The organism is Marinospirillum alkaliphilum DSM 21637 (assembly GCF_900119735.1).
In the GTDB taxonomy this organism is placed as follows: domain Bacteria; phylum Pseudomonadota; class Gammaproteobacteria; order Pseudomonadales; family Halomonadaceae; genus Marinospirillum; species Marinospirillum alkaliphilum.
Genome location: NZ_FPJW01000003.1, coordinates 57,672 through 115,342, shown reverse-complemented (window position 1 = coordinate 115,342; position 57,671 = coordinate 57,672). Strand labels below are relative to the sequence as shown.

Below are 57,671 nucleotides of genomic sequence, written 5' to 3'. Positions count from 1 at the left end.
CCGGCAACAGCTTGATACCCTGTTCTGCTGCCGCAGCACTGGCCTCATCCAGCCCGTCAAAGGTATCATGGTCCGTCAACGCCAGTTCCTGCAATCCCCGCTCGGCAGCCAGCGCCATCAAGGCAGCAGGACTCAGCACACCGTCTGATGCGGTGGAGTGCATGTGATAATCACACTGCTGGATAAGTGGCGGCATAAAGGATTTTTCCGGGCGAGTTACAACCCTGAGAGATTAACATTTTTAACCGGAGAGAACCCGATGTTTTACGCTCTGATCTGTGAAGACAAACCCGGCACCCTGGCTCAGCGCCTGCAAGCTCGCCCTGATCACCTGGCCAGGCTGGAAGCCCTGAAAAATGAAGGCCGCTTGCTGCTGGCAGGTCCACACCCGGCCATTGACAGTGAAAACCCCGGTGATGCCGGTTTCACCGGCAGTTTGGTGGTAGCCGAATTCGACAGCCTGGAAGCAGCACGCGCCTGGGCGGATGCCGACCCTTATGTTGCAGCCGGTGTATACCAACAGGTCACCATCAAACCCTTTAAAAAAGTCCTGCCATAAAACCGCTCCATGACTGCTCAACCAGAAACAACGGTCAGTTGCCATCATCCGCGCACCCTGCAGCAGGCTCGCCTGGAATGGCAACAGGCCACCCCCGTAGCCGGTGACTTCGGTGATGTTTATTTCTCCCGCGATCAGGGACCGGATGAAACCCGCCATGTGTTTCTGGAGCAGAACGACCTGCCCCAACGCTGGGCAGGCTGGCAGCAGAAGCGTGCTTTTGTGGTCGGCGAAACCGGCTTTGGCACTGGCCTGAACCTGCTGGTGGCAATGCAGGTGTTTTTGCAAGTGGCACCCGCCACAGCCCGTTTGCATTGGGTCAGCACCGAGCTCTACCCCCTGACACCCGACGATCTGCAACGTGCACATGCCTTCTGGCCTGCTCTGGCAGAATACGCAGCCTGCCTGCAGCAGTGTTATCCCTTGCCGGTATCCGGCTTTCATCGCCTGCAACTGCATCCACGCATCACCCTGGATCTGCTGCTGGGTGATGCCGCTGAAAACCTGAGTCAACTTCAGGCCAGTGTTGATGCCTGGTGTCTGGATGGTTTTGCACCCGGCAAGAACCCCGGCATGTGGACCGAACAACTTTTTGCTGCTCTGGCTCGCAGCAGTCATGCCAACACCAGCTTTGCCACCTTCACCTCCGCCGGAACCGTTAAACGTGGTCTGCAGGCGGCAGGGTTTGTGATTCAAAAGGTTCCCGGCTTTGGGCGCAAACGGGAAATGCTGCGCGGCCATTTTGCTGCCGATTCGGCCGATCAGCCTGCATCCACACCCGCAGACAACAACCCACTCAAATGGAACCTGCCACCACGCCCGACCGGACGCCTTGCCATCATTGGTGCAGGCCTGGCCGGTTGCGCCACCGCTGAAGCACTCAGCCGACGCGGTTATCAGGCAGATTTACTGGAAGCAACACAGCCCGGTGCCGATGGCTCCGGCAACCGCCAGGGCGTGCTTTACATCAAACTGGCTGTGGATAACACACCTGCCAGCCGCTTTTATCTGGCCGGCCTGGAATACAGTCGCCGCTGGCTGCAGCGACTGGACCCTCAGCAACACTTCTGGTCGGATTGTGGTGTTGTGCAACTGGCCACTGATGAGCAGGAAGCTGCACGTCAGCAACGCTTTCTTCAACGCCAGCAGTTACCAGCCGCATTGGTGCAACCCCTGTCGGCGGAACAAGTCAGCAGCCTGGCAGGCACCCCCACAACCCACAGCGGGCTGCTATTTTCACGTGCAGGCTGGGTCAAACCCGGCGCGCTCTGCCATCAACTGGCCAACCACCTGCCGGGCATCCGCCTGCTGACGTCTCATCCAGTCAGCCAGTTGCAATTTGATGCCAGCCAGAACGTCTGGCGACTGCAAACCGGTGATCAATGGCTGGAATACGACACGGTGATTCTGGCTGCGGCCTACGCCAGCCGACTGCTGGAACCGCAACAATGGCTACCGGTGAAACGCATTCGCGGACAGGTGACCCACGTAACCCTGCCGGACACCCACAACCGGCAACCGGGCTGTGTGATTTGTGCCGGTGGTTATGTCAGCCCGCCCGCAGACAAGACGCTCTGTTTTGGTGCAACCTTTAATCTGCACTCCAATGCCACTGAACTGACCCACGAAGATCAACAGGCCAATCTGGCTGAACTTCATCAGGCGCTGCCGAAGCTTTTAACTGGACTGGGTATTGATGCAGACCACCTGCCCTTGCAGGGGCGCGTTGGTTTTCGCTGCACCTCACCGGATTACCTGCCACTGACAGGACCAGCGCCGCAGCATCAGCAATGGCAAGAGGTTTACCGGGACTGGCACAAACAGGGGCTAAGCGCCACCCCTGATTCACCACCTCTGCATCAGGGGTTATGGCTGCACCTGGGGCATGGTTCACGCGGCCTGGCCAGCATTCCACTCTGCTCGGAATTGCTGGTCAGTCAGATGCTGGGAGAGCCTGCCCCTCTGGAGCAGGCTTTAACTGAAGCAGTGCACCCGGGACGCTTTATCCTGCGTGCACTGAAGCGAAACAACAATGGAGCCGCATAAGGCCGGTCAATCCGATTGGTGCGCCAGCAATACCCAGAGGATCTCTCCGGTGGTGGTGACTTCGTACTCAAACAGCGCCTGCCCACGGATATGGCCATCCTCATAGGTAGCCAGCACCCAGCGACGATTAAGCAGCAGCGACTCCTCTGCAACAAAACGCATGGTACCACCCAGCACCGCCTGCTGTGGAATCAGGTCACTGCGGCCCATCAGGCTTTGCATGATGCGCTGCTCAGGATCACCCAGACCCCGCTCACGAAACTGACGCAGATCAGCGGCTGTCAATCCTGTCACAGCAACCGAAGTGGCTTGGGCATCAGAGTCCGCCAGCGGCAACTCTGACAGTGATGGTTCAGCAGCAGGGGTGTCATCACCTTCATGACTGCTTTCAGTCGCCTCAGAACTTTCAGTCCGACCGGCATCACTGGCCATGCGGGTATCAGGAACAGTGCGCATTTCTGCTTCGGATGTGACATGGCGCTCTCCGGTGGACGGGGCCAGGTCTTCACCACCCTTGGGGATCAACAACACCACTATCAGGATCAGCAGCACCATCAATAACAGTTTGCGCTGAAAATTCATGCCTTCTCCCTTTCCAGATCAAAGTGTAAACATCAGTATTCTTGCAGTTTCCGACTGATGAAACAAACACAGGTTCAATCAACTGCTGCCATAAAAAAGGGCAGCCCGAAGGCCACCCTTGTTTGTTGCTTCGACTGAGATCAACTCAATCCTGCAACGGTATCAGCTCTTGCCAGCACGCTTACGCTCGTTTTCGGTCAACAGCTTCTTGCGCATGCGGATGTGGTTCGGGGTCACTTCCACCAGCTCATCATCATCAATGAACTCCAGCGCCTGCTCCAGACTGAACTTGACCGGCGGGGTCAACTGGATGGTTTCATCGTTGCCTGAGGCACGCATGTTGTCCAGCTTCTTGGCCTTGGTGGGGTTAACCACCATGTCGTTGTCACGGGAGTTGATGCCGACAATCATGCCTTCATAAACTTCCACACCGGGACCAACAAACAGGCGACCACGATCCTGCAGGGTGGTCAGGGCGTAAGCCAGTACCTTGCCGGCACACATGGACACCAGCACACCATTGATGCGGTGCTCAACACTGCCTTCCGCCATCGGACCATAGTGATCAAAAATACTGGTCAGGATGCCGGAACCGGAGGTCAGGGTCATGAACTGGTTACGGAAACCGATCAGACCACGTGACGGGATGATGAAGTCCAGACGCACACGGCCTTTGCCATCCGGGTTCATGTTGGTCATGCGCGCCTTGCGCTTGCCCAGCTCTTCCATGATGGAACCCTGATGCTCTTCTTCCACATCGATGATCAGCTCTTCGTAAGGCTCCTGCTTCACACCGTCAATGGTCTTGATAATGACTTCAGGGCGCGACACACCCAGCTCAAAACCTTCACGACGCATGGTTTCGATCAGCACCGACAGGTGCAGCTCACCACGGCCAGACACACGGAACTTGTCCGGACTGTCGGTTTCTTCAACACGCAGTGCCACGTTGTGAACCAGTTCCTTCTCCAGACGCTCCTTGATGTTGCGGCTGGTGACATACTTGCCATCTTTACCTGCAAAAGGCGAGTTGTTGACCTGAAAGGTCATGGTCACGGTTGGCTCATCCACGCTCAACGGCGGCATGGCTTCAACATTATTCGGGTCACACAGGGTGTCGGAAATGAACAGCGGGTCCACACCGGTGATGCACACGATGTCACCGGCTTCCGCACCGTTCGGGGACTCGTTGCGCTGCAGGCCGTGATAGGTCATGACCTGACCGATCTTGGCCTTACGCTGCTTGCCTTCACGATCAACTACCACCACCTGCTGGTTGGGCAGTGCACGGCCACGGGTGATACGACCCACACCAATAACACCCACATAAGAGTTGTAGTCCAGCGCAGAGATCTGCATCTGGAAAGGCCCATCCACATCCACCTTGGGTGCCGGAACCAGATCAACAATAGCCTGGAACAGGGGGGTCATGTCCTCAGCCATGTTTTCCGGGTCATCCCCGGCAATACCGTTCAGTGCCGAGGCATAAATGATCGGGAAGTCCAACTGCTCTTCCGTGGCGCCCAGGTTGTCGAACAGGTCAAACACCTGATCCACAACCCAATCAGGGCGTGCACCGGGGCGATCCACCTTGTTGATGACTACAATCGGCTTCAGGCCGCGGGCAAAGGCTTTCTGAGTCACAAAACGGGTTTGTGGCATCGGACCATCCATGGCATCCACCAGCAACAGCACCGAGTCAACCATCGACAGCACCCGCTCAACCTCTCCACCGAAGTCGGCGTGACCGGGGGTATCAATGATGTTGATGCGGAAGTCATTCCAGGTGATGGCAGTGTTCTTGGCCAGAATGGTAATGCCACGCTCTTTTTCCTGATCGTTGGAATCCATGACGCGCTCTGCTTCTGCATCACGACGATCCAGCGTACCGGACTGCTTCAGAAGCTTATCAACCAGGGTGGTTTTACCATGGTCAACGTGGGCAATAATGGCGATGTTACGAAGTTTCTCTATCACAAGCTGCTCCCCGGCCAAGCCGGAAGGGTGGTCTAATAGGCCAGCCAGAGGAGACGCTCCTGACCAACCCGAAAAAAAAGGCGGATAATTATAACGGCAGAAGGGTTACAGGAATAGCTTTTTCAAACACCAGGCCCATTAGCTGCATATCAGTGCAACAAGCACCACAACAGTGCATCAGATTAGTGCGAAAGGTATTTTTATGCTCTAATCAGGTGCAAAAGCAGGCGTGAAAAATAAGACCCTGCCTCATCATGAGGCTGAAAACTCAAACCGCACCCTGAATTGATGCAAGCTGGAGCAAAGGTGCATGTTTTTGGCACAGGGATTGCTTTTGTTTTTGCCAGAACTGACCTCAGGCGATTTCCTTCGCATGAAGCAGAATTCGTAAACCTGGAAACCAACGCCAAACCACGGAGGCGAACATGTCCGAAAAGAGCCTTTCTATTATCAAAGAACACGACGTAAAGTGGATCGACCTGCGCTTTACTGATGCTCGCGGTAAAGAACAGCACGTCACCATTCCTGCCGCTTCTGTTGACGAAGAATTCTTCGAATCAGGACAGATGTTTGACGGTTCTTCCGTCGGCGGCTGGAAAGGCATCAACGAGTCCGACATGATCATGCGTCCGGACGACTCTTCTGCGGTACTGGATCCCTTTACCGATGAACCCACCCTGATCCTGCAGTGTGACATCATCGAGCCCAGCACCATGCAAGGTTACGAGCGTGATCCCCGCTCCCTGGCCCGCCGCGCTGAAGAATACCTGAAGTCCACCGGCATCGCTGACACCGCTTTCTTCGGTCCAGAGCCAGAGTTCTTCATTTTTGACGACGTGAAGTGGAAACAAGACATCTCTGGTGCCTCTTACCACATCAACTCTGAAGAAGCGGCCTGGTCTTCTGATGCCACCATCGAAGGCGGCAACATGGGCCACCGCCCACGCGTCAAAGGTGGTTACTTCCCGGTTCCCCCGGTTGACTCTTCCCACGAAATCCGTGGCGCCATGTGTAATGCCATGACCGCCATGGGCCTGAAGGTTGAAGTACACCACCACGAAGTAGCTACTGCCAACCAGTGCGAAATCGGTGTTGCCTTTAACACCCTGGTTAAAAAGGCTGACGAAGTACAGCGCCTGAAGTACTGCGTACACAACGTTGCCCACGCCTTCGGCAAAACGGCTACCTTCATGCCCAAGCCTCTGGTTGGTGACAACGGTTCCGGTATGCACGTTCACCAGTCCCTGTCCAAAGACGGTGTTAACCTGTTCTCCGGTGACAGCTACGGCGGCCTGTCTGAAATGGCTCTGTACTACATTGGCGGTATCATCAAGCACGCCAAAGCCCTGAACGCCATCACCAACCCGCTGACCAACTCCTACAAGCGTCTGGTACCCGGCTTCGAAGCTCCGGTCATGCTGGCTTACTCTGCCCGCAACCGCTCTGCTTCCATCCGTATTCCTTACGTTAGCAGCCCGAAAGCCCGTCGTATTGAGACTCGCTTCCCTGATCCAGGTGCCAACCCCTACCTGTGCTTTGCTGCACTGCTGATGGCGGGTCTGGACGGTATCCAGAACAAGATCCACCCTGGCGATGCCATGGACAAAAACCTCTATGACCTGCCGCCGGAAGAAGCTGCCCAGGTCCCACAGGTTTGTGGCAGCCTGCGTGAAGCCCTGGAAGCTCTGAAAGCTGACCGCGCCTTCCTGACCAAAGGCGGCGTGTTCACTGACGATATGCTGGATGCTTTCATCGATCTGAAAATGGAAGAAGTACACCGTCTCGAACACACCACTCACCCGGTTGAGTTCGACATGTACTACTCTGTCTGATCCCTTTCGATCAGCACAGCAACCCCGCCGCAAGGCGGGGTTTTTTTATGCTTAAAAGAAATGCTCCGATGGGCTATCAAAGGCAAAAAAAAGCCGGCCACCTGACGGGACCGGCTGGAATAAGGCGTTGCCCTTGCCTTGAAAACTGCTGCAATCAGCAAAACTGACACTGCTTACATCTGATGCTTACTGATGCCTGAAGTTCCCGGTCAGATCAGTGACAAACATCAACATCCGGTATGCGCATCAGACAACTGGTGGAAGCCTGGATAACCGGTGAAACCTTTGATCACGGGAAGCCTCAGATGACCGGTGGAACCTTGCGAAACGCCGTTTCAAAACGAACCCGCGCAGCCCGCTCTTCCAGTTCTTCCAGGAAGTTTTCCTGTGTTCTGTGATGCCACTCCAGAATCTCCAGGTAACGACGGATGTTCTGCACATAAACCACCGGCTCATTACCCCGTGCATAACCAAAACGGGTCTGACGATACCACTGGCGTTGACTCAGCAGCGGCAGATGACGAGCCACATCATCCCACTTGTCAGGATCAAACCCCTGGGACTCAGTGATGCGACGCGCATCCTCAAGATGCCCCATCCCCACATTGTAGGCTGCCAGGGCAAAATACAGCCGATCCTCACCCTGAATACGCTCAGGAATGCGGTCATACAGCTGACGCAAGTAACGCGCACCACCTTCAATGCTCTGTATCGGGTCCAGTCGGTTCACACCCAGCTCATTGGCGGTGCGCTGTGTCAGCATCATCAGGCCGCGTACGCCGGTCGGCGAAACCGCATTACGCCGCCAGTGGGACTCCTGAAAACCAACTGCCGCCAACAACTGCCAATCCATACCCTGCACTTCTGCGGCAGCACGGAAATGCGCCTCATACTGGGGCAATCGTGATCTGACATGGCGCAGGAACAGCGGCGCACCGACATACTCCAGATACTGTTCATGACGGTAATAACGCTCCCGCACCTCATCAATCAGACCCAGCGACTGGGCATACTGAATATAACCACTGGCAGCTCGCGCCAGATGCGACTGACGCTCACGCGGGAACAACCACACCATGGCAGCAGATACATCGGTATCAAAAGCCACCCCCACGCGCGGGAAGAAAAAGCGGTTGATATTAAAATCCTGCGCACTGACCAGCGCATAATCCAGATCACCATCCTGAATCATTTTCAGCAGATCGGTCACTTCCAGATCTTCAGTTTCCATCCAGCTCAGGTGTGGATACTGAATCTGATGGCTTTTCAGCACTTCCGCCTGACGAGACGAAGACATCACCGCCAGAGTGCCTTCTTTCAGATCATCCCAACTGCGCGGACGATAATGACCACGGCGATACACCACCATCTGGGATGAGTGCAGCAGCGGCGAAGAGGTGGAGAAGTTGCGCTTGCGATCCAGTGTCAGACCCAGACCACCGGCAGCCATATCCACTTCACCGGCCAGCAAGGCACGCTCAAGTTCCGCTTCGCTGCCAGCAGTAACAATTTCCAGCTCTACCCCCAGATGCTCAGCAAAAGAACGCACCAGCTCATATTCAAAGCCAGCAGCACCTTCGCGGTGCTCGTAATAAACAGAGGGGGTATTGCGCATGGCTACTTTCAAAGTGCCTTTCTGCAGAACCTCTCCCAGAGGATCGGCCTGTTGGCAGCCTGCTGCCAACAGCAACATCAGAAAAAGGACCAGAAGTGTTTTCAATTTCATAAACAGGAGCTCATCGAAAGGTGTTTCGATTCATGTTTACCGTCAGAGTGGAGATTGAATTGCTCCCCTCACACCCGATCCACTGCCTAAAAGATAAAAGAAAAGGCAGCCGGATCAGTGAGTTGCCGATCAGGCTATTCTTGTAATAAGACTTGACGCCAGGTTGATTAATGTAATTCTAACAAACACTGATCAAAAAAGCGCCAATGTAGATACATTTTTTGTGACTCATTGTTCATTTTTTGTCCTTCCGTAGCCCTCTGCAACGCTTTGCGCTATCATTCGCGGCAATTTTCCTGTCCCTTTTCAAGACTGACCCAACTCCTGCTCCGACGAGGCTTCCTGATGTTGCAACTGCGAGGCGCACCCGCTCTTTCCGCTTTCCGTTCCGGCAAACTGCTGGCCCAGCTTCAGGCTGCGGCTCCACAAATCACTGGCCTGTATGCCGAATACCTGCACCTTGCCGAACTGGATGGCACGCTGGACTCCAAACAGCAACAACTGCTGGAAGCCTTGCTGAGCTACGGCCCTGCTGCTGACCGCCAGACGCTGGAAGGCGAAGTTTTTGTGGTGGTACCAAGACTGGGCACCCAGTCACCCTGGTCTTCCAAAGCCACTGACATTGCCCGCAACTCTGGCTTAAACCAGGTGCAACGTCTGGAACGCGGCATTGTTTATGCCTTGCAGGTCAGTCAGCCGCTCAACGCCGATCAGGCCGACAAGGTCAGCGCCCTGCTGCATGACCGCATGACTGAAACCCTGCTGCGTGATATCAGCGCCACGGCAGCCCTGTTCCGTCACGAAAGCCCAAGACCACTGGGCAGCGTGGACATTCTGGGTGGTGGCCGCGAAGCACTGGTCAAAGCCAATGGCAGTCTGGGGCTGGCGTTGGCCGAAGATGAGATCGACTACCTGGTGAAAAGTTTCACCGAGCTGGGACGCAACCCCAACGACGTGGAACTGATGATGTTTGCTCAGGCCAATTCCGAGCACTGCCGCCACAAGATTTTTAATGCCAGCTGGATCATTGATGGTGAAACCTCACCTCACTCGCTGTTTGGCATGATTCGCAACACCCATAAACTGGCACCGGAAGGTGTGCTGTCCGCCTACAAAGACAATGCTGCAGTTATTGAAGGCTTTGAAGCGCCACGCTTCTTTCCACAACCGGGCAACCAGCAATGGAATGTAGTGCATGAGCCCACCCACATCCTGATGAAGGTGGAAACCCACAACCACCCAACCGCCATTGCGCCCTTCCCTGGTGCAGCCACTGGTGCTGGTGGTGAAATCCGTGATGAAGGTGCCACCGGCATTGGCTCCAAACCCAAGGCTGGCCTGACCGGTTTTACCGTTTCCAACCTGCGTATTCCCGGCTACACCCAGCCCTGGGAACAACAGGACTACGGCAAACCCGAGCGCATTGTGTCGGCACTGGACATCATGATTGACGGCCCCCTGGGTGGTGCCGCCTTCAACAACGAATTCGGTCGCCCCAACCTGAATGGTTATTTCCGGACCTATGAAGAAGATGCACCCGGCCTGAATGGCCTTGAGCGTCGCGGCTACCACAAACCCATCATGCTGGCCGGTGGTCTGGGTAACATTCGCCCGAATCATGTTGAAAAGGGTGAAATTCCGGTTGGCGCCAAGCTGATTGTGTTGGGTGGCCCGGCCATGAACATTGGCCTGGGTGGTGGCGCGGCTTCCTCCATGGCAACGGGCTCATCCAGCGCCGATCTGGATTTTGCATCCGTACAGCGTGACAACGCCGAAATCGAACGCCGTGCGCAGGAGGTCATTGACCGCTGCTGGGGACTGGGCGACAAGAACCCGATTTGTTTCATTCACGATGTGGGAGCTGGCGGCCTGTCCAACGCCCTGCCGGAACTGGTCAAGGACGGTGAACGCGGCGGCCTGTTTGACCTGCGCGCCGTGCCCAACGCAGAACCCGGCATGAGCCCGCTGGAAATCTGGTGCAACGAAGCTCAGGAGCGTTATGTACTCGCCGTGGCTGCAGAAAACCTGGCGCTGTTTGACCAGCTCTGCCAGCGTGAGCGTGCCCCTTATGCAGTCGTGGGTGAAGCCACCGAAGCCCACCACCTGACCGTGGCGGACGGCCACTTCAACAGCAAACCCGTGGACCTGCCGATGAGTGTGCTGTTCGGCAAACCACCGAAAATGCAACGCAGCTTTGAACGCCAGACCCTGCAACTGCCCGCCTTGCAACTGCAAGGCATCACCATCACTGATGCGGCACGCCGGGTACTGCAACTGCCAACGGTAGCCAGCAAACAATTCCTCATCACCATCGGCGACCGCAGTGTCACCGGTCTGGTGGCCCGTGATCAGATGGTTGGCCCCTGGCAGGTGCCGGTGGCAGATTGCGCCGTCACCACCACCACACCTTTCACCCACACCGGTGAAGCCATGGCGATGGGCGAGCGCACCCCACTGGCACTGATCAACCCGGCTGCATCCGGTCGCATGGCCGTGGCAGAAACCCTCACCAACCTGGCTGCTGCGTCCATCCGCCAGTTGAGTGATGTCAAACTCTCCGCCAACTGGATGTCTGCCGCCAATCACCCCGGTGAAAACCAGGCACTTTACGACACAGTCTTTGCCGTGGGCATGGAACTCTGCCCGCAACTGGGCATTGCCATTCCGGTCGGCAAGGACTCCATGTCCATGCGCACCCAGTGGCAGGATCAATCCGGTGCAGACAAGTCAGTGACTTCCCCCTTGTCACTGGTGGTCAGTGGTTTTGCTCCGGTCACTGATGCACGCCGCACCCTGACCCCGCAACTGCGCACTGACCTGGGCGAAACCGATCTGCTGCTGATCGACCTGGGTCGTGGCCAGAATCGTCTGGGTGGTTCAGCACTGGCGCAGGTGTACAACCAGCTCGGCAACGAAGCGCCGGACCTGGATGATGCCGAAGACCTGAAAGCCTTTTTTGCCGTGATCCAGGGGCTGAATGCAGACAACAAGCTGCTGGCCTACCATGACCGCTCCGATGGCGGCCTGTTTGCCACCTTGGCGGAAATGGCCTTTGCCGGTCACACCGGCCTGGACATCAAACTGGACCTGCTGGCCAGCAACCCGGAAGAAGCGCTGGCAGCATTGTTCAGCGAAGAAGTGGGGGCCGTTTTACAGATACGTCAGACCGACACCGAAGATGTGCTGGTACAACTGGCGGCGGCCGGACTGGGCGACTGCGCTCAGGTTATCGGCCATCCGGCAACTGATGACCTGCTGAGCTTCTCACTGGACGGTGAACTGCTGTTGCAGGCCAGCCGTGTGGAATACCAGCGCCTGTGGGCTGAAACCAGCTACCGCATCCAGGCACTGCGTGACAATGCTGAATGCGCCCTGGAAGAATTCGACAACCTGCTGGATGCTGGCGACCCAGGCATCAGCCCGCTGCTGACGTTTGACAGCAACGAAGATCTGGCCGCTCCCTTCCTGCACCTGCAACAACGCCCGAAAGTGGCAATCCTGCGCGAGCAGGGAGTCAACAGCCACATGGAAATGGCTGCCGCCTTCCATCGTGCCGGATTTGATGCCATTGATGTGCACATGAGTGACTTGATGGCACAGCGCATCCAGCTGCAGGACTTCCGTGGCCTGGCTGCCTGTGGTGGCTTCTCCTATGGTGACGTGCTCGGTGCCGGTGGAGGCTGGGCCAAATCCGCCCTGTTCCACCCACAGGTACGTGAAGCCCTGGCCGACTTTTTTGCCCGTGAAGACACCTTCACCCTGGGCATCTGCAACGGCTGCCAGATGCTGTCCCAACTGAAAGAACTGATTCCCGGTGCGGACCACTGGCCGCGTTTTGTACGCAACCTGTCGGAACAGTTCGAAGCACGGGTTGCCACAGTGGAAATCCAGAAAACCAACTCCATCCTGCTGGCTGGCATGGAAGGCTCCCGCCTGCCGATTGCCGTTTCTCACGGCGAAGGGCGTGCAGAGTTCCGTGGTGCAGACCACCTGCAACAGCTGGAAAACAGCGGCAGCATTGCCCTGCGTTATGTCGACAACCGGGGTGAAGTCACCCAGCGTTACCCCTTCAACCCCAATGGTTCACCGGCTGGCATTACCGGCCTGACCAGCCTGGATGGCCGCGCCACCATCATGATGCCTCACCCCGAGCGCGTGGCTCGCAGTGTCAGCAACTCCTGGCATCCGGACAACTGGGGTGACCAGGGACCCTGGCAGCGCCTGTTTGCCAATGCCCGCAAATGGGTGGGATGATGAACGTTATACGTTAGGAGGTACGGGGTGTAATGACTCCACCACTCAGCCAGGGATCGCTGACTAACTGGAACTGAACCGGGTGATGCCTATCGGGTGTTGGTAGGCTGTCTGCGACAGGACGTCGCGGCAGAGCTTACAGGGATGTATTCACGCGTCCTGACAACACCCGACAGGCGGCACCGACTCTTGAGGAGCAATCATGACCATCAAACGCTTTATCGCCGGGGCCGTCTGCCCCAAATGCGGTGCCATGGATCGCCTCAAGGCCTGGCAGGAAGACCGCTTCCAGCATCGGGAATGTGTTGAGTGTGGTTTCACCGACTCCATGAGTCTGGACATGCCGGAAGAACTGCCAACACGCGTCAATCAGACAGAACCCGACCCCAAGGATGAAATCCAGGTCGTCAAACTGATCCAGTAAAACATTGATTCAGTAAAAATTGACGCAATAAAAAAAGGGTGAGCCACCCCAGGTGCTCACCCTTTTTCATTGCCGGACTTTATTGCCCGAGCGACAACCGCATCAACCCAGCGCAGCAGTGATGGTGTTGTACTTCTCCATCAGCTCGTCTTTGCTCTCAACATGGTTCGGGTCTTTCGGAATACACTCCACCGGACACACATTCACACACTGTGGCTCATCATAATGACCCACACACTCGGTGCACAGGTTGGGGTCAATCACATAGATCTCGTCGCCCTGGGAAATGGCACCATTGGGGCATTCCGGTTCACATACATCACAGTTGATGCATTCATCAGTAATGTACAAAGCCATACACTTTGACCTCTTTTATCAAGTAGCGGGTGGGCTTTCAGCCTGAGACGGGCAGTTTTATGTTTTGGTTCATGCCCCGGAGGCATATTTTTTCTTCAGTGCATCCACCACACAGGGATGCACAAACTTGCTGACATCACCACCAAGACTGGCCACTTCCCGCACCAGCGTTGATGCAATGAAAGACAGATGCTCAGAGGGAGTCAGAAACACACTTTCCACTTCTGACGACATGGCCCGATTCAGGTTCGCCAGTTGCAGCTCGTACTCAAAATCAGATACCGCACGCAGACCACGCAGAATCACCCTGGCTTGTTGCTGCCGAAGAAACTCCGTTAACAGGCCATCAAAACCCACCACTTCAACATTGGAGTGATGAGCCAGCACCTGCCGCGCCAGCTGCACCCGGGTATCCAGATCCAGTGCCGGGCGTTTGCCGGGGCTGGCCGCCACTGCCACCAGCACGCGATCAAAAATGCGCGCAGCACGTGCCACCAGATCACTGTGGCCATGGGTGATGGGGTCAAAGGTTCCAGGATAAACCACTAAACTCATGAACACCTCGCAACCACATCAATAAACCCCAGGCGGGTCTGCCCGAAAGAAGCGCATCTTACCGAAAAGCCAGCAGGCGCTCAAATAACCTTTTTATCTGGCGTACAAACTGAATTGCACTTCACCGGCCTGCTTTTCTTTCTGCAACTGCCAGTCAGTGGGTAACTGCACAGCTTCACCATGGCGTGCCTGCTCAACATAAATCAAAGCATCGGCTGTCAGCCAGCCTCCACTCTCCAGAAGTTCTGCCACTGGCTGCAACAGGCCTGCCTGAAAAGGCGGGTCCAGAAACACCAGGCTGAAAGGCTCAACAGGCTGGGTCTGCAACCAATGACAAACATCCGCATTAACCAGTTGCAGACGCTCTCCAGCCAGGGGTGACAATAACTCGCGTAACTGTTTGGCAACCCGCGGATCTCGCTCAACAGCGGTGACACTTGAAGCTCCGCGACTTAATGCCTCGGCCGCCAGCGCACCACTACCCGTAAAAGCATCCAGACAACGCCGACCGGGTAACTGAAACTGCAGCCAGTTGAACAGGGTTTCCCGCACCCGATCCGGTGTTGGACGTAAACCTTCGGCATCCGGCACCGGCAGCTTGCGCCCCCGCCACTCACCGCCAATAATGCGCACCTGCCCCTGCGGGTCAGGCCGTGGTGATTTGTGTGCTGATCTGGGCATGACTCACCTGCATTGGAGTTGATTGACTGAACCTTACCTTGCCCGGCTGGCTGCTACCGTCCAGAGCAGGCAGGTGATAGGATAACGCATTCACTAAACGATTAAGAAAAAGATCCCCATGCTCGGACTCTTCAAGCGCGATAAAAAAAAGCCGGACACCAGTCCCGACAACTCATCAATAACAACTGCCAAACCTGCCGAACAGCCTGGCAGCGGCCTTTTTGCACGTCTTAAACAGGGCCTGGCAAAAACCCGCAATGGCCTGGCCGACCTGTTTCTGGGTGCCCGAAAAATTGATGACGAGCTACTGGAAGAACTGGAAACCCGCCTGCTGATGGCTGATGTGGGCATGACCGCCACCCGCGAGATCATCCAGAAACTGACCGAACAGGTCAGCCGGGATCAGTTAAAAGATTCAGATGCCCTTTTTGCCGCATTAAAAGAAGAACTCAAATCCCTGCTGCTACCCGTCAGCCAGCCACTGGAATTGAACCTGGCATCCGGCAAGCCACAAGTCATCCTGATGGTTGGTGTTAATGGTGTTGGTAAAACCACCACCATTGGCAAGCTGACCAGAAAATACCTGGGCGAAGGCCATAAGGTGATGCTGGCAGCCGGTGACACCTTCCGGGCCGCTGCCGTTGAACAGCTGAAAGTCTGGGGAGAGCGTAACGAAGTGCCGGTGATCGCCCAACACACCGGCGCTGACAGTGCCAGCGTGATTTTTGATGCCCTGCAAGCCGCCCAGTCTCGCAAGGCTGACCTGCTGATTGCTGATACCGCCGGTCGCCTGCACAATAAGAGCAACCTGATGGAAGAGCTTTCCAAGGTGCGCCGGGTCATGCAAAAGCTGGACCCTGATGCCCCTCACGAAACCCTGCTGGTACTGGATGCGGCCACTGGTCAGAATGCAATCAATCAGGCCCGTCAATTCAACGAATCAGTTCCCTTAACCGGCCTGGTGCTCACCAAGCTGGACGGCACCGCCAAAGGCGGTATTGTATTTGCGCTGGCACGTGAGCTGGGTATTCCTGTTCGGTTTATTGGTGTTGGCGAACAGGTTGATGACCTGAGGGTATTTGATGCCGAGAGTTTTGTTGACGCCTTGCTGGATATCCAGCCAAGTGACTAATGGCCACCGGGAGGGCCAATGATCCAGTTCACCAATGTCTTCAAGCGCTATGAAAGTGGCCATGAAGCGCTGCAGAATGTGACCTTCACCCTTCACGAGGGTGAAATGGCTTTTTTGACCGGCCACTCCGGTGCCGGCAAAAGCACCCTGTTAAAACTGATCATGCGCATGGAAGTGGCCACTCGTGGCCATGTCACCATCGACAGCCTGAATCTCAACAACCTGGCACGCCGCCACATCCCCTACCTGCGCCGTAAAATTGGCGTGGTGTTTCAGGATCACCAGCTGCTGTTCGATCGCAGCGTTTATGACAACGTGGCCCTGCCGCTGGTGATTGAAGGCATGAACCCTCAGGATATCGGCAAGCGCGTGCGCGCAGCCCTGGACAAGGTTGGTTTGTTATCCAAGGAAAAGCTCAATCCCATCATGTTGTCCGGTGGTGAACAGCAGCGTGTTGGTATTGCTCGCGCAGTGGTCAACAAGCCCCCCATCCTGCTGGCGGATGAGCCAACTGGTAACCTGGACCCACAGCTTTCTGCCGAGATCATGCAGTTATTCCGTCAGTTTAATGCCGTGGGTGTCACAGTATTGATTGCCTCGCACGACCTGGACCTGATTTCCCGTATGGGCCTGCGTATGATGGAATTGAGCCAGGGCAGCCTGAAACAGGATGGAGCCTACGCATGATCGGAAAACGTCCCGGCAGCAGCAAACCCAGTGGTGCCACTTTTGCTGATCGGCCGCGCCGCGAGGCCCCACCCAAGGCACCTGCGCGCAAACCAGCCAACCGTCTACGCACTGGCCCCGATCCCAGAACCCAGCGCCCCGGATCAGGCAATCGTCCATCCGGAGTAGGCAAAGCCGCCCGCTTTACCGCCTGGCGGCGTCATCACCTGGCCATGGCAGCTGATAGCCTGGCACGCCTACTGGCTGCCCCTGTCGGCAGCTTGATGACCTGGGCAGTGATTGCCATCGCTTTATCACTGCCTGTAGCGCTTTATGTATTCCTTAACAATGCCCAACTGGTATCCAGTAACTGGGATGGCACTGCGCAGATTTCACTCTATCTGCAAGACAATGTCCGTGATGATGCCGGACGCCGCCTGACTCAGGAGCTGCAATTACGCCCTGAAATAGCAGAAACACGCTACCTGTCTCGTGAACAGGCCCTGGCAGAATTCAAGGAGTTTTCCGGCTTTGGTGAAGCACTGAGTTATCTGGATGACAACCCGCTGCCAGCCGTCATTATTGTGCGCCCATCAGTGATTGGTGTTGATGCACAACAGGCACTGGTGCAGCAGCTTCAACTGCTGCCAGAAGTAGAAGAAGCCCAGTTGGATCTGGCCTGGGTTAAACGCCTTTACCACATCATGGAGCTGGGTCAGCGCATGATCACCGCTCTGGGCCTGCTGCTGGGGCTTGCCGTATTGCTGGTGGTGGGTAATACCATCCGCCTGGCGATTGAAAACCGTCGCCAGGAAATTGTAGTGGTCAAGCTGATCGGTGCCACCGATGCTTTTGTACGCCGCCCCTTTCTTTACACCGGCATCTGGTATGGATTGGGTGGCGGCATCATGGCCTGGTTACTGATCAACCTGTCACTGTTCTGGCTGGACGGACCAGTGCGTTCACTGGCCAGCGCTTATGCCAGTGACTTCAGCCTGATTGGTCTTGGCCTGCAGGATTCACTGCTGTTATTGTTTGGCAGTACCCTGCTGGGCTGGATTGGTGCCTGGATTGCAGTTGGTCGCCATCTGGGTAAAATAGAGCCTCGCTGATGTAGACTCAGGGGAACTCCACCTGGCCCCTGTTGTCTGAGCAATCGCTGATATAACGCCCTCATTTATTCATCTCAGGGTTTTGTTGCACGGAGAACACATGAGCACACAGTTACAAGTTGCCGGCATTCTTTCACCCGGTCGCGACCTTAATGCTTACATTCAGACCGTGAACACCATTCCACTGCTGAGCGCCGAGGAAGAACAGTCACTGGGTTATCGCCTGCAAAATGAAGGCGACCTTGAAGCAGCCCGACTGCTGGTTATGTCTCACCTGCGTTTTGTGGTTCACATTGCCAGAAGTTACAAAGGTTACGGCCTGTCTGAAGCTGACCTGATTCAGGAAGGCAATGTGGGCCTGATGAAAGCCGTTAAACGCTTTGATCCTTCCATGGGTGTACGCCTGGTGTCCTTTGCTGTGCATTGGATCAAGGCAGAAATTCATGAGTTTGTACTGCGTAACTGGCGCATCGTTAAGGTTGCCACCACCAAAGCCCAGCGCAAGCTGTTCTTTAATCTGCGCAGCGCCAAAAAAAGCCTCGGCTGGCTGAATGGTGATGAGGTCAAAGCCATTGCTGCCGATCTGAAAGTGAAGCCGGAAACCGTCAGGGAAATGGAAGGACGCCTGGCATCAGTGGATGCAGCCTTTGATGGCTATGCCGATGATGAAGACGATAGTTATGCTGTAGCCCCTGTCAGCTACCTGGAAGATCAGCGTTATGATCCTGCCCGGATGATTGAGGCAGACAACACCGAGCTGGATGCCACCAGCCGCCTGCAGGAAGCACTATCCAGCCTGGATCAACGCAGTCGTGACATCCTGCAACAACGCTGGCTGAACGACAACAAAGCCACGCTGCACGAACTGGCCGAAGTCTATGGTGTTTCTGCCGAGCGTATCCGGCAGCTGGAAAAGAATGCCATGAACAAGGTTAAGCAGGCCATGCAAGGCGAACTGCTTGCCTGAGTCGAGCTGCGCGGGCCTGAATCAACTTGCCATCCACATAAAACACAGGGCAGCCGCTTGGCTGCCCTGTGTTATTATCCCACAACCCAATCACGCCACATTCAAAGAACGCAACCAGCTTTTCAGCTGTGTGGCCTGCATGGCACCAGCCTGACGGGCAATTTCCTTGCCGCCCTTAAAGACCAGAAGACTTGGAATACTGCGAATCGCGTAGCGTGCTGCCAATGCCTGGTTAGCCTCAGTGTCCAGCTTCACAAATCGAGCCTGGGTTGCCAGGTCTGCGGCTACTTGAGCAAATACTGGCGCCATCATTCGGCAGGGTCCGCACCAACTGGCCCAGAAATCCACCACCACCGGCAAATCGCCCTTTAATACCAGCGCATCAAAAGACTGCTCATTGGCATCAAGAGGAGTGGAGCTGATAACAGGTTGGTGGCACTTGCCACACTTGGGCTGATCAAGCAGCCGCTGTGCGGGCAAACGATTAAGGGCAAGGCAATGAGGGCAGGTCAGATGGATCAGGTCACTCATAAACAACTCCACAATATCAGATACCCCTGATATTGTGGTTGATCGGCAAAATTCAAGCCTGAGCGGCGACAGGCTCCAGCTCAGGCTCCTCAAGCAAGCGAATCTGCTCGATAGCACCATCCGGGTTCTGCAGCAGCATGCAAGAGTAATTCAGTGCCTTCGCCTTGATTTTCAGCTCAGATACCCGTGCCGTTAATTCCTCCGGGCGTGCTGCACTACCCGACGCTACAGTCAAGGCGCCAATTGAAAGGCTCACAAAGGGGAAAAAGCGCTCTACACCAAAACGATCCCGGACATTGATACCACCAGCCTTACGGTTCTCATCGGAATAAAATGCCTGACTCACCCGCGCAAAGTCCTTTGCCATTTCACTCAAACGCTGCTGCCAATCCGGCTTTTGGCACAAGAGCACAAAATCATCCCCACCGATATGCCCAACAAACTCACCCTGCTCGGAAAAATGCCGCTGTAATAGGTCCGCCAGACTGCTTAACAACCTGTCTCCGCGCACATAACCATAAGCATCATTAAAGGCTTTAAACTGATCCAGATCGACATAAGCAAAAACAAAACCGGCACCCTTTGCCAGACGCGTTTCCAGTTCAACGGCAATCGGCTGATTACCCGGCAAAGCAGTCAGCGGGTTGCGGTGGCGTGCATCTTCAACCTGACGCTCAGCATGATTGCGGTAACGCACCACCAAATGACTGAGCAACAGCAACAGGCTGAACAGCACAAAAATAGCCAGGCTACCCAGCACCGAATGCAAACGGGCCTGGCGTATGGCCTGATTCAGATAAGTGGTATTAAGGCCCGCACCCAGTGTCCACTCCCAGGGAGCAAAATAAACGGCATAACTGCTCTTGAGATGAAAGGCATCATTTTTACCCGGTGTTGGCCAGAGGTAATGAACAAAACCACCGCCTTCAATGGCCACCTGATAAAGCTCACGCACCAGGTAACGCCCCTCCGGGTCACGCACATCCAGAATATTGGTACCCACCAGTTCAGCCACACCATTGGCCAGCGAAATACCATCACGGTCACCCACAAAAATATAGTTGCCGCGATCAAAACGAATACTGGAAAGGGCTTGCAATGCTTCGTGTTGTGCTTGAGACAGGGTCAACTCACCGGACAGGTGACGTTGGTGATAGTGATTTAACAGACTGGCTGCGTTCTCAACCAGAAAAATAGTGCCCTGCTCATAACTCTCCTGCAGATGCACCCTGGTTTTATGGATTTCGTAAAGTGTACTGGCCATCAACGCCAGGGCGCAAAAAGCCATGGCTCCCAGAATCCTGAATCCGCGGGTAAAATCCCTGGCCCACTCATTAATTGACACCACACAGCCCACCCTAGCCGAAAAGAGACTCAAGGATTCTAACGGGCGCCCAGAAATTATCAATGGCTTTAAGAAGCGCCATGAACAGTTAGAAAAACATTAAATCTCACTCCTCTCAGATCACGGGCCGCGCCTGGACTCGCATCAATAAAACAAATGGTGTTAAATTAGGAATCGAATGGTATTTTTTTGTAAATGAGTTCAGAGCAAAGAGTGAAAACCGCCCAACAGTCAGCAAGCTTTAAAAAAGCCTTACGGCAACGCACCGCACTCGTCTGGATGCTTTGCTTCGGCTTTATTACCATCATCCTCTTCACCAGCACCACTCAGCTGGCAATCTCTTATCGCACTGCACTGGCTACAGCCACAGAAAGGGCGACCTCCAAAAGCTTCCTGATTGCCGAATGGGTTGAAAAGTCTTTTGAGCTGACCCGGTTTGTGCTGCAGGAAACGGCCAGAGGATTTGATGCACAGGAGCTTATTTACCCCACCACCAACCCCGAGCAGCACGCCCAACAAACCGCATGGATTATTGAACGTGTGCAGCGAGCACCCAACTTTGTTTTTCTTGGCATGCTGGATCGGGATTGTGTTGTGACCCACACCACCATTGGCATCAACCTGGGTTTTGATGCTCTGGCGCATCAGCGTGAATACTGCACCCTGGCACAAAAAGAACCGCTGACAGGCCTGAAAGTCAGCAACATGTTCACCTCGGTTGATCACACCCAGAACGTCACTGTGTCTTACCCGCTGACTGATGCAACAGGAGCGCTTGATGGTTTTGCACTGGCAGGCCTGGATCTGAGCTTTTTTCAGCAGTGGCTGGATTTGATCGAGCTGGAACCACACAACGTGATTACCCTCTACGACCTCAACTCTCGCCTGCTGGCTCGAAAACCCTTTATTGCACAAAACATCGGCATGCAGATTGAAGAAGAACACCTCAACAGAATGGCAAAAAACCCTTCTGAAGAACATTATTCACACCGTTTGATTTCACCTGTGGACGGCATTGAACGCATCTGGTCACTGCGCAGAATTGGTGACCTGCCTTTTATTGTGGTGGTAGGCGAACAAACCAGTGCTGCCATCGCCACCTGGCGCCAGATGCTGTTTCTTTATCTGATTGCTGCAACCAGCCTGTGCTTATCCTTGATTTTTGGTGCCCGCGAATACATCCGCAACTTTCAACAGGCGATGGAAATGCACTTACTGGCCACCACAGACCCACTGACCAGCCTTTCCAATCGACGCTGCTTCAGTGATTCAGCCAACCGCATGTTGAGTCACTACAACACGCTGGCGCACCACAAGACTCAGAACCAGCCACCGGTCCTGATCATGCTGGATATTGATCACTTTAAACAGATCAATGACTGTTACGGCCACGATATTGGCGACCAGGTGCTGATCGACATTTCCCGCGTCATTAAAAGCAAGTGCGGCAAACATCACTTGAGCGCCCGCTGGGGCGGAGAAGAGTTTGTACTGCTGCTACCCAATACCGATCTGAATACTGCCATCGAATTTGCCAACCAGCTGTCGCAACAGATCAGCAAACTTAAGTCTGCACCGGAACGAACCATTACCGCCAGCCTGGGCATAACAACTTATCGAGCCAAAGAAAGCCTGGAAAGCCTTATGAAACGAGCTGATGTTGCACTCTATAATGCCAAGGAACGTGGGCGTAACCGCATCGAAGTTGCTTAAGCACCATCTGATTAATTCTTGTGCCAGATGATGTTGCATTGAAATACGCTCATGACATGAATCAGGCGCTTCTTAAAAAGCAGCGTGGGAGTAAGCTGGGCATGCTGAGGCTGCTGCTGATCACCGCAAGCCTTTATGACGCCAGGCTTTTGATATTACAGAGTATTACTGGTACCGGAAGCCGGACTCGAACCGGCACACCCTTTCGGGCGGCGGATTTTGAATCCGCTGCGTCTACCGATTCCGCCATTCCGGCAATTTGAAGGGCTTGAAACAGTGATTCACTGCTTCGGTAGTGGGCAGCATTATAGGGTTCTTTGCGCCCGAGTCAATCACCTGAATGCAACTCGGGCGCAAAGAAATCAGTTAGTTCGCTTGGTACTAGCCACACGCTTGTCCTTGAGGCGGTGACCCGAAGCGAACTCGTTCACGTTGATCACGTGATCACCAATGCGCTCCAGGCGATTGAGGGCATCAATAAACACCACACCGGCACGCGGCGAGTAGTTACCATTTTCCAGTCGGGAGTAGTGGTTTTCGCGGAACTGGTTGCGCAGCTTGTTGACCTGCTTCTCCATCGCAATCGCCTCTTCCAACTTGATCTGACGCGGCTCACGTGCCACATTCAACACCATGTTCTGGATCGCCTGATGCAGGGCATCCATCATCACCCGGATTTCCTCATAAGCCTCATCCGGCCAGCTGGCCTTGGATTCATGCAGACGATCAGCCAGCTTGGTGATCTGATAATAAATATCAGCAATCCGCTCCAGATCGTTAATCATGGTCTGCATGTTGCGAATACGTTCGGTCAGCTCATGCTCAAGGTTGGTCCGCTCACTGATGCGCACCAGATAATCGGAAATTTCGATTTCCAACTGATCAGTGGTTTTTTCGTACTGGCGAATTTTCTGAGCCAGCTTTTCACGATCGGCTTCAGGATCAAACAGCAACTCACTGACACCGGCATGCATCTTTTCAATGACACCGGCAAACTGCTGGATTTCCTTCTGTGCCTGCTCCACAGAGATCAAGGGGGAAGTCATCAAACCAGAACTGATGTGGCGCAGATGGAATTCATCGGCTTCTCCACCCCGATCCGGCTGAATGTACTCCACAAAGCGCACAATCAACGGTACAAAGGCAAACAACAGCAGCACGTTCAGCACGTTAAAAGTGGTGTGGAACAGTGACAGCGCCAGGGTGGCGTTGGCACGTGCCTCAGGGGCACCACTCAGTACCGACACCGGCAAATCGGTGAAAAACTGCACAACCATATCCAGCAGATGCAGTATCGGAAAAATAATCACCATCATCCAGGTCACCCCGATGATGTTGAAGAAGAAGTGGAAACGTGCTGCTCGTTTGGCGTGTACATTCCCCACCAGCGCTGCGATGTTGGCGGTCACCGTGGTACCGATGTTTTCACCCAGAATCATGGCCGCCGCTATGGGGAAGGATACCCAGCCTTCAAACAACATCACCAGTGTGATGGCGGTGGCCGCCGAAGAAGACTGGGTCAACAGCGTTAACAGGGTGCCGACAAAAATAAAGAAAATCAGTGACAGGTAGCCGTAATCGGTGAAGCTGTCGAGGAAGGCAAACATCGCCGGGTTGCTGCTGATCTCCGGCACTGACCCCTTGATGAACTCCAGGCCGATAAACAGGATACCAAAACCCACCATGGCCTCAGCGATGTTGCGCCAACGGGCGTTTTTGGAGAAGAGAAACGCAAAGAAAATACCGATCACCGCCAGGGCAATGGGTGTGATTTTGAACTTGAAGCCAAACAGGGCTACCAGCCAGGCAGTGATGGTGGTGCCGATGTTGGCACCCATGATGACCCCAGTGGACTGCACAAAGGTCAACAGACCAGCATTCACAAAACTGACCGCCATCACTGTGGTGGTGGTGGATGACTGGGTAATGGCTGTGGCGCCAAAACCCGTGATAACACCTGTTAAACGGTTACGCGTCATACCGCCCAGGATGCTTTTCAGGCGGTTGCCGGCAATCTTCTGCAAGCCCTCACTGAAAATTTTCATGCCGAAGATGAATATCCCCAGTGCACCAATGAGCTGGAGAAAATCAAACAGCGAATAAGTCATGAATCACCACTTAGTATTGTCGGCTATTACAGAAAGATGACAGATTTTTTACTGGCAGGATTATAGCCGTAACTGACCGCTCACATACATACCTGCATCAAACTTGTTCCCGACCAGGCAACCGGCTTTCCATGACCAAGCCCTGTTTCTGGGGTAAAATGCCGCGTTTTCTTCCATCCCTGAGCCATGACCCATGCAACGCAGTGACTTTCATTTTGACCTGCCCGATGAATTGATTGCCCGCTTTCCAACCGCGGAGCGACGGGGCTCGCGCCTGTTGGTGTTAAAGGATCAGCAGCTTGAGCATCGCCAGTTCCCGGACCTGCTGGATTACCTGCAACCCGGCGACCTGATGGTGTTTAACAATACCCGTGTGATTCCGGCCCGGTTATTCGGCCAAAAGGCCACAGGCGGCAAGATAGAGGTTTTGATTGAGCGACCGCTGGATGAACACCGCGCTCTGGCTCATATCCGCGCCAGCAAAGCACCGAAACAGGGGAGTCGTCTGTTGCTGGAAGGCGGCATCGAAGCCGAGTGCACGGGGCGTCAGGGTGCGCTGTTCTGCCTCACCTTTCTGGGTGATACACCGCTGCTGCAACTGCTGGAACAGCACGGCCATCTGCCACTGCCCCCTTACATCGACCGGGCCGATGCCGAGGAAGACCGTGAGCGCTATCAGACGGTTTATGCCCAGCGCCCCGGTGCGGTGGCAGCGCCCACTGCCGGACTGCACTTTGACGAAGCCCTGCTGCAGCAGATCCGTGACAAGGGTGTGCAGACTGCCTTTGTCACCCTGCACGTGGGTGCCGGTACGTTTCAACCGGTCAAGGCAGACCGCCTGGAAGACCATGAAATGCACAGTGAATGGCTGGAAGTGACGGCCGAAGTTGCTGCCCAGGTTCAGGCCACACAGGCTGCTGGTGGACGAATCATTGCTGTTGGTACCACCAGTGTGCGCTGCCTGGAAACCGCCAGTCAGTCCGGTGAAATCCATCCTTATACCGGCGAAACCAGTATCTTCATTTATCCCGGCTACCGCTGGCGGTGTGTTGATCTGCTGGTGACCAACTTTCACCTGCCTGAATCCACCCTGCTGATGCTGGTCAGCAGTTTTGCCGGTTATCAGCTGGTGATGCAGGCCTATCAGGCGGCAGTGGCCGAGCAGTATCGCTTTTTCAGTTACGGGGATGCCATGCTGTTGTTTCGCAACCCAGACCAAACCCACCCAGAAAAGGGCTGATTGACCCATGCGCTCCGAATGTTTCATGCAGTTTGACCTACTGAAGACCGATGGCAAGGCCCGCCGCGGTCGCATCAGCTTTCCCCGTGGCACCATTGAAACACCAGCATTCATGCCAGTGGGTACCTATGGCACAGTAAAAGGCATCCTGCCGCGTGATGTAGAAGACCTGGGCGCTGAAATTGTGCTGGGCAATACCTTTCACCTGATGCTGAAACCCGGTACCGATGTTATTGAAGCCCATGGTGACCTGCATGACTTTATGCAATGGCAAAAACCCATCCTGACTGATTCCGGTGGTTTTCAGGTGTTTTCCCTGGGTGACCTGCGCAAGATCACTGAGCAGGGTGTGCATTTTCGTTCCCCTCACGATGGGGCCAAGGTGTTTATGGGGCCAGAAGAATCCATGGCGGTTCAGCGCAAACTGGGTTCCGATATCGTGATGATTTTTGATGAGTGCACCCCTTATCCAGCCAGCTTCTCTGAAGCGGAAACCTCCATGGAGCTGTCGCTGCGCTGGGCAAAACGCTCTCGCATTGCTCATGCCGACAGCCCTTCAGCACTGTTTGGCATCATTCAGGGTGGCATGTACCCAGACCTGCGCAAGCGCTCGCTGGAAGGACTGCTGGAAATCGGCTTTGATGGCATGGCCATCGGTGGCCTGTCAGTGGGTGAACCCAAGGAAGAAATGATCAAAACCCTGGACTACCTACCGGCATTGATGCCAACAGACAAACCTCGCTACCTGATGGGGGTTGGCAAACCGGAAGATCTGGTGGAAGCCGTGCGCCGGGGTGTGGATATGTTTGATTGCGTCATGCCGACCCGCAACGCGCGTAACGGCCACTACTTCACAGCCGAAGGGGTGGTCAAAATCCGCAATGCCAGATACAAGGCTGATACTGGCCCGATTGAAGAAGGTTGTGACTGCCACGCCTGTCAGAACTTCTCCCGCAGTTACCTGCACCACCTGGATCGCAGTGGTGAAATGCTTGGGGCCATGCTGGGCACCATTCATAACCTGCGCCACTACCAACGCTTGATGGCCGGTTTGCGTCAGGCGATAGAAGCAGGTAAATTGACGGGCTTTGTGGATGAGTTTTATTCGCGGCGCGGCCTGCCAACTCCCGAGCTGGCCTGAGCAACACTGAAAAAAGTTTTAAACATCAACCCGTCATACTGACACTAACAATCCGTCACTTTGACATTAACAACCCGAGGAGCCCTCAATGGACTTTTTCATCTCTGCCGCCCACGCCGATGCCGGTGGTGCCAGCCCCATCTCCAGCATCATCATGCTGGTTGGTTTTGTTGCCATTTTCTACTTCCTGCTGATTCGTCCGCAGCAGAAGCGTGCCAAGGAACATAAAAACCTGCTGGCCGAACTGGCCAAGGGCGATGAAGTGACGCTGGCCGGTGGCCTGATGGGTCGCATCACCAAGGTGACTGAAGAGTTCCTGGTCCTTGAAATTGCGCAGGACACCTCCATTAAGGTCCAGAAAGCAGCAGTCACTGCTGTGCTGCCCAAGGGAACCCTGAAAGCCGTGGAAGCTGAATAATCCACGTTTCCCAACAACCCTGACCTGAACAAGGCTGCCATGCTGAACCGTTATCCACTCTGGAAAAACCTGCTGATCCTGCTGGTGATCGGCGTGGGCATCATTTATGCCCTGCCCAACCTCTACCCGGAAGATCCTGCGGTGCAAATCTCCGGTACTCGAGGCTCGATCGAAGTCACTGACCGGGAACTGAACCGTGCCACTCAGGCACTGGATGCCGCTGGCATCGAAGTGCTGCAGGCCAGTCTGGAAAACAACAGCGTGCTGATTCGCCTGCATGAAAGCGAACAGCAACTGGCAGCCCGTGAAGTCATCCAGCAAACCCTCGGCGACAACTTTGTGGTCGCCCTGAATCAGGCGCCAACAACGCCTGAGTGGTTAAGCAACATTGGCGCAAGGGGCGTTAACCTGGGGCTGGACCTGCGCGGTGGTGTGCACTTCCTGATGGAAGTGGACATGGATGCCGCACTGAAACAGCAACTGGAAGTCACTGCCAGTGAAGTGCGCGCCACCCTGCGTACCGAACGCCTACGCTTCCGCCAGGTCAGTGTTGAAGAAGGTCGTCTGTTGATTCGTCTGGCATCAGCAGACGATCTGCCTGAAGCACGCCGCCTGCTGCAGCGTAATCTGACTGATTATGTGTTTGAAGACAGTGCCGCAGACGCACTGTTGACCCTGAGCCTGACCGAACAGGCGGTGCGGGAGCTGGAAGACTATGCAGTGGACCAGAACCTGATCACCCTGCGTAACCGTGTCAACGAACTGGGTGTTGCAGAACCCCTGGTGCAGCGCTCCGGTCGCAACCGCATTGTGGTGGAGCTGCCCGGTGTGCAGGATACCGCTGCTGCCAAACGAGTACTGGGTGCCACCGCCAATCTGGAATTCCGGCTGGAAGCCCGTCGTAATGCCGACCCGCTGGACACTGAAGAGTTCATCTTCCGTGACCAACCGAACCGTAATGCTGCGCTGGAGCGGGACATTATCACCACCGGCAACAATGTAGCCAATGCCAGTGTCGGTTTTGATGAAAACAATCGGCCACAGGTGAATATCCGTCTGAACGGCCAGGGTGGCCGCCTGATGAGCCAGGCCACTCGCCCCAATGTCGGTCGTTCAATGGGGGTGCTATTTATTGAACACAAGACCCGCACCCGTTTTGAGCGCGTTGATGGTGAGCGCGTGGAAGTGCGTGAACCCTACACCGAACGTGGCATTATTTCACTGGCCACCATCCAGAGTGAACTGGGTTCCAGCTTCCGCATCACCGGTGTTGGCAGTATCCAGGAAGCCTCTGAACTAGCCCTGCTGTTACGTGCGGGTGCGCTGGCTGCACCAATTTATTTTGTTGAGGAGCGCACCATCGGTCCAAGCTTGGGTCAACGCAACATCGAGCAAGGGATCTCCTCCATCCAGATTGGTCTGGCACTGGTGGTAATTTTTATGCTGGCCTGGTATCGCGTATTCGGTATTTTTGCCTGTGTCGCACTGGCTTCCAACCTGGTACTGCTGGTTGCACTGCTGTCAGCGCTGGGTGCAACCCTGACCTTGCCTGGTATTGCCGGTATTGTGCTGACCCTGGGTATGGCGGTGGATGCCAACGTGCTGATTAATGCGCGTATCAAAGAGGAGATCTATCACCGCGGCATGTCGCCCCAGAATGCCATTCATGCCGGTTATGAAAAGGCCTTCTCAACCATTCTCGACGCCAACATCACCACGCTGTTGGTGGCAGTGATCCTCTTCTCGATCGGCACCGGTCCAGTGAAAGGTTTTGCCGTGACCCTGTCACTGGGTCTGCTGACGTCCATGTTCACCGCCATACTGGTCACCCGTATGCAGGTCAACTGGGTGTACGGTAAACGCCGTATCGAAAGTCTTTCCATCTGAGATCAGGAACAGAAGATGCCTAGCGCGATTGCAAAAAAACTGCTGAACATCGATATCGATTTCATGCGCCTGCGCAAACTGGCTTTTGGCCTGTCTGCTGCGCTGATCCTTATTTCACTGGCTTCACTGGCCATTCAGGGTCTGCGACTGGGTCTGGATTTCACCGGTGGCACCCTGGTGGAACTGGAATATGCCCAGTCCCCCGAGCTGGAAGACATCCGTGCCAAGCTGGAACGGGCCGGCTATGAACAGTTTGTAGTCCAGAACTTCGGTAGCTCACGTGACGTACTGGTACGCCTGAATCAGGGCTTTTCTCCCGACGTGGGTGAGCAGGTCAGAACCCTGCTGGCTAGCGGTGACATTCAGGTGCAATTAAAACGCGCTGAATTTGTTGGTGCCCAGGTGGGTGAAGAGCTGCGTGATCAGGGTGGTCTGGGCATGCTGGTGGCACTGATCTGTGTGATGATTTATGTTGCCTTTCGCTTCCAGTACAAGTTTGCACTGGGCTCGGTGCTGGCACTGGCGCACGATGTCATCATCCTGCTGGGCTTCTTCTCCCTGTTCCGCATCGACTTTGACCTGACGGTGCTGGCAGCCCTGTTGGCGGTGGTGGGTTATTCACTGAATGATACCATCGTGGTTTATGACCGTATCCGTGAAAACTTCCGTACCGTGCGTGAAGGTGGCCCGAAACAACTGATCAATCTGGCCATCAACCAGACGCTACTGCGTACCGTTATCACCTCCTTCACCACCCTGCTGGTGCTATTTGCACTGTTGTTCTTTGGTGGTGAGATGATTCACAACTTTGCCCTGGCACTGATCATTGGCCTGCTGGTCGGCACCTACTCCTCGATTTTTGTAGCTGGCACCTTCCTGCTGGTGATGAAGGTTGACCGGGATGACCTGGCCATCCCGGTCAAGGAAGGTGTGCTGGAGGAAGATGGTCGCCCCTGATACGGCTCTGCAACAAAAAAGCACCCCCAATGGGTGCTTTTTTCATGGGCGAATTAACTCAACATCTGCCTGAAAGGTTATACCGTGCATCAACTCCTGAGTCACTACCCACTGGCGGTGATTGTACTGGCGCAGCTGTTTGGCACTTCGCTCTGGTTCAGTATCAACGGGGTGGCGCTGAACCTGATGCAGGATACCGGGCTGACCGAGGCAGGACTGGGCCATCTGACGCTGGCGGTACAGGCCGGGTTCATCACCGGCACGCTGTTACTGGCCATCACCGGACTGGCGGACCGCTTTCGTGCCAGTCGCATTTTTGCGCTGGCCGCCTGCCTGGGTGCCGTCATCAACGGTTTATTCATTCTGGCAGCCGAAGTGTTTTCCCTGGCACTGCTGTTGCGCTTTTTAACCGGGCTTTGTCTGGCGGGCATTTATCCACTGGGCATGAAACTGGTGATCAGCTGGACACCGCAACAAGCAGGCATGGCACTCAGCTGGCTGGTGGGCATGTTAACGCTCGGTACCGCCACTCCTCACCTGCTCAGGGCCGTGACACCAGGTCTCTACTGGCCCATCCCCCTGCTGATGGCTTCACTGCTGGCCTTGATGGCTGCGCTATTGATTCTGCTATTGGGTGAAGGTCGACACTTGCCGACTCAGGGCAGGGGAATGCTGCCATTACAGGGCCTGGCAGCCTGGCGGGATGCCACCTTCCGGCGCATCAGTGGCGGCTACTTTGGCCACTGCTGGGAGCTGTATGCCTTCTGGACACTGGTGCCTTTTCTGGTCTTGCGTGAAACACTCAGACTGGAACTCAGCCCTGGCTGGGTCAGTTGGCTGGCATTTGCAGTGATTGGTATCGGCCTGGCTGGCTGTGTGCTGGGTGGTTTTTTCAGTCGCTGCATCACCAGCCTGACGGTTGCACGAACGGCACTGGCAGGCTCTGGTTTATTGTGTCTGATCTATCCACTGCTCGGTGACTTGCCTGCAGCACTGTTACTGGGGCTGTTGCTGTTATGGGGTTTGCTGGTGATTGCTGACTCACCCCAGTTTTCAGCGCTGGCATCGGCCAACGCGCCGAGGCAACATCTGGGTTCAGCTCTGGCCATGATGAATGCCATCGGGTTTGGACTGACCGTGCCAGCCATTGCACTGGTCACCAGCCTCTGGTCTTTGATGGACTTGTGGGTGGTGTACCTGCTGTTACCCGGTCCCCTGATTGGCCTCTGGTTACTGAAACAAATCCGCCAAGAGCAGTTAAAGCAAATGTGACTGCTCCCCGCCCTAAGCGCTAAAGCGCCACGGGCGAGGTTTCCAACTTCTCAGGCAGCGGCGAGTGCGTGACTCGTCTTACGCTTGCCTCCATTGGCAGAGACCGACAGCCCAGCGGCCTTTAATTTCAAAATACCCTGCGCTCGAATATTGAGCGCAGCATTGATGTCTCGGTTATGCTGTGTTGAGCAGGATGGACACTGCCAGTCACGCACGTTCAGCGACAGCGCTTCCAGCTTGTGCCCACAGCAAGAGCAGGTTTTTGAGCTGGCAAACCACCGGTCAATTTTGATCAGGTGTTTACCTTGCTCTTTGGCCTTGTACTCCAGCTTTTGGATCAAGCCTGACCAACCGGCATCGGCGATATGCCGGGACAGCTTTTTGTTTTTCAACATGTTTTTGACTTTCAATGTCTCGACAATCACCGCTTGGTTTTCGTCAACAATCATTCGAGACAGCTTGTGCTGAAAATCAGCACGGGCATTCGCCAGACGCTGATGCGCCTTGGCCAGTTTGAGTCGCGCTTTTGCACGACCCTTGCTGCCTTTCTGGCAGCGGAAAAGGGATTTTTGCTTACGGCGCAGATTGGCACTGACCTTCTTCAAAAAGCGCGGATTCGGTGTTTTATTGCCGCTGGAATCAATGGCAAGATGCGTTAAACCCATATCCAGTCCGAGCACCTGGTTTGCATCCAAATCATGGATCAGCACAGGAGCTGCTACACCATCGTCATGCAGCAGTGAGGCGTAGTATTCGCCGGTCACGGTGCGGGACAGGGTGATGCTTGTCAGATTGCCCTCAAGCTGACGATGAATCCGCGCTTTGATCGGCCCCATCTTTGGGATTTTGATCCAATCATCACCACAGCTGACACTCGTACAGTGATAACTGGACTGCTTGCCGTGCTTTCTTTTGAACTTGGGGTAACGAGCAGGCAACTTGGGATCAAAGAAGCTCTGAAAGGCTTTGTCCAGATTGATGCAGGCTTGCTGAAGTGCTTTGGCTTTGAGCTTGGTTCCATGACGCTTGTACTGGCTACTGATGATATGCAAAGCCTTGTTGTACGCAAAGCGCACAGCACCGAACTGGCGGTTGAGAAATTCCGCCTGATCAGGAGTTGGATAAATGCGTACTTTTGTGGCCTTGATCATGCTGTATATAATGACAGTCTTTTCTATGGGCAACAACCCATGACTGCTTTGCAGTCATCCGCTTATATCCCCGCCCGATTGGGCGAGGGTTTACGCGGAGTTTGCTAAACCCAAAAGATATTCTGTTAAGTTTTGTTTTATTTTATTTCCAGGAAGCTCTGGTAGACTATTTCACTTCCACTGTCAGGATTTACACCGCATGGCACACTGCAGGATGCTTTCTGGTTGTCTGTTTTTACTGCTGATCAGCATTGAAACTGCTTTTGCCCGCAGCCTGGAATTTGACACTCATCTTTCGTCCATCAAACTGCATGGCCATTTTGCGGTACTGGATGCTGAGCCTGGCACCCAGGTTGACCATAGGGCACTACTGACGCAGCCACAAAACTTCAAACCTCATCCCGGCACTCCCTTCTGGGGCTTTAACATCCAGCCGCAATGGTTGCTGCTGACGCTGGAAAACCCTGCAAATACCCCCCAGGAACGCTGGCTGGAAATTCAGCCGGTGTTCACCGATCACCTTTATCTTTACTGGCTGGATGGCCAGGATGAACTGGTCGAAATGAAAGGTGGCGACCTGATGTCACCAAGAGACCGTCCATTTAATCTGCCCGCCCAACTCTTTCCAGTCAAACTGGAGGCGGGTGAAAGTCGAACCCTGCTGTTTTATGTACAGGGCACCAATCCCTTGTTTGTGGATGCCACCCTCTGGCAGCCGGAAGCCTTTATGCAGCACTGGCAAACAAGCAACTCCTTCATGACGGCTTATCTGGGCATTCTTGCGCTGATGACCGGTCTGGGTATTTTTTACAGCCTGTTCATGCGCGATCGAATGTTTGTGTTTTACGCTGTTTATGTGGCAACACAGTTGACGTTCCAGCTCAGCCATACCGGTTATTTTGACTGGTTATTCAACCCTGGCTGGTATCGCCTGGCTGACCTGCTGACTTCCGGTGCTGTTTCTCTCAGTGTGGTGGCGCTGGCAGTGGTGTTTAACCGGCTCACACGCATCAACCTGGATTACCCTTTGCTGGCGCGCCTGCATTTGTTTGCTGCAGGCAGTGTGGCATTCACGGGGCTGGCCTTTACGCTGTTTGATCGTTATTACTTCTTTGCCAGTTATCTGCAGCTTTATGCCCTGTTTGGTTTCAGTTTCACACTCGGCTTCTCCTGCTGGCGCTTGTATCAGCGCCGCTTCCTGGAAGGCAGTATTTTCATTGCCATGTTTGGTGTGCTGGGTGTGGCTGTGGTGCTGCGGATTCTGCGCGAGCAGGCATTGCTGGAAAACAGCTTTTTAACCGAAAACGCACTGTACATCGGGACTCTGATTCATCTGGTGCTGATGCAGGTTTATATCGTCTGGCAAATCATGCTGGAAAAACGTCGCATCAACCAGAAGCTGGAGCAGAAGGTTGCCGATCGGACACAGGAGCTGCAGGAGCATAACCAAAAGCTGGCCAGGGAAATTGAGCAGAACAAACTGCTGCAAGAACAGCTCAGCCAATCGGCCGAAAAAATTCAGGAGCGTTATGAGGTTGAAGCACAGTTAAGGCAGGAACAGCAGAACTTTTTTCAGATGGTCTCTCACGAGTTTCGCACGCCATTAACCGCCATTAATGGCAGCCTGCAGATACTGTCCATGAAGTGTTGTGGCACTCAGCCAGAGGTGACTAAATGGCTGAGCAGCATTGAAGGTTCAGCCAACAGGCTTTCTTCACTGGTCGACAGCAGCCTGTGGGAACATCGCATGAATGACGGGGGGTTTCGTATTACCCCTCAGGCACTGGATCTTTTGCCCTGGTTGATTCAGGTGACCGAAAACCTGCGGCGCATGTACCAGAAGCCCAACATCCTGCTGGATCAGCAAACACCAATCAAACTGCACACCGATACGGATTTGCTGCAAATGTTATTACAGCACCTGGTTGATAATGCGGTGCGTTTTTCATCTGCGGACCAACCAGTGACCCTGCAGGTTGAAGCGATCGACCCATCCAGCGTCAGGATCAGTGTGATCGACCAGGGGCCGGGGGTGCCGGAGGAAATGCGGCAGCGCCTGTTTAACCGTTATGCCCGGATGGCACATGCCAACAAGCGCGAAGGACTGGGTATTGGCCTGTATCTGTCTTATCATGCCGCGCAAAAGCTGGGGGGCTCACTCAGTTACAGCCCAGCCTCTCCCGGCAGTTGCTTTACCCTTATCCTACCTGTTGCACAGCATCTTGCTGCTCAGCCCCTGTGCGAATCCGATACCCAAATCCTGAAATAGTCTGGATGATTTTTTTGTCATCCATCTTTCTGCGAATGCGGTGAATCAATACGGCAATGGTTTCTGCAGTGGTTTCATACTGGCCTTTATCCACCACATCCATCAGCTGCATCTTGGACAAAACACTACCGCCCGCCCTTACTAAAGCCAGCAGGATTTTGAACTCGGAACGTGTCAGGTAGATCTCTCGGCCATCTGTATGGGTCAGGGTTTTACTGGACTCAGACAAGGTCCAATCACCAAACTCCCAATGCTGCTGACTTTGTGACTCTTTCTTTTCACCTTGCACCCGGGAAAAGCGCTGCAGGAAATTCTGTACCCGCATGACCAGCTCACGGGTATCAAAAGGTTTCATCACATAATCATCAGCACCCATTTCCAGTGCTGCCAGGCGAGTTTCACGGTCGGTACGGCCAGAGACCACAAACAAGGGAACATCACTTTGCATCCGCAGTTTGCGCAGCAACACCAGACCATCTTCATCCATCAGGTTTAAGTCCAGCAACACCAGATCAAATTGCTGTTGCCGCCAGATGTTAAAAAACTCATCCACGCCTTCAGAATCAAAAACCTCAAACCCCTGCATTTTAAAAATGTCCACCATCACACTGCGCAGTGTGGCGTCATCTTCAACAATCATGATTCGAAAATTACTGGGCATTGCTGGTTACCGGCTAAGCTCTGAAAGAATCCTTACAAACACACACAGAGTACACGTATAAATCCCGGGATCTATTAACAAATTATTGATTTATGCTTAACGCTTCATATTACTGACTGTTTACTTGCGAAATGTCAGTAAAAGGCGGGTCCTCCCTGCCACTGAGGTGTCTAGCGCCAGGTCGATCAACAACACGCCCGCCATCAGCTGTGCCGAGTAAGTGCCAAGCCCGGTGCCCTGCTTTTTCCCGGCGGTGACAAACTTCTCAAAAAAACGCGGACGTATGGCCTCCGGTACTTCACCGGGGTTTTCAAACACCAACTGCAAACCCTGAGGGGTGTCGGACAGCTCAATCAACAGCTCACTGCCAGCGGGTGCAGCTTCACAGGCATTTTTCAGCAGGTTGGCAAACAGATTCTGCAACAGCAGAGGTTCGGTCCTGATCAGTTGATCGGCCGCTGCATCAGACTGCGTCAGCACAAATCTCAATTGCTTGCGGTGGAAAGCCTGCTGCTGCTCATCCATCACCTGTTTCAACAGTTGCAGCAAGGATGCTTCCTGCCAGTCAGGTTGGTAGGTGCCATACTCAATTTTCAACAGCACCAGCGACATGTTGATCATGTTCAGCATGCGCCAGCCGGTGTCTTCCAGTTTCTGCAGAAAATCCTGCTGACGATCATTCAGCTCACCGGCATTACGCAGCACGCTGGGAATGCTGATGATATTGGTCAGTGGTGCCTTGAGGTCATGATGCATGATGCGCTCCACATCTTCGCGCATTCTGGCGGCCTCCACCAATGCCTGATTCTGGGCAGCCAGTTCACGACGCACCTCATCCAGCGCCAGATGGGTATTAATCCGTGCCATCAGAATAGCTGGATTCAAGGGCTTGGCGATGTAATCCACAGCGCCCAGTGTCAGGCCTCGGGTTTCATCATCAACACTGTCCAGTGCGGTCAGAAAGATGACGGGAATTGCTGCCGTGGCCGGGTCTGCCTTAAGCTGCCGACACACCTCATAACCATCCATGTCCGGCATCATCACATCCAGCAGGATCAAATCCGGGCGTTGCTGGCTGGCAATTTTTAATGCAATACGGCCATTGATGGCTGCTTTCACCTGAAACCTGTCTTTTAACAGGCTGGTCATGATATCCAGATTCTCTGGTGCGTCATCCACCACCAGCAGCGTTTTACGGTTTGAATCTGAAGTTTCTGCCAGTGTCATTGATGATCCTCTTGATCGGAAAGTTTCAGGTTGACGGGTGGAACTGGTTTAAAACAGCCAGAGCCGCTTCAAAGTCATAACCGACCAGTTGTTCTGCCACCTGCTCCAGGCATTGACGGTCGATGCTGCTGAGCGGCCCAGACAGGAGTTCATCCACCCGGCTGGATGCAGCCGCATCGTAGTCTTGCAGTTGTTGCCGCAACTCCGGCAGGTACTGCTGTACCCGTTCACCAGCTTCGCCTGCCTGCTCTGGCGGCAAGTCAGCGGGCGACGCTGCAGGTTGGCGCGCAGACACCCAGGATGCCAGCCCATCCAGCAATTGCTGCAGTTGATCCAGCAAATTTTGCTGGATTGGTGCTGCAGCAGCCTTTTGCCCCTTGCGGAGTAATTGTTCCAGTTCTGCCGCCTGCTGCTGAATACCCGTCGCGCCAATGTTACCGGCCACCCCTTTAAGGGTGTGCACCAGCCGCTCTGCCAGGGGTTGATCGCCACTGGTTTGTGCGGCTTTTAACTGCTCGCCAAAGTCCTGCTGGTTTTTGGCAAAACGCTCCAGCAAACGTACATAGGCCTGCTCATTATTGCCCAGGCGCTGCAACCCGGCCTGGGTATCCAGCTGGCTGAGCTGTGGCAATTCAGATGCCTGTGCCTCGGCAGGATCTTCTTCAGGCAAGGGTGGCAAAGGACGGCGGGCAGCAGGTATCCATTGAATCAGGGTGTCCACCAGTTGCGCCGGGTTAATGGGCTTGGTCAGGTGGTCATTCATGCCTGCATCCAGGCTTTTCTGGCGATCTTCCAGCATGGCATTGGCAGTGAGTGCAATCACCGGCAGGTCTTTCAGGTTCAGCTCATTACGTAACCGGGTGGTGGCTTCATAACCATCCATCACCGGCATTTGCACATCCATCAACACTGCGTCATAGGTGTTAATCCGCAAGCATTCCAATGCCTGTTGACCATCAACAGCCACATCAACAAAAAAGCGTGCCTGCGCCAGCAGCTCACAGGCCACCTGCTGATTGATTTCATTGTCTTCCACCAGCAGGATTCTGGCCCCCTGAATGCCACGCAGACTGATGGCATCATGGGTCTGGATCTTGCGTTTCACTCTACCGGAAATCGGCTGGTAACCCAGCGCATCCATGATGGAGTCAAGCAGCAGGGAGGGATTGATCGGCTTTTGCAGGAAGGAAGACAGATGCTCTGCACCCGGCTCGGCCAGAACATCCTCACGGGCAAAGGCAGAAACCAGAATGCAGCGAGGTTTATCCGTCAGCGTTTCATCAGACATGACCGACTGAATGAACTCCAGACCGTTACAACCCGGCAAGGACATATCAACCAGCAGCAGATCAAATGCCTGCTCACCTGAAGCCAACAACTGGCTGGCTTGTTCTGGCGTTGCTGCCAGACTGGTCTGAAAACCGAACGCCTGCAGGTAACTGGCAAAAATATCCCGTGCCGCTGCATTATCATCCACCACCAATACAGCACACCCAGGCAGGCGTTCTGCAGCCAACAACTCCGGTGTCTGCAAAGGTTCATCAAGGCATTCCAGCTGCAGTGTGAAAATAAAACAGCTGCCCTTGCCCAGTTCACTTTCCACCCTTATCTGCCCACCCATCAACTCAACCAGCTGGCGAGTAATGGATAAACCCAGACCCGTACCACCAAAGCGCCGTGTGGTTGAGCTGTCGGCCTGAGAAAAACTGTGGAACAGCTTCTGCAGCTGCGCTTCACTCATGCCGATGCCACTGTCCTCAACCGCAAATTCCAGTTCAACCTTCTGTTCGCTGCGCTTTATCAGCCGCACCGAAACCACTACCTCGCCCCGTTCACAGAACTTGACGGCATTACCGACCAGATTGATCAATATCTGGCTGATGCGCAGCGGATCGCCCACCAGGCCATAAGGCACTTCCGGCTCACGATAAAACAGCAGCTCCAGATGTTTTTTTCTGGCCGATTCAGACACCACCACCCAGAGTTGATCCAGAACGTCATCCAGCTCGAAGGAAATTTTTTCCAGCGATAACTTGCCCGCTTCAATTTTGGAAAAATCGAGTATGTCATTCACCAACCCCAGCAAGGACTGACCGGAGACCAGAATCTTGTTGAGATAGTCTTGTTGGCGGGGAGAAAGATCTGTGCGTAAACAAAGCTCGGCAAAACCGATCATGGCATTCATGGGGGTGCGAATTTCATGGCTCATGTTGGCCAGAAACTCGGATTTGGCTTGAGTAGCCGAACGCGCCACCACCACCGCATCCTCCAACTGGCGGCGATAATCAAGGGTTCTCACCAACAGGTGTATCACCAGTGCCAGCAACAGGCTGGCCAGCAGCACCAGCAGCAATTGCCAGCCGAGCTGACTGTATTCACGCCAACCTTGTGCAGGGGTTATTTCAAGGTACCAGGTGCCATTGGGAACTTGCAGCGCTCGCTGCAAAGGTTCTCCACGCAACGGCAACTCACTGGCTTGAATGATTTGTGGCTGCTCACCACCCGGCAAAACGCGCCATAAACGATAACTGAAACCCAAACGCTCCAGTTCATCCAGCCGGGCCGCCTCAAGTGCTTCGGGGAAACGCAAGGTGACTGAAACAAACCCCCAGAAGTCACGGGATTCACCCAGGTACACCGGTAGGCGTCCAACCGCACCCAGGCCACCCTGACGCAGCTCAAAAGGACCTGCCAGACTCATCACGCCCGTATCTCTGGCCCGGATGGCCTCAACCGCTCTTGCCGGATCGGCAAACTCATCCTGTCCCAGAACGGCTTCATTACCCTGCAAGGGTGCTATTTGTGTCACCACACCCGCAGGTAACAACGCAATGGCGGTTGCACCGGGGTAATAAGGCATGAGTTCTGCAGCCAGGTTTTCAAAGTCATCCAACTCACCCTGACCCTGACGCACCAGGGCACCCAGCGCATAGGTAATGGCTAATGAGCGCTCCAGTCCCCGATGCAAGGCTGCAGCGTAATCACTGGTCAGGCTGGCCGTTTCCATCTGGCGCAGCTCAACACGGCGTTGATCCAGCAAAAATACCAGGCCAAGCCCCAGCGCCAGAAACACCATAAAAGCCAGTAGCACCTGCGGGGATATCCCACTCGTTGCCTCCTGGTTCAGGATGGATTTGTTTTCTGGCATTCGGCTGACTCCAGTCAAGTGAATAACAACCCTCGCTTGCTGAAGGGTGGTGAAGTGGCATTTTGACAGTCCTGAATAAAAAACTCAGGACTGGTTGTTAATGCCCTGCAACCCGACTCAAAGGTAAATCAGCACTGATGACCGAGTGACGTGACTGTAAAGGAACGCGTACCACCAGGCCAAAACGGGCATCACGATAATCATCGGCTGCAGCGTAACCCAGGTAACCACCCACCAATAACTGTTGATTGACCAGCCGCATGCCTTCCAACATCAGATCACCACCCAACCCTCGGGATGAATTGGCATCGTAACTGACACCGCTGGCATCCAGTGGGTAAAAGTCTGCAGCATCTTCTTTCACTCGATTCCATGCCAGACTGACACGAGAACGTACTTGCCAGGTTCTGGCTTCTGCGGTCAGCAGCTCCAGTTGCAGGCCGGTGCGTAAAAGCTGCTGCGGGCTGTAGTAACCACCATGACCATAAGTGAAATGGCTGAGATTCTGATCCCAGCTCATCCACTCAATAAATGGCCCCAGTCTCAGGTAGTCCAGTTCGGGCTCACTGAAACGGTCAGCAAAGTCATGCGCCAGATCCAACCGTAATGCTTTACGGTCATTATCCGCAACACGCTGCCCTTGCTGGCTGGCCAGGGTTCCACTAACCGCCACACCGGTTTTTTCAGCAACCGGAATGGCCAGCAGCAAGCGACCACCCTGATCTGCGACCTGCCCCCACTCACGATCACTGGCTGGGTCTTTGGCACCCTGGCGTGCGAGCAGGCTGTCTTCCAGGGGTTGACGAAACAGTGTCAGGGAAACCAGCCCAAGTGCAGGATACCAGTCACCCTGTAACTGACCATAAGCCTGGCTGCTTTTTGCTTCACCCTGCTGAATGGTAAAAAAAGAACCTTGCAGGGTCAGGCCATCCCGTTCATGGCGAGCACTGATTTCTGGTGAAAAGCTGCGTGTATCCGCCAATGCCCGGCGTTGTGGTGCCTGGTCCGGCTGAGTGCCAAAATCAGCATCCAAAGGCGGACGTCCTGAGTTGAGCTCATCCATGCGCAGCGCCACACCCAAACGCACCTCATCCCAGACCCGCGTTGCCGCCACATAGGGTTGGTAATGCGTTAAACGCGTTAATCCCTTGTCACCCTGTTTTATCCGACCCTGCAAACCCAGGGTTAACTGCCAGTCATCACGACCGGCCAGGGCAGGTGCAGGCATCATGCGCTGCGCCAGATCAAACTGTTTGCGCCCCCAGGCACGATCAAATGCCAGGCGACTGACAGACTCACGCAGCAGCGGATGACGCTGCCGAGCTTCTGCCAGTCTTGCGGTGGCATTTAAACGGCGCAGACTCTCTTCCAGTGCAAAGGCATAACCTTCGTTCCCGGGGTCGGCCGTCAACAAGGGATCAAAACGATCTGCCGCCTGGCGATAGTCTGCAGCTTCAAATGCAGCCCAGGCCAACATAGGCCCTAGGTCATCACAAATTCCGGCAATTCGCTGCGAGCGACCACGCTCTGTACAGGCCAGAGTTTCAGCCTGCTCATACTGCTGCTGCGCCTGCAGTGTCAGCAGTTGGCCATAAATGCTGTTTTCTGTAGCCGGTGGCTGCTCAAAAGCAAACTGAGCGGCAACAAAATGTTGCTGGTCATAAAGCAACCAGCCCAGATCAGCATAAGCAGTTGCACGTCCGTGCTGGCGACTGAGACCGGCCTGCTGAAGTGCCAGCTCTGGCTGCTGCCCGGTTGCAGCCTGCTGTGCCAGGCGAAAATGGGCTTCCGCCAGTCCGTCTTCAGCACCCTGACCCGGCTGCCAGGAAGCCGCCTGCTGGAACAGGGGCAAAGCCTCAACTGGCTCATGACGCTGTAAATATAACCAACCCAGTAACAAGGCATTATTGGCATGCTGACGTGATGCTGTCTCGCTTGCTGCGGCACTTAAACGTGCTGCAGGCAAGGCTCTGACCTGGGTTTCGGACATCCGCGCCAAACGCCCCATTTCCAACTCATAGGGGTCTGTAGTCGATGTTGGTGCAGGACGGTTTTGCAAGGCTGCTCTCAGGTCGCTGTCTGGCTGCCAACCAGGGTTGGCTGCTTGCAAACGATTAAACTCGGCACGTGCCTGAGTCAATTGCCCATGCCGGATATGGAACCAGATACCGGTGGTATCAACTTCAACCACTGAGGCCTCAGCCCCAGGCACGGCAGGTCGCAGGTATTCGTCGGTTGCCACTTGGTGGCGAGTATCTTCAGGGCGCTGCTGATGCTGCAGCAGATCCGGCTGGGCGGCAGTTACGGCCAGAGCCTGTGTCAGCAACAGCCCTGTCAGAAGCATAGGTTTCAAGGCTTTTGATCCTGCAGGGTTAGGTTGGATTGGGTGGCAAAAACTTCATTGATCGCCAGATGCGTTAAAAGCAGCAGGCTCCATGAAAAATAACCATCCTGTTCATTGGGCTGCGGCAAATCAGCCGCACTTAAAACGCGCTGCTCTACCCTGGCTGTAACAAACTTCGCCACGGCCTGCATGCCAGTAGACCAGGCATATTCAGCCTGTTCTGCATCTATCAGACTGACCCAGGCTGGAACCGGATCATGGCTGCTCCAGAATGTCAGGTAGGGTGCAAAATCCCTTTCACTTAAAGGCAGGTTGGACCATGCCAGATGCAAGGGAACGCGCACCGCATCATAGCTGTAACGCGCCGGAAACAAGCGGGATGGCTGAAATCCCAGCGCTGTATGATCAGCCCAGTCTGGTGGTAATTGATAGGGACCAGCCCCCTGCACTTGCACCAGTCGCTGACCACTTGAAGCCAGTTGCTGCCATGGTTGGTCAGGAAATTTTTTTCCCAGTGCCTCCAGTGCCGGAAAAACCCAGTAGGAAGCATTCACCGTAACCCGGCCATTTTCTGTAAAGCCCGTAGCACCGGGCAATAACAGCAAATGGTCATGATGCCGAATGACCATAAAGTCGCTTGTAGCTCGCGCAATACGACTGGCTTCCTGCAAATACACTGGGTCCTGCCAACGCTGGTGTGCTTTTAACAGAGCCCAGGCAATCAGAATTTCAGCATCAGTGGCATTATTTCTGTCACTGATACAACGACGATCCATGGTTGCACAGGGTTCAAACTTCCATGCAAACAGGCCATCTGGTCGCTGCAAGGTCAGCTGAGTCCAGCGCCAGATACGATCAAACGCCTGGCGATCACCTGCAGCCTCGGCAAACAGAAGCCCGTAACCCTGGCCTTCGCTGTGAGAAATGCCCTGATTATCACGATCAATAATCCGGCCAGCCTCTTCATAATCTTCAGCAAAGGCTTGCCACAGCTCCGGGGATAAACGCTGGGACACCTGCACTGCTGGTTGCTGCGACTGCAGCAACCAATAACCGGCAACAGAAGCACCCAACAGAGCTGCAGCAAACACCAATTTCATCAATACTGCTCCATTGCAGCCTTGCGCTGACGCAGCAGACGTACAGCCAGCCAGCTCACCAATACCAGGATCAGCAGCACACCACCGAGCCAGAACCAGGGGTTGTGTGACAGGGTCATGCGCAACTTCATCCAGGTTGAACGCTCACCCAGCTCATAACGGTTGGCCACCTGCATGCTGACTATATTTTCTGGTGTATCACGCCAGATCAAAAGGTCACCACGCAATTGAGACCAGAGTGACGAGTCAACCAGATTCAACACGCGTTGCTGCAACAGTGCTTCAGTTTGCGCAGTTACAACAGTAACTGTGGCAGCCTGACTGGTATAGGGGTTGCGGAAAGCAGCCATTACACCCAGATCACCCAGTTGTCCCTGCTGATGAATGCGACCACGCAGCACTTCACCACGCGTTTCAGCCTGTGCACGACTGACACCAAAACCACTCTGCAATCCATCACGCAGATCATTCAGTGTACGATAAGGCCAAACCTGTGTACGCCCCAGCGATGCATTCCACTCTTTAAACAGGTCCTGCGGCAGCATTTCCGGTGTTGCAAACACCAGAGCATGGCCGGTTGGGCGCTGATCCATACCCACTTGCAACTGCAACTGCTCCAGCGGAGCCTGGGCGCTCTGTGCCATGCGACCCACCAGGGTCAATGCACTGGCGGTCAATGCCTCAGAAGCCAACAGAATTTCAGTGGGGTTCTTAGCAGTCGGAGAAATGTAAGGGAAACCCGTGGCACCAAACAGCGCCAGATCAGGCTGCACCGCTACAGCACCGGCTTTAGGCAGAGTTACTGTAGAAGAACCCAGCATCTGGAAAATCAGGTGTGTACCGGGAACACCGGCGCACTCACCAACCACCAGTTCGGGACGCATGGTGACATCAAAGTCCAGGGTATTCAGGCCCGGGTTCAGTTTACGAACCGGCAGGCGAATACGGTAACCACGGAAAGCGGCACCATTGGACTCACTTAACAGCAGACCATGAACATACTCACCATTCAGGTTAACGTTCATGACTGCACCAGGCCCCATACCGGCACCATAACCAAAATCCAGCTGCAGCTCGACATGGTCAGACTCAACAGCATAGTAGTTGGCTGGCAGCGGCAGGTTGACCCGCAAGCGGTTTTGACCCATGTTCTGGAAGCTGGTTGTGCCAGCACCCAGAGCGGCAAAAGTGTAACTTCTGCCAGGATGCAGGAACTGGCCACTGGCCACTGGCAGGGTTTCATTATTCAGTTCACGACCCAGCAGGGTGATCTGCGGCACAGGATTCAGGCGATCATCCATTTCAGTCAACAGACGGGCAGCATCCAGTACTTCGGTTTCAGTAGTACCTGTCACCAGCAGACGGATACCACCTGGAACCAACAATTCACCGCGAGCATTACGAATAGCAGCAACTTCCTGCAACTGCAGGTGTGGGCCACTGATCTTGCTCAACTCAGACTCTGATAACAGCGCTTGCAACTCATCCCGTGTTCCCAGCAGCACATGGAAGGGTGCAGCATCCTTTTCACTCAGGTAAGGAAAGGCTTGCATTAACTGAACATTCTGCATGCCTGCAACACGTTCTTCGTATTCCGGCCACTCAGCCTGCCAAACTCGGTGTTGCAGCTCAAGACTTGCATACTGGCGACGCAGTGCCAGCGCCTGAGCAGCCAAAGGCAGAGCCTGACTGTAAATCTTACCGGTATTCACGCCACCTTCAGCTGAAGGTGCAGTCACCAGCAGTGCTTGCTGATAACCGCCAACACCGGGTGAAAAGAGGGAGGACAGATCACTTAACGTCAGCTTGCGATCCACTGCACGGTGAGTCAGTTCCAGACGCGAGTGGAACAGATCCAACTCAGTCCAGAGTTCAGGTGCTGTGGCATCTTCACAACGATCGGTGTAGTGCTGGGTCACTTCCAGCGTCAGCTTGTTAAATCCACCACGCCACAATTCGGCAGGCAGGCGAACACGCGCATCAGAGATCGGCTGATTGGGGTTGAATGGAACCTGTGCCAGGGTGGTTTCATTAAAACGCACCACCATAAATGAGCGGCTTGCCTGCAGTGCGATGGAGTTCACCATGCGCAGGCTCAGGGTGGCATCCAGCATCTCCCTGGTTTCAGAAACGGGCAGGAAAATCTCCATCTTCTCGGTATTTCCAAACAGACGCACAGGTCCGCTGGCAGCAGAGAAGTTCGATAAGCGCAAAACTTCGCGCTGAGTGACGGCTGCATCAGCAACCTCCGTCAGACTGCTCTGGTGAATCCAGACTCTGGAGCCCTGAGCCAGCTGCACTTGCATCCAACCACCCTGCCTGGCCAGCAGTTGAACCTGCTCACCGCGCTCCAGCTGAGTCACCAGCGCGGCATCAGCGGCGGGCGAAACACGTGCATTGGCCGTTGCAGCACTCACTTCCCAGACACTGGCCAGCACATTCAGTGGTGCCAGCAGTGCGAGCACCAGCAGTCCGGTCAACAATAACCGGCTACCGCGCCCCTTATCAGCGATACATCTGTACATTCTTGTTACTCCAATCATTTTTGATTCAAGTCAGGGGTCACACCAGTGCTCTTGATTTGACGCATCAGTGAGGCCGTAAACAAATGAAAGTGGGCACGTACCGGCACCCAGATCAGGCTGAGAACAATACGCAGGGCTCGCATGAAAGGAATGGGGCGAGCCCGGCGCTCCTGGAAGTAAATCCAACGCGCACTATCCCCAAAACTCAACGCCACCGCTTCATCCTGCTCCCTACTGGTACGGGGGGTAAACTGCACACCCAACTCAGTGCCCCGATAACCGGGAATCACGGCCCGCACAATCAACGGCAGCTCCAATTGCCGTTGCAACGCCGGAGACCAGCAGCTCAACATACGCTGCTCACCCGGCTTGAGATCCACTGTTTCCCTCGGTGCCAGCCGACTGCCGCCGGCGGACACATCCAGCAGCTTGCAGGCAACCTGGCGACCATCATCAAGCCTTAAATAACCTTCCTCGGTTACCGGCAAACGGGGAGCAGTACGCTGCTGTTTACGCTCCAGCAAGGCACCCAAAGCAGCAAACACTGTCAGGAAATTAAACAGGTTCCATAACAACACAATCACCGTCAGTTCACGGGTCAGCGGATCTGCCCAGAAACGATAACCACCAATCACAAAACCCAGAATCAACAACACAAACAACACATAAAAGGGTTTGGCCAGCGGCGAGATAAAGTCCTGCTCAAGGGTGTCGCCCTTGGGAGTGACCATGAATGAGGGTTTGCGAGGATTGATAAACACCTTGACGATGGCCACCAGCGAAAACACACACTGCATGATTTCGTACAGCTCGGAGATCAGAGGCCAGCGGGTACGACCGAACAACATGGAAGACACCATATAAGTGGCAATGACGTGCGGCAGGGTGTAAGCCATGATCTCCATAAAGGAGGCGTTATAAATCTGCATCCCGAAATAGAGGTAAGCCAGAGGTGCCAACAGGAAAATGGTACGCGCAAAAGGGAACATCCAGAACAGAATGGAGCTCATGTAACCCACACGCTGATACCATTTCAAACCGGGTGCCAGATAGGGCTTTTTCAACAACAGAATCTGGGTCATGCCTTGTGCCCAGCGCATCCGCTGAGTCACGAACCCCGTAAAGGTTTCCGGTGCCAGACCCGCCACCATCGGACGATCAACATAAATGGAGCGGTAACCCTTGCTGTGCAGATCAAAAGCCGTTTCACAGTCCTCCGTGATGGAGTCACCGGACAAACCACCTACTTCATCCAGATGTTTACGGCGCAGCACTGCAGCAGAGCCGCAGAAAAATGATGCCGACCAGAAATCCAGCCCCCGCTGAATGGTCTGGTAAAACATGTCGTTTTCCGAAGGCATGCGACTGAAAGACTGCAGCAGGTTACGATCCACCGGATCAGGATTGATCATGAAGTGCGGCGTCTGCACCAGAAACACATCATCATGACGGACAAACCAGGGCACGGTGTGATCCAGAAAATCCACCGTCGGTACATGGTCGGCATCCAGGATCACCACCAGATCTCCGGATACAAACTGCAAGGCATGGTTGATGTTGCCAGCCTTGGCCCTTTCGTTGCGCGGGCGGGTCAGGTAATGCGTACCCAGCCGGGCACACAAGGCCTGCAGCGTCTTGCGACGGACTCGTGCATCTTCGGCTGCCACCGGATTATCCGAGGCAAGCTTCTGATCCGTACCACCATCATCCAGCAAGTACACCTTCAGCTTTTCTGCCGGATAATCAATCATCAAAGCAGCACGCAGGGTGATTTCCAGCATCTCCGGGTCTTCATTGTAAGAAGGCACCAGCACATCAACCGTGGGCAGGGCAGTGTCTTCCGGCAGGTCTTTGATACTTAATAAAGGCCGTTTTAAAGGCACCGCATTAACAACACAACCAAGAATATGAATGGCCGCTGAATAAAGCTCTGCAACAAACAGCAACAATACAGCAACAAGTGTTATGTACTCCGTCGCAGTTAATGTATAAATCCCCCGCCAGGCCAGATAACGCAGTGTCAGAAAACAACCCGCCATCAATACCAACAAACGGAAATAATCACCCCAGCGGGTTTCCAGCGCATTCTGGGCAAACCAGATCAAACACAGCAGGGTAATGGCTGATACCAATTGTGCTGCGGCATCCATGGGTAAAAAAAACAACATCACCAGCAGCAGCAAACCTGTCAGCAATAATGGAGCACCCAACGGGGCATTTGAAACCTTCATGCCATCAACCTCTGTCGTGTAGAGGTCACCGCAGGCTCGGCCATCAGCGTGGGATGTGCTGAATTGGTCGTGAGGCGTCCAGCATCATCAACCCTGAGGCCAGCCATAAAGAACTCACGAGCCAACGCGTTACGTTTTTTTTCTGTGGATCGCAGCAGCAGACTTACAACAGGAGCCACCAGCAAAGCAATCGGCAAAAGCACCATTGGAATCACAATGATCAAGCCGGAGTGAGGTGACATATAAAGAATAAACAGGAAATTGAACAGGCCTAGAATCAAAATGCCATAAATTAGTGCACGAAACATTAGCAGCTGCTGACAACGCCTAACATACCTATGATAAGTATTTAATCGACCCGCCCAATCCGGTGAACTGGAAATGCTCACTTCCATCACGCCTACCCCTCAGCCAAGACTCATATTGCCCTGCAACATTTCAGCAAGCCATATTACAACTGAGCAAATAAGATTACACGTGATTTTCTTAACAGATCCATTTGATTACATTTAAATAACATTAACAAAAAAGGGCTCACCATATTTATGTGATGAGCCCCTTGCCTTAAAACAACACCCTAAAAGAGCAACCCTCCTTCAACAAGGGCAAACCCAGGTCAATGCACCGGATCAAACAGCTGCTCATAAACGATAAAACCACCCACATAGGTGCCTATTGCCGAGCCCAGCGTTGCCAGAATAAACACCAGCAGGGTGCGGGAAACCCGGTTACGCCACCAACCGCGAACACTGGCCGTATCCTGGCGCAGGTGAGAAAAGTCCGAAACCTTGGGTTTGCGCATGTACAGCTCAACAGCAGCAGCCACAAAACCGGCACCGATGGTCGGATTCAGGGATGTCAAGGGTGCCGCCAGAAAGGCGGTCAGAATGGTCAGCGGATGCCCACCTGCAATCAATACCCCCAGGGCACTCAGGCCTCCGTTAACCAACACCCAGTCCATCACCAGATCCAGCCCTTCGGTGGTGCTGCGGGAAAAACCGACCGCAAAACCAGTCAGGATCAGTGCAGCAATGATCCAGGGTATCAGCTTGGGCCAACGACTACCGGCAGGAACAGACTCCAGTACTCGCAACTGTTCTCGCGGATTATCCGGCAAGTGACCCTTCAGGTTTTCTTCCAGCCCCTTGAGGTGCCCGGCACCCACCACCACCAGCACTTTCTTGTAGCGGCTGTCACCATTTTCTTCCGCCAGTCGCAACGCCATGTAATGATCGCGCTCGGCAATCAACGGCTGGTAGAGTTTTTCTGACTCAGCGGCAAACTCACTGAAGGTGGCCTCCAGCACATCCCCTTCCTTGAGCTTTTCGATTTCTTCAGCCGTAACCTTTTCACGGGACAACAGGCTGCCAATCAAGCCACTGATCAGCCCGGCACGTTGCCACCAGGGCACACTGCGATAAACACGTTTCAGGGTAATACCAACATCCCGGTCAATCACCAGTAATGGTAGATCACGCGCTTTGGCCTCTTCAATGGCAGCCTTCATTTCTTCACCGGGGCTGATACCCGACTCTTCTGCCACACGTTGCTGGAAGGCACCCAGTGCCAGATTGGCTGCCACCATGCCGGCTTTGCCTTCACGAATGACCTGAAACAAATCCAGTTTGGACAAGGCATCCGGGTCAGCAATGGATGACAAACGCCCCGGACACAACTCGATGGCAACAGCATCAAAATCACCATCACGAATCAATGCGCGCACTTCGTCGGCACTGGCTCTGGAAACATGCGCGGTGCCCAGCAGGGTGTATTCAGTATCGTATTTTTGCAGTGTCTTGCGTGGGCCGGTGATCAGGTCGGTGGGAAGGCTATCGGTGCAGAGGCTACTGGTCATGCGGATTCTCTTGCCGTGAATAGGTTTGAGGCAATTAGACCAGACTTATCAAAAAAAGTCAGGCGACCCGCTGACTGTCCGGGTTATTCATCCTCCATTATGCAAAATCAATGTAAAACACATACACATTTTGTTACAATGAGCCATGTAAAGTCGATCGGGAACTGCCGTCATGACCACCAAGCCATCCTTTTCCGATACTGCAGTTGATCACCAGATCACCCTGAATCTGCTTAACTCCATGATTCAGGCTTTGCCCGATCTGATTTTTCGCTTGAATGATCAAGGGTATCTTTTGTCTGCCAAGGATGACCCGAACCTGCTGTTACCCACCAGGGACTTTATCGGGCGCCCAGTCACCGAAGTACTGCCACCCGATCTGGCCCGCCTGACGCTGGATCGCATCACCGAAACCCTGCAGCGCCAGCAACGGGTCTGTTATGAATACAGCATCACTGCTCAGGGCAAAACCAGCTTTTATGAAGCCCGCATGATGCCACTGAGTGAGCATGAAGTGCTGGCCATTGCCAGAGACATCACTGAGCAGGTACAAGCCAGGGAAGTACTGCTATCAACCCAGAAGCGCCTGACTGCCATTTTTGATATTGCGCCGGTTGGCATTAGCGTGACGGATGAGCAGGGCAATATCATTGACTGCAATCCTGAGTCCGAACGCCTGCTGGGCATCAGCAAGGCAGACCATCTGGCTCGCAACTACGCTGACCACCACTGGACCATTCACGCCGAAGATGACTCCTTGCTGGCACCGGAAGACTTTGCCAGTGTTCGTGCATTAAAAGAAAACCGCAGCATTGTCGGACAGGTTCAGGAAATCCGTCATCCGGGTTTCAGCAGCTGGATACTGGTCAGCGCCACACCACTTAACCTGCCAGGCTATGGGGTGTTGATCGCTTATGCCGACATTAACGCACTGAAAAGAACCGAAGCACTGCTGGCAGAGCAAAAAGCCGAACTGCAACACTCCAATGCCGAGCTGGAACAGTTTTCTTATGTTGCCAGTCATGACCTGCGCCAACCCCTGCGCATGATCAACAGCTATCTGGAGCTGCTGCATAAACAGCTGGAGCAAACGCTCAGTGATGAGCAGCAAACCATGATTCACTTTGCCACTGAAGCTGCCGCCCGCCTGGATCACATGCTGGTTTCACTGCTTGAATACTCCAGAGTGGGCCGTCGCGGTGAGCCCATGAGGCGAGTGAACAGCGAACTGGCCTTGCTGGAAGCACTGAGATTCCTGCAACCGCAGATTGATGAACAGCAGGCTGAAATCCGTTTTAACGGTGAAGAGTGGCCGGTGGTGTTTGCCAGCCCGGATGAACTGACTCGCCTGCTGCAGAACCTGATCAGCAACAGCATCAAATACCACCAACCCAACCAACCGCCCCGGATCACCCTGACAGTGGAGCGGCAGAAGAATTTCTGGCAGTTCAACATCATTGATCAAGGCATCGGCATTGATCCAACACAATTTGACCGGTTATTCAGAGTCTTTCAGCGCCTGCATTCCCGCGATGAGTTTGAAGGCTCCGGCATAGGGCTGGCCATTTGCCGCAAAATTGTGGAGCGTCATGGCGGACAAATCAGCGTTACCTCTGAAGGGTTAAATCAGGGCTGCTGTTTTAGCTTTACACTACCCGCACAAGCCATCAGCACCTGAACCAGACACCGGGTCAGCAAAAAACCATTAATCATGTATTTTTTATAAATCTGTCGATATACTCGAACCCTAATAGATGCAATTAAAATGCAGTTTTTAGATCAGGGGGGTCGCCATGCTCGCCATCAAAGCCACCAACAGCTCAAAAGAAAATCGCCACTTGATACCCGAAGCCGCCAATGAGCCGGTTATCAAACCTTCCGCACTGGATCTGGGTATCAGTTACCACCTGCGTAACGATAACGAGCTCTGGGCAGACTTCACCCCTGTTCAATCCAGCATTGAACTGAAGCCGCTGGACTTTGCTCAGCTAACACTGGAAGCCGGTTATCCACCGGATGACTTTCCGCTGTTACCCAGTGCTGTGGCAGTCCTGCTGGATGCCATGCGGCGCGGTGAAGGGCGTGAAGCCTGTATCAGCCTGCCGGTGGATGCTGAACTGGAAATTCACCTCAGTGAAAACAAGCTGGTGGCCGGTGCTGTGCTGCGTGGCAGTCATGGGCGCGGCAAACCCCTGGATCGTGCGCGCCTGGAAGAGTTGATCCGTAAACACAAGATCACCCGTGGCCTGCTGGATGACGTGGTAGAAACCCTGACCAGCGCGGATCTGAATGGTAAGTTACACAACACCGAAAACTCATACAGCACCGTACTGGCTTACGGTGAAACACCGGTGGACGGCCAGCATGCACGCATTGAGCCACTGGTGGAAGGTGCTTCTGACCGCCGTTTATTCACCGACCATTATGACCGGGTGGATTATTTTGACCGGGGTGATTTTCCTTTTGTGGCTGCCGGCACGCCACTGATACGCCGCCACCCCCCCACCAAAGGCAAACCCGGCTGGACAGTGACCGGCAAAACCTTGCGTGCCAGAGATGGCAAAGACATCCAGTTGAAGCTCAAGGACGCCAGTGTCTGCCTGGATGAACAGGACCCTGACCTGTTGCTGGCAGCAGTGGATGGCATGCCGGTGATCCATGACAAAGGCGCGCAGGTGGAGCAGGTATTGCGTCTGCCACGCGTGGACTTGTCCACCGGCCATGTGCGTTACAAGGGCAGCGTGGAAATCAGTGGTGAAGTACTGGATGGCATGCAGGTCATTGCCAGTGGCGACATCCGTGTGCAAGGCACCGTGGATGCGGCTTTTCTTAAAGCCGGTGGTCACATCGAGCTGGCAACCGGAGCCATCGGCAACAAGGATGCCCAGTACCTGACTGAAAAGGCTCGTTTAAAGGCCACTTGCAGCATTCGTGCTCGCTTTGTGCACGAAGCCCTGCTGGAGGCCGGTCAGGAGATCGTGATTGGCAGTCATGTCAGTCAGTCTAAACTCACCGCCGGAACCTTCATTCAGGTGGAAGGCAAAGGCCAGGTGACTGGATCACAACTGATTGCCACCGACCTGATAGAAATCAACACCAGTGGTGCGCTGGCCTTCAGTAAAACCGAGCTGAGAGTGGGCGACTGTCGTCAGGCAGAAGAGGAATACACCCAACTGCTGCGCAAACAGACCCAACTGGATCGCAACAAATACAAACTGGTTGAGCTGGCACGTGATGCTCGCCACAAGGGTGCAGAAAAGCTGGAGCGCATGAAACCCATGCTGCTGAAAGCCAAACAGTCACTGCAACTGCATCAGCGACTGCTGGACCAACGCCGCGAGCAGGTTCAGGCGGATCTGAAGCGCGCTTTTGCTGCCAAGGTAGTGATCAACCGCCGCGCTTACCCCGGCACCAGCGTGATCATTGCCGGACGCAAACAGGAGATCAACAGGGAAAGTGAACAACTGACCTTTGCCCTGGTGGAAGGCAAGATTACCGTGATCTGATGCTTGCCCTGACAAAGCCTCAGAACATGCCCAGTTCCAGCCGGGCGTCTTCGGACATCATCTCGCGTGACCAGGGGGGTGAAAACACGATCTCGGTATTCACCTGACTGAGGTCTTCAGCCCCCTGGATCTTGCGGCGGGCATCTGCGGCAATCACTTCACCCATGCCACAACCCGGCGCGGTCAGGGTCATTTTGATGTTCAGCATCTTGCGGCCATCAAGCAGATCCACCACCTTCATGCCATACACCAGCCCCAGATCCACGATATTGACCGGAATTTCCGGATCAAAACAGGTGCGCAACTGTTCCCAGGCAAATTCAAGGATCTGTTCGTTACTGGCACCCTTGGCCAGTACCGGGCGCTCCACCGGTGGCAGACCCAGTGCATCCAGATTGCGCCCTTCCACCATGTACAAACGGCCCTGATGTCCAATGCTGACCGTGCTGCCGCGTGCCTGCATGACCTCCACCGTTTCACCTTCCGGCAGGGTGATGGCCTTGCCAAAGGGCACCGAGATCACCTCGGTTTCCCGCAACAGCGCCAGCTTGTCGCCTTTGTTTAACGGGTTGGAAGACGACTGAGTCATATCAGCATCTCCCGCACCCGCACCAGTGCCGCCACAAAGGCATCCACTTCTTCAAAGGTGTTGTAGGCCGCAAACGAAGCCCGCGCCGTGGCGTTGACACCCAGATGGTGCAACACCGGCATGGCACAATGATGTCCGGTGCGGATTGCCACACCCAGTTGATCGGTCAGCAGCCCCAGATCCTGGGCATGGGCATCTTCCAGTACAAAAGAAATCACCCCGGCCTTGTGTGCCGCTTCGCCCAGAATCCGCAGACCCGGCAGCTCAGCTTTCATGCGTTCAGTGGCATACACCAGCAACTGGTGTTCCCAGTCACTGATGGCCTGCACGCCCACCCGCTGCATCCAGTCCACCGCTGCACCCAGCCCAATGGCTTCGGCAATGGCCGGTGTACCGGCTTCAAACTTGTGGGGTAATCCGGCCCAGGTGGTTTTTTCAAAGGTGACCACATCAATCATGTCACCGCCCCCCTGCCAGGGTGGCATGGCATCCAGCAGTTCAGCCTTGCCATACAGCACACCAATGCCGGTGGGGCCGTACATCTTGTGGCCGGAGAAGGCATAAAAATCCACATCCAGCGCCTGCACATCCACCGGCTGATGCGGAATACCCTGCGCACCATCCACCAGCACCGGAATGCCCAGCGCATGGGCTGCCGGAATGATCTGTTCCAGCGGGGTGATGCTGCCCAGCGCATTGGACACCTGGGTGATCGACACCAGCTTGACCTGGGGTGTCAGCAAACGATGGAAGGCATCCATGTCGAGGCTGCCATCGGGCAGGATTGGAATCACCTTCAATTCAATGCCAATCTGCTCACGCAGCAGCTGCCAGGGCACGATGTTGGCATGATGCTCCATCATCGACACCAGCACCTGATCTCCCGCTTTCAGGTTGGTTCGACCCCAGCTCTGCGCCACCAGGTTGATGCTTTCGGTGGTGCCACGGGTGAAGATCACTTCACGACTGGAGGCTGCATTGATGAAACCCTGCACCTTCTGGCGTGCCAGCTCATGGGCATCAGTGGCTTCCTGTGACAGGGTATGCAAACCCCGGTGAATGTTGGCATTGGTCTGACGGTAATAGTCATCCATCGCCTCGATCACACTCAGGGGTTTCTGGCTGGTGGCGGCATTGTCCAGATACACCAGTGGTTTGCCATTCACTTCACGCGCCAGAATCGGAAACTCGGCACGCAATGCCATCAGGTCATAAGCCGGTTGCCGGGGCAGCACACCTGCACCACTTGTCAGATTGAGGTTGCTCATCAGTCCAGTTCCAGTTCGACCTGTTGCGGCAACTGACCGGCCACGGTGGTTTCCACCAGCCGGTAAATTTCGGGAATCGGCAACTGGTCGATCACCTCGTTGGCAAAAGCCAGCGTCAGCAATCCACGCGCCAGGGTTTCATTGATGCCGCGCGCACGCAGATAAAAGAGTGCCGTTTCATCCAGCTGGCCGGTGGTGGCGCCATGTGAACACTTCACGTCATCGGCGTAGATTTCCAGTTCCGGTTTGGTGTCAATCTCAGCCTGATCACTCAACAGCAGGTTGGCGTTGCTCTGCTGGGCGTTGATCTTCTGGCTGTCGCGTTTGACAATCACCTTGCCGTTGAACACACCCCGGGCGCGATCATTCAGGATCGCCTTGTAGTTTTCAAAGCTGTTGGTCAGCGGTGCGTTGTGATTCACCAGGCTGTGAATGTCCAGATGCTGGCGGTTGCGCCCGAACAGCAGGCCGGAAAAGCTCGACTCGGCACCCTCACCATTCAGGTCGGCCACCAGATCATCCCGTACCAGCTTGCCACCCAGATTCATGTGGTGGCAGGTGTAACGGCTGTCGCGCTTCTGTTCAATCTGCACACGACCCACCCACCACTCGTTGTCACTGCCGGACTGCAACAGGGTATGACGCAACTGTGCATTACGCTCCAGCACGCCTTCCAGTACCCGGTTGGTGAAGTTGCCAGCATCCTCGGCACCCACAAAATACTCCACCAGCTGCATTTCACTGTTGCTGCCGGCAGCAAGCAAGACGCGGGGGTGAGACATCACCGGTGTTTCACTGGCAGTGGACAGATAAACCAGCAGCAGCGGTTTTTTCAGTTGCTGGTTGTTGCCCAGACGGATCACCGCACCTTCACCGGCAAAGGCAAAGTTCATGGCGGTGAACACATCCACATCAATGCCCGCCAGCCGACCCATCATGCCGCAGGTCAGTTCCAGCTCCTTATCCAGCGCTTCGGATAAGGGTTCAATCACCACGGCATCCTGCATGGCATCCAGATCCGACAGCTCAGGGGCATACACACCATTCACCAGCACCAGACGATAGGCATCCAGTTGCAGGTCACGGCTGTTCAGCAGTTCACGCGCTGCCTTGAGATCATAATCCCGCTTCAGGGTGAAGTTGCGACGCGCCAGTGCTTTGGTGTCGGTGTATTTCCAGCGCTCCACATTCGGAGTCGGAAAACCCAGATGCTCAAAACGGGCAAAGGCGGCAATGCGCTGGCTTTTCAGCCAGCCGCTTTCAGCATCCTTGTTAAAGGCCGTAAAGGCCTCGCTGTACTGGTTCATGCTGTACCCTCCAGCAACCAGTCGTAACCCTTCTCCTCCAGTTCCAGCGCCAGCGACTTGTCACCGGATTTGATGATCTGGCCATCTGCCAGCACGTGAATGAAGTCCGGCACGATGTAATCCAGCAGGCGCTGATAGTGGGTGATCATCAGGATGCTGCGGTTGGCAGCACGCAGGGAGTTCACCCCTTCCGCCACCACTTTCAGGGCATCAATATCCAGACCCGAGTCGATTTCGTCCAGAATCGCCAGCTTGGGTTCCAGCACCAGCATTTGCAGAATTTCATTGCGCTTCTTTTCACCGCCGGAAAAACCTTCATTCACTGCACGATGCAGGAAGGAGTTGTCCATTTTCATGAACTTCAGCTTCTCACGCACCAGTTGCATAAAGGCCGGTGCTTCAATTTCAGGCTCGCCACGCGCCTTGCGCTGGGCATTCAGGGCGGCTTTCAACAGGTAGACGTTTTTCACGCCGGGAATTTCCACCGGATACTGGAAGGCCAGCATCAGACCGGCGCAGGCACGCTCTTCCACTTCCATGTCCAGCAGGTCCTGACCTTCAAAAGTCACCGAACCGCCAGTCACTTCATAACCTTCACGACCGGCCAGTACCGCCGACAGGGTGGATTTGCCCGCACCGTTCGGGCCCATGATGGCGTGAATCTCACCGGGGTTGATGGTCAGGTTCAGGCCCTTGAGGATTTCACGGCCTTCAACTTTGGCGTGCAGGTCTTTAATCTCGATCATCTTCTGGTCTCTTTAAAAATATGAATTCTGGCCGTATTAACCAACAGCGCCTTCAAGTGTCACGTTCAGCAGGGCTTCGGCTTCCACTGCAAATTCCATCGGCAGTTCCTTGAATACGTCTTTGCAGAAGCCGTTCACAATCATGTTCACTGCGTCTTCTTCGGAAATGCCACGCTGCATGCAATAAAACAGCTGGTCTTCGCCAATTTTGGAGGTGGTGGCTTCGTGCTCCACCTGAGCACTGGCATTACCGATTTCCTGA

44 protein-coding genes and 1 tRNA gene (2 of these 45 cut by a window edge) are annotated in these 57,671 nt (G+C 54.5%); 19 read left to right on the top strand and 26 right to left on the bottom strand.

Annotated elements, in window-relative coordinates; translation table 11 throughout:
- Positions 1 to 196, bottom strand: the 5' end (the start) of a protein-coding gene (locus BT114_RS05830) for a PHP domain-containing protein (protein WP_072325417.1). It extends 665 nt beyond the left edge of the window; 196 of the gene's 861 nt are visible here — the first part of the coding sequence; it begins with the start codon at positions 194 to 196; its stop codon lies off the left edge, out of view.
- A 63-nt stretch (positions 197 to 259) separates the two neighbouring features.
- On the opposite strand from BT114_RS05830, the gene BT114_RS05825 reads away from it, so the two are divergent.
- Positions 260 to 559 (top strand): YciI family protein, encoded by a 300-nt coding sequence (locus tag BT114_RS05825; protein WP_072325416.1) that lies wholly within the window; start codon positions 260 to 262, stop codon positions 557 to 559.
- A gap of 9 nt (positions 560 to 568) precedes the next feature.
- Positions 569 to 2,605, top strand: coding sequence for a bifunctional tRNA (5-methylaminomethyl-2-thiouridine)(34)-methyltransferase MnmC2/FAD-dependent 5-carboxymethylaminomethyl-2-thiouridine(34) oxidoreductase MnmC1 (gene mnmC / locus BT114_RS05820; RefSeq protein WP_072325415.1), 2,037 nt, complete (start codon positions 569 to 571; stop codon positions 2,603 to 2,605).
- Between the two features lie 6 nt (positions 2,606 to 2,611).
- Here mnmC and BT114_RS05815 read toward each other — a convergent pair whose 3' ends face one another.
- Complete coding sequence (locus BT114_RS05815) at positions 2,612 to 3,187, bottom strand: hypothetical protein (RefSeq protein ID WP_072325414.1); 576 nt, start codon at positions 3,185 to 3,187, stop codon at positions 2,612 to 2,614.
- Positions 3,188 to 3,349: 162 nt separating this feature from the next.
- Entirely contained in the window at positions 3,350 to 5,164 is a 1,815-nt protein-coding gene (typA, locus tag BT114_RS05810) for a translational GTPase TypA (RefSeq protein ID WP_072325413.1), read from the bottom strand.
- A gap of 425 nt (positions 5,165 to 5,589) precedes the next feature.
- On the opposite strand from typA, the gene glnA reads away from it, so the two are divergent.
- Positions 5,590 to 6,996 carry a glutamate--ammonia ligase gene (gene glnA, locus BT114_RS05805; RefSeq protein ID WP_072325412.1) on the top strand — a complete coding sequence of 469 codons (1,407 nt, stop codon included), beginning with the start codon at positions 5,590 to 5,592 and terminating at the stop codon, positions 6,994 to 6,996.
- 301 nt (positions 6,997 to 7,297) lie between these two features.
- Here the strand turns inward: glnA and mltF are convergent, their stop codons facing one another.
- A complete protein-coding gene (mltF, locus tag BT114_RS05800; protein WP_072325411.1) occupies positions 7,298 to 8,722 on the bottom strand; it encodes a membrane-bound lytic murein transglycosylase MltF in 1,425 nt (474 codons plus the stop codon).
- A gap of 345 nt (positions 8,723 to 9,067) precedes the next feature.
- Between mltF and purL the strand changes: the two genes are divergently transcribed.
- Positions 9,068 to 12,976: a phosphoribosylformylglycinamidine synthase gene (purL, locus tag BT114_RS05795; RefSeq protein WP_072325410.1), complete on the top strand. Its 3,909-nt coding sequence runs from the start codon at positions 9,068 to 9,070 to the stop codon at positions 12,974 to 12,976.
- Between the two features lie 202 nt (positions 12,977 to 13,178).
- Entirely contained in the window at positions 13,179 to 13,400 is a 222-nt protein-coding gene (locus tag BT114_RS05790) for a YheV family putative zinc ribbon protein (protein WP_072325409.1), read from the top strand.
- Positions 13,401 to 13,502: 102 nt separating this feature from the next.
- Here the strand turns inward: BT114_RS05790 and BT114_RS05785 are convergent, their stop codons facing one another.
- From BT114_RS05785 to rsmD, 3 genes are all read right to left on the bottom strand, one after another.
- The gene (locus tag BT114_RS05785) at positions 13,503 to 13,757 is read right to left on the bottom strand and encodes a YfhL family 4Fe-4S dicluster ferredoxin (RefSeq protein WP_072325408.1); all 255 of its coding nucleotides are present in this window, start codon (positions 13,755 to 13,757) and stop codon (positions 13,503 to 13,505) included.
- Positions 13,758 to 13,826: 69 nt separating this feature from the next.
- Positions 13,827 to 14,312: a pantetheine-phosphate adenylyltransferase gene (gene coaD, locus BT114_RS05780; RefSeq protein ID WP_072325407.1), complete on the bottom strand. Its 486-nt coding sequence runs from the start codon at positions 14,310 to 14,312 to the stop codon at positions 13,827 to 13,829.
- A 93-nt stretch (positions 14,313 to 14,405) separates the two neighbouring features.
- Positions 14,406 to 14,993 carry a 16S rRNA (guanine(966)-N(2))-methyltransferase RsmD gene (rsmD, locus tag BT114_RS05775; protein ID WP_072325406.1) on the bottom strand — a complete coding sequence of 196 codons (588 nt, stop codon included), beginning with the start codon at positions 14,991 to 14,993 and terminating at the stop codon, positions 14,406 to 14,408.
- Between the two features lie 118 nt (positions 14,994 to 15,111).
- Here rsmD and ftsY point away from each other — a divergent pair, with 118 nt between their 5' ends.
- From ftsY to rpoH, 4 genes are all read left to right on the top strand, one after another.
- Entirely contained in the window at positions 15,112 to 16,125 is a 1,014-nt protein-coding gene (gene ftsY, locus BT114_RS05770) for a signal recognition particle-docking protein FtsY (protein WP_072325405.1), read from the top strand.
- An 18-nt stretch (positions 16,126 to 16,143) separates the two neighbouring features.
- Positions 16,144 to 16,812, top strand: a complete 669-nt coding sequence (gene ftsE / locus BT114_RS05765; protein ID WP_072325404.1) for a cell division ATP-binding protein FtsE — start codon at positions 16,144 to 16,146, stop codon at positions 16,810 to 16,812.
- Positions 16,809 to 17,903 carry a permease-like cell division protein FtsX gene (gene ftsX / locus BT114_RS05760; protein WP_072325403.1) on the top strand — a complete coding sequence of 365 codons (1,095 nt, stop codon included), beginning with the start codon at positions 16,809 to 16,811 and terminating at the stop codon, positions 17,901 to 17,903. The genes ftsE and ftsX overlap by 4 nt, the downstream gene beginning before the upstream one ends.
- Positions 17,904 to 18,003: 100 nt before the next feature.
- A complete protein-coding gene (gene rpoH / locus BT114_RS05755; RefSeq protein WP_072325402.1) occupies positions 18,004 to 18,870 on the top strand; it encodes an RNA polymerase sigma factor RpoH in 867 nt (288 codons plus the stop codon).
- A gap of 90 nt (positions 18,871 to 18,960) precedes the next feature.
- On the opposite strand, the gene trxC is transcribed toward rpoH, so the two are convergent.
- Entirely contained in the window at positions 18,961 to 19,401 is a 441-nt protein-coding gene (gene trxC, locus BT114_RS05750) for a thioredoxin TrxC (RefSeq protein ID WP_072325401.1), read from the bottom strand.
- A gap of 52 nt (positions 19,402 to 19,453) precedes the next feature.
- Complete coding sequence (locus tag BT114_RS05745; protein ID WP_072325400.1) at positions 19,454 to 20,689, bottom strand: cache domain-containing protein; 1,236 nt, start codon at positions 20,687 to 20,689, stop codon at positions 19,454 to 19,456.
- A 270-nt stretch (positions 20,690 to 20,959) separates the two neighbouring features.
- Here BT114_RS05745 and BT114_RS05740 point away from each other — a divergent pair, with 270 nt between their 5' ends.
- Complete coding sequence (locus BT114_RS05740; RefSeq protein ID WP_177247052.1) at positions 20,960 to 22,459, top strand: GGDEF domain-containing protein; 1,500 nt, start codon at positions 20,960 to 20,962, stop codon at positions 22,457 to 22,459.
- Positions 22,460 to 22,628: 169 nt separating this feature from the next.
- Here the strand turns inward: BT114_RS05740 and BT114_RS05735 are convergent.
- Positions 22,629 to 22,715: transfer RNA gene (locus BT114_RS05735), tRNA-Leu, on the bottom strand.
- A gap of 106 nt (positions 22,716 to 22,821) precedes the next feature.
- Positions 22,822 to 24,567 (bottom strand): Na/Pi cotransporter family protein, encoded by a 1,746-nt coding sequence (locus tag BT114_RS05730; protein ID WP_072325398.1) that lies wholly within the window; start codon positions 24,565 to 24,567, stop codon positions 22,822 to 22,824.
- A gap of 193 nt (positions 24,568 to 24,760) precedes the next feature.
- On the opposite strand from BT114_RS05730, the gene queA reads away from it, so the two are divergent.
- From queA to BT114_RS05700, 6 genes are all read left to right on the top strand, one after another.
- Positions 24,761 to 25,807: a tRNA preQ1(34) S-adenosylmethionine ribosyltransferase-isomerase QueA gene (queA, locus tag BT114_RS05725; protein ID WP_072325397.1), complete on the top strand. Its 1,047-nt coding sequence runs from the start codon at positions 24,761 to 24,763 to the stop codon at positions 25,805 to 25,807.
- Between the two features lie 25 nt (positions 25,808 to 25,832).
- On the top strand, positions 25,833 to 26,948 hold the full coding sequence (gene tgt / locus BT114_RS05720; protein ID WP_072325396.1) for a tRNA guanosine(34) transglycosylase Tgt: 1,116 nt from the start codon (positions 25,833 to 25,835) through the stop codon (positions 26,946 to 26,948).
- Positions 26,949 to 27,036: 88 nt separating this feature from the next.
- On the top strand, positions 27,037 to 27,366 hold the full coding sequence (gene yajC, locus BT114_RS05715; RefSeq protein WP_072325395.1) for a preprotein translocase subunit YajC: 330 nt from the start codon (positions 27,037 to 27,039) through the stop codon (positions 27,364 to 27,366).
- Positions 27,367 to 27,405: 39 nt separating this feature from the next.
- Entirely contained in the window at positions 27,406 to 29,253 is a 1,848-nt protein-coding gene (gene secD / locus BT114_RS05710) for a protein translocase subunit SecD (protein WP_072325394.1), read from the top strand.
- A 15-nt stretch (positions 29,254 to 29,268) separates the two neighbouring features.
- Complete coding sequence (gene secF / locus BT114_RS05705; protein ID WP_072325393.1) at positions 29,269 to 30,210, top strand: protein translocase subunit SecF; 942 nt, start codon at positions 29,269 to 29,271, stop codon at positions 30,208 to 30,210.
- A gap of 84 nt (positions 30,211 to 30,294) precedes the next feature.
- Positions 30,295 to 31,482 (top strand): MFS transporter, encoded by a 1,188-nt coding sequence (locus BT114_RS05700; RefSeq protein WP_143142775.1) that lies wholly within the window; start codon positions 30,295 to 30,297, stop codon positions 31,480 to 31,482.
- A 50-nt stretch (positions 31,483 to 31,532) separates the two neighbouring features.
- Here BT114_RS05700 and BT114_RS05695 read toward each other — a convergent pair whose 3' ends face one another.
- A complete protein-coding gene (locus BT114_RS05695; RefSeq protein WP_072325391.1) occupies positions 31,533 to 32,633 on the bottom strand; it encodes an RNA-guided endonuclease InsQ/TnpB family protein in 1,101 nt (366 codons plus the stop codon).
- A gap of 199 nt (positions 32,634 to 32,832) precedes the next feature.
- On the opposite strand from BT114_RS05695, the gene BT114_RS05690 reads away from it, so the two are divergent.
- Entirely contained in the window at positions 32,833 to 34,902 is a 2,070-nt protein-coding gene (locus tag BT114_RS05690; RefSeq protein WP_084661959.1) for a sensor histidine kinase, read from the top strand.
- Here BT114_RS05690 and BT114_RS05685 read toward each other — a convergent pair.
- The 9 genes from BT114_RS05685 to BT114_RS05645 all read right to left on the bottom strand — a co-directional run bounded on the left by BT114_RS05685 (position 34,832) and on the right by BT114_RS05645 (position 49,993).
- Positions 34,832 to 35,563: a response regulator transcription factor gene (locus tag BT114_RS05685; protein WP_072325389.1), complete on the bottom strand. Its 732-nt coding sequence runs from the start codon at positions 35,561 to 35,563 to the stop codon at positions 34,832 to 34,834. The genes BT114_RS05690 and BT114_RS05685 overlap by 71 nt on opposite strands.
- 120 nt (positions 35,564 to 35,683) lie before the next feature.
- The gene (locus BT114_RS05680; RefSeq protein ID WP_072325388.1) at positions 35,684 to 36,790 is read right to left on the bottom strand and encodes a hybrid sensor histidine kinase/response regulator; all 1,107 of its coding nucleotides are present in this window, start codon (positions 36,788 to 36,790) and stop codon (positions 35,684 to 35,686) included.
- Between the two features lie 25 nt (positions 36,791 to 36,815).
- Positions 36,816 to 39,938, bottom strand: coding sequence for a response regulator (locus tag BT114_RS05675; protein ID WP_072325387.1), 3,123 nt, complete (start codon positions 39,936 to 39,938; stop codon positions 36,816 to 36,818).
- A gap of 97 nt (positions 39,939 to 40,035) precedes the next feature.
- Entirely contained in the window at positions 40,036 to 42,282 is a 2,247-nt protein-coding gene (locus tag BT114_RS05670; protein WP_072325386.1) for a cellulose synthase subunit BcsC-related outer membrane protein, read from the bottom strand.
- Between the two features lie 5 nt (positions 42,283 to 42,287).
- Positions 42,288 to 43,382: a family 8 glycosyl hydrolase gene (locus BT114_RS05665; RefSeq protein WP_072325385.1), complete on the bottom strand. Its 1,095-nt coding sequence runs from the start codon at positions 43,380 to 43,382 to the stop codon at positions 42,288 to 42,290.
- The gene (locus BT114_RS05660) at positions 43,382 to 45,907 is read right to left on the bottom strand and encodes a cellulose biosynthesis cyclic di-GMP-binding regulatory protein BcsB (protein WP_177247051.1); all 2,526 of its coding nucleotides are present in this window, start codon (positions 45,905 to 45,907) and stop codon (positions 43,382 to 43,384) included. The genes BT114_RS05665 and BT114_RS05660 overlap by 1 nt, the downstream gene beginning before the upstream one ends.
- Before the next feature lie 14 nt (positions 45,908 to 45,921).
- The gene (gene bcsA, locus BT114_RS05655; protein WP_072325383.1) at positions 45,922 to 48,138 is read right to left on the bottom strand and encodes a UDP-forming cellulose synthase catalytic subunit; all 2,217 of its coding nucleotides are present in this window, start codon (positions 48,136 to 48,138) and stop codon (positions 45,922 to 45,924) included.
- Positions 48,135 to 48,533: a hypothetical protein gene (locus BT114_RS05650; protein WP_143142773.1), complete on the bottom strand. Its 399-nt coding sequence runs from the start codon at positions 48,531 to 48,533 to the stop codon at positions 48,135 to 48,137. The genes bcsA and BT114_RS05650 overlap by 4 nt, the downstream gene beginning before the upstream one ends.
- Positions 48,534 to 48,754: 221 nt before the next feature.
- The gene (locus tag BT114_RS05645) at positions 48,755 to 49,993 is read right to left on the bottom strand and encodes a TraB/GumN family protein (RefSeq protein ID WP_072325381.1); all 1,239 of its coding nucleotides are present in this window, start codon (positions 49,991 to 49,993) and stop codon (positions 48,755 to 48,757) included.
- A gap of 172 nt (positions 49,994 to 50,165) precedes the next feature.
- Between BT114_RS05645 and BT114_RS14815 the strand changes: the two genes are divergently transcribed.
- On the top strand, positions 50,166 to 51,671 hold the full coding sequence (locus BT114_RS14815) for a sensor histidine kinase (RefSeq protein WP_084661957.1): 1,506 nt from the start codon (positions 50,166 to 50,168) through the stop codon (positions 51,669 to 51,671).
- Between the two features lie 115 nt (positions 51,672 to 51,786).
- Positions 51,787 to 53,499 carry a flagellar assembly protein A gene (locus BT114_RS05630; protein ID WP_072325380.1) on the top strand — a complete coding sequence of 571 codons (1,713 nt, stop codon included), beginning with the start codon at positions 51,787 to 51,789 and terminating at the stop codon, positions 53,497 to 53,499.
- 19 nt (positions 53,500 to 53,518) lie between these two features.
- Here the strand turns inward: BT114_RS05630 and sufT are convergent, their stop codons facing one another.
- The 5 genes in view from sufT to sufB are tightly spaced (at most 36 nt apart) and all read right to left on the bottom strand, a layout consistent with a single transcriptional unit that may run on beyond the window.
- The gene (gene sufT / locus BT114_RS05625) at positions 53,519 to 54,088 is read right to left on the bottom strand and encodes a putative Fe-S cluster assembly protein SufT (RefSeq protein ID WP_072325379.1); all 570 of its coding nucleotides are present in this window, start codon (positions 54,086 to 54,088) and stop codon (positions 53,519 to 53,521) included.
- Positions 54,085 to 55,356 (bottom strand): cysteine desulfurase, encoded by a 1,272-nt coding sequence (locus BT114_RS05620; protein ID WP_072325378.1) that lies wholly within the window; start codon positions 55,354 to 55,356, stop codon positions 54,085 to 54,087. Before BT114_RS05620 ends, sufT begins: the two co-directional genes overlap by 4 nt.
- Positions 55,356 to 56,663, bottom strand: coding sequence for a Fe-S cluster assembly protein SufD (sufD, locus tag BT114_RS05615; protein WP_072325377.1), 1,308 nt, complete (start codon positions 56,661 to 56,663; stop codon positions 55,356 to 55,358). Before sufD ends, BT114_RS05620 begins: the two co-directional genes overlap by 1 nt.
- Positions 56,660 to 57,409: a Fe-S cluster assembly ATPase SufC gene (sufC, locus tag BT114_RS05610; RefSeq protein ID WP_072325376.1), complete on the bottom strand. Its 750-nt coding sequence runs from the start codon at positions 57,407 to 57,409 to the stop codon at positions 56,660 to 56,662. Before sufC ends, sufD begins: the two co-directional genes overlap by 4 nt.
- A gap of 36 nt (positions 57,410 to 57,445) precedes the next feature.
- Positions 57,446 to 57,671, bottom strand: the final stretch of a protein-coding gene (gene sufB / locus BT114_RS05605) for a Fe-S cluster assembly protein SufB (protein ID WP_072325375.1). It continues 1,223 nt past the right edge of the window; 226 of the gene's 1,449 nt are visible here — the last part of the coding sequence; its start codon lies off the right edge, out of view; the stop codon is at positions 57,446 to 57,448.

Excerpts from the sequence above, each read along its gene's own strand:
- bcsA (WP_072325383.1), bottom strand. The coding sequence starts at position 48,138 with ATGAAGGTTTCAAATGCCCCGTTGGGTGCTCCATTATTGCTGACAGGT.
- BT114_RS05670 (WP_072325386.1), bottom strand. The coding sequence starts at position 42,282 with ATGCTTCTGACAGGGCTGTTGCTGACACAGGCTCTGGCCGTAACTGCC.
- sufC (WP_072325376.1), bottom strand. The coding sequence starts at position 57,409 with ATGATCGAGATTAAAGACCTGCACGCCAAAGTTGAAGGCCGTGAAATC.
- BT114_RS05650 (WP_143142773.1), bottom strand. The coding sequence starts at position 48,533 with ATGGAAGTGAGCATTTCCAGTTCACCGGATTGGGCGGGTCGATTAAAT.
- coaD (WP_072325407.1), bottom strand. The coding sequence starts at position 14,312 with ATGAGTTTAGTGGTTTATCCTGGAACCTTTGACCCCATCACCCATGGC.
- BT114_RS14815 (WP_084661957.1), top strand. The coding sequence starts at position 50,166 with ATGACCACCAAGCCATCCTTTTCCGATACTGCAGTTGATCACCAGATC.
- BT114_RS05620 (WP_072325378.1), bottom strand. The coding sequence starts at position 55,356 with ATGAGCAACCTCAATCTGACAAGTGGTGCAGGTGTGCTGCCCCGGCAA.
- purL (WP_072325410.1), top strand. The coding sequence starts at position 9,068 with ATGTTGCAACTGCGAGGCGCACCCGCTCTTTCCGCTTTCCGTTCCGGC.
- BT114_RS05660 (WP_177247051.1), bottom strand. The coding sequence starts at position 45,907 with ATGTACAGATGTATCGCTGATAAGGGGCGCGGTAGCCGGTTATTGTTG.
- mnmC (WP_072325415.1), top strand. The coding sequence starts at position 569 with ATGACTGCTCAACCAGAAACAACGGTCAGTTGCCATCATCCGCGCACC.
- BT114_RS05730 (WP_072325398.1), bottom strand. The coding sequence starts at position 24,567 with ATGACTTATTCGCTGTTTGATTTTCTCCAGCTCATTGGTGCACTGGGG.
- BT114_RS05665 (WP_072325385.1), bottom strand. The coding sequence starts at position 43,382 with ATGAAATTGGTGTTTGCTGCAGCTCTGTTGGGTGCTTCTGTTGCCGGT.
- secD (WP_072325394.1), top strand. The coding sequence starts at position 27,406 with ATGCTGAACCGTTATCCACTCTGGAAAAACCTGCTGATCCTGCTGGTG.
- sufD (WP_072325377.1), bottom strand. The coding sequence starts at position 56,663 with ATGAACCAGTACAGCGAGGCCTTTACGGCCTTTAACAAGGATGCTGAA.
- BT114_RS05695 (WP_072325391.1), bottom strand. The coding sequence starts at position 32,633 with ATGATCAAGGCCACAAAAGTACGCATTTATCCAACTCCTGATCAGGCG.
- trxC (WP_072325401.1), bottom strand. The coding sequence starts at position 19,401 with ATGAGTGACCTGATCCATCTGACCTGCCCTCATTGCCTTGCCCTTAAT.
- sufT (WP_072325379.1), bottom strand. The coding sequence starts at position 54,088 with ATGACTCAGTCGTCTTCCAACCCGTTAAACAAAGGCGACAAGCTGGCG.
- BT114_RS05690 (WP_084661959.1), top strand. The coding sequence starts at position 32,833 with ATGGCACACTGCAGGATGCTTTCTGGTTGTCTGTTTTTACTGCTGATC.
- ftsY (WP_072325405.1), top strand. The coding sequence starts at position 15,112 with ATGCTCGGACTCTTCAAGCGCGATAAAAAAAAGCCGGACACCAGTCCC.
- mltF (WP_072325411.1), bottom strand. The coding sequence starts at position 8,722 with ATGAAATTGAAAACACTTCTGGTCCTTTTTCTGATGTTGCTGTTGGCA.
- BT114_RS05790 (WP_072325409.1), top strand. The coding sequence starts at position 13,179 with ATGACCATCAAACGCTTTATCGCCGGGGCCGTCTGCCCCAAATGCGGT.
- ftsE (WP_072325404.1), top strand. The coding sequence starts at position 16,144 with ATGATCCAGTTCACCAATGTCTTCAAGCGCTATGAAAGTGGCCATGAA.
- ftsX (WP_072325403.1), top strand. The coding sequence starts at position 16,809 with ATGATCGGAAAACGTCCCGGCAGCAGCAAACCCAGTGGTGCCACTTTT.
- BT114_RS05815 (WP_072325414.1), bottom strand. The coding sequence starts at position 3,187 with ATGAATTTTCAGCGCAAACTGTTATTGATGGTGCTGCTGATCCTGATA.
- BT114_RS05675 (WP_072325387.1), bottom strand. The coding sequence starts at position 39,938 with ATGCCAGAAAACAAATCCATCCTGAACCAGGAGGCAACGAGTGGGATA.
- rpoH (WP_072325402.1), top strand. The coding sequence starts at position 18,004 with ATGAGCACACAGTTACAAGTTGCCGGCATTCTTTCACCCGGTCGCGAC.
- yajC (WP_072325395.1), top strand. The coding sequence starts at position 27,037 with ATGGACTTTTTCATCTCTGCCGCCCACGCCGATGCCGGTGGTGCCAGC.
- BT114_RS05630 (WP_072325380.1), top strand. The coding sequence starts at position 51,787 with ATGCTCGCCATCAAAGCCACCAACAGCTCAAAAGAAAATCGCCACTTG.
- secF (WP_072325393.1), top strand. The coding sequence starts at position 29,269 with ATGCCTAGCGCGATTGCAAAAAAACTGCTGAACATCGATATCGATTTC.
- glnA (WP_072325412.1), top strand. The coding sequence starts at position 5,590 with ATGTCCGAAAAGAGCCTTTCTATTATCAAAGAACACGACGTAAAGTGG.
- BT114_RS05680 (WP_072325388.1), bottom strand. The coding sequence starts at position 36,790 with ATGACACTGGCAGAAACTTCAGATTCAAACCGTAAAACGCTGCTGGTG.
- BT114_RS05745 (WP_072325400.1), bottom strand. The coding sequence starts at position 20,689 with ATGGCTTTTTGCGCCCTGGCGTTGATGGCCAGTACACTTTACGAAATC.
- queA (WP_072325397.1), top strand. The coding sequence starts at position 24,761 with ATGCAACGCAGTGACTTTCATTTTGACCTGCCCGATGAATTGATTGCC.
- BT114_RS05825 (WP_072325416.1), top strand. The coding sequence starts at position 260 with ATGTTTTACGCTCTGATCTGTGAAGACAAACCCGGCACCCTGGCTCAG.
- rsmD (WP_072325406.1), bottom strand. The coding sequence starts at position 14,993 with ATGCCCAGATCAGCACACAAATCACCACGGCCTGACCCGCAGGGGCAG.
- BT114_RS05685 (WP_072325389.1), bottom strand. The coding sequence starts at position 35,563 with ATGCCCAGTAATTTTCGAATCATGATTGTTGAAGATGACGCCACACTG.
- tgt (WP_072325396.1), top strand. The coding sequence starts at position 25,833 with ATGCAGTTTGACCTACTGAAGACCGATGGCAAGGCCCGCCGCGGTCGC.
- BT114_RS05645 (WP_072325381.1), bottom strand. The coding sequence starts at position 49,993 with ATGACCAGTAGCCTCTGCACCGATAGCCTTCCCACCGACCTGATCACC.
- BT114_RS05785 (WP_072325408.1), bottom strand. The coding sequence starts at position 13,757 with ATGGCTTTGTACATTACTGATGAATGCATCAACTGTGATGTATGTGAA.